Origin of the sequence: Erythrobacter aureus (genome assembly GCF_003355455.1) — a bacterium.
In the GTDB taxonomy this organism is placed as follows: Bacteria; Pseudomonadota; Alphaproteobacteria; order Sphingomonadales; family Sphingomonadaceae; genus Qipengyuania; species Qipengyuania aurea.
On record NZ_CP031358.1, the window covers coordinates 319,800 to 374,594 of the forward strand.

General features: G+C 58.9%; 59 protein-coding genes (2 of these 59 running past the window's edge). 26 read left to right on the plus strand and 33 right to left on the minus strand.

The genetic code is table 11. The features are described 5' to 3' along the window. Both DVR09_RS17330 and DVR09_RS16585 read right to left on the minus strand, forming a co-directional pair. Window positions 1-136 carry the 5' portion of a hypothetical protein gene (locus tag DVR09_RS17330; protein WP_162815071.1) on the minus strand. Its footprint begins 59 nt before the window's first position, so the window shows 136 of its 195 coding nt (coding positions 1-136); it begins with the start codon at window positions 134-136; its stop codon lies off the left edge, out of view. A 107-nt stretch (window positions 137-243) separates the two neighbouring features. Next, entirely contained in the window at window positions 244-2,136 is a 1,893-nt protein-coding gene (locus DVR09_RS16585) for a hypothetical protein (RefSeq protein ID WP_115418382.1), read from the minus strand. Between the two features lie 94 nt (window positions 2,137-2,230). Between DVR09_RS16585 and DVR09_RS17335 the strand changes: the two genes are divergently transcribed. Beyond that, entirely contained in the window at window positions 2,231-2,368 is a 138-nt protein-coding gene (locus tag DVR09_RS17335; protein WP_162815072.1) for a hypothetical protein, read from the plus strand. A gap of 85 nt (window positions 2,369-2,453) precedes the next feature. Here DVR09_RS17335 and DVR09_RS16590 read toward each other — a convergent pair whose 3' ends face one another. The 5 genes from DVR09_RS16590 to DVR09_RS16610 all read right to left on the minus strand — a co-directional run bounded on the left by DVR09_RS16590 (window position 2,454) and on the right by DVR09_RS16610 (window position 5,292). After that, entirely contained in the window at window positions 2,454-2,693 is a 240-nt protein-coding gene (locus DVR09_RS16590) for a hypothetical protein (RefSeq protein ID WP_115418383.1), read from the minus strand. Further along, window positions 2,690-3,043: a hypothetical protein gene (locus DVR09_RS16595; protein ID WP_115418384.1), complete on the minus strand. Its 354-nt coding sequence runs from the start codon at window positions 3,041-3,043 to the stop codon at window positions 2,690-2,692. The genes DVR09_RS16590 and DVR09_RS16595 overlap by 4 nt, the downstream gene beginning before the upstream one ends. A 50-nt stretch (window positions 3,044-3,093) precedes the next feature. Continuing rightward, window positions 3,094-3,594 carry a hypothetical protein gene (locus DVR09_RS16600; RefSeq protein WP_115418385.1) on the minus strand — a complete coding sequence of 167 codons (501 nt, stop codon included), beginning with the start codon at window positions 3,592-3,594 and terminating at the stop codon, window positions 3,094-3,096. A 63-nt stretch (window positions 3,595-3,657) separates the two neighbouring features. Then, the gene (locus DVR09_RS16605) at window positions 3,658-4,401 is read right to left on the minus strand and encodes an RNase H family protein (RefSeq protein WP_162815073.1); all 744 of its coding nucleotides are present in this window, start codon (window positions 4,399-4,401) and stop codon (window positions 3,658-3,660) included. A gap of 120 nt (window positions 4,402-4,521) precedes the next feature. Then, complete coding sequence (locus DVR09_RS16610) at window positions 4,522-5,292, minus strand: MucR family transcriptional regulator (protein WP_115418387.1); 771 nt, start codon at window positions 5,290-5,292, stop codon at window positions 4,522-4,524. Between the two features lie 383 nt (window positions 5,293-5,675). Here DVR09_RS16610 and DVR09_RS16615 point away from each other — a divergent pair, with 383 nt between their 5' ends. Next, a complete protein-coding gene (locus tag DVR09_RS16615) occupies window positions 5,676-6,113 on the plus strand; it encodes a M23 family metallopeptidase (RefSeq protein WP_234041635.1) in 438 nt (145 codons plus the stop codon). A 6-nt stretch (window positions 6,114-6,119) separates the two neighbouring features. On the opposite strand, the gene DVR09_RS17725 is transcribed toward DVR09_RS16615, so the two are convergent. Beyond that, complete coding sequence (locus DVR09_RS17725; RefSeq protein ID WP_115418389.1) at window positions 6,120-6,551, minus strand: thermonuclease family protein; 432 nt, start codon at window positions 6,549-6,551, stop codon at window positions 6,120-6,122. A gap of 188 nt (window positions 6,552-6,739) precedes the next feature. Here DVR09_RS17725 and DVR09_RS16625 point away from each other — a divergent pair, with 188 nt between their 5' ends. After that, entirely contained in the window at window positions 6,740-7,738 is a 999-nt protein-coding gene (locus DVR09_RS16625) for a hypothetical protein (RefSeq protein WP_162815074.1), read from the plus strand. After that, on the plus strand, window positions 7,735-8,532 hold the full coding sequence (locus tag DVR09_RS16630; protein WP_115418391.1) for a hypothetical protein: 798 nt from the start codon (window positions 7,735-7,737) through the stop codon (window positions 8,530-8,532). Before DVR09_RS16625 ends, DVR09_RS16630 begins: the two co-directional genes overlap by 4 nt. On the opposite strand, the gene DVR09_RS16635 is transcribed toward DVR09_RS16630, so the two are convergent. Beyond that, a complete protein-coding gene (locus tag DVR09_RS16635) occupies window positions 8,529-9,554 on the minus strand; it encodes an adenine nucleotide alpha hydrolase family protein (RefSeq protein WP_115418392.1) in 1,026 nt (341 codons plus the stop codon). The genes DVR09_RS16630 and DVR09_RS16635 overlap by 4 nt on opposite strands. Before the next feature lie 166 nt (window positions 9,555-9,720). On the opposite strand from DVR09_RS16635, the gene DVR09_RS16640 reads away from it, so the two are divergent. From DVR09_RS16640 to DVR09_RS16655, 4 genes are all read left to right on the plus strand, one after another. Beyond that, window positions 9,721-10,143 carry a hypothetical protein gene (locus DVR09_RS16640; protein WP_115418393.1) on the plus strand — a complete coding sequence of 141 codons (423 nt, stop codon included), beginning with the start codon at window positions 9,721-9,723 and terminating at the stop codon, window positions 10,141-10,143. 79 nt (window positions 10,144-10,222) lie between these two features. Further along, window positions 10,223-10,621, plus strand: a complete 399-nt coding sequence (locus DVR09_RS16645; RefSeq protein WP_162815075.1) for a hypothetical protein — start codon at window positions 10,223-10,225, stop codon at window positions 10,619-10,621. Window positions 10,622-10,624: 3 nt separating this feature from the next. Then, a complete protein-coding gene (locus DVR09_RS16650) occupies window positions 10,625-14,539 on the plus strand; it encodes a putative sodium/potassium/calcium exchanger (RefSeq protein WP_115418395.1) in 3,915 nt (1,304 codons plus the stop codon). A gap of 9 nt (window positions 14,540-14,548) precedes the next feature. Next, window positions 14,549-15,682, plus strand: coding sequence for a hypothetical protein (locus tag DVR09_RS16655; RefSeq protein WP_115418396.1), 1,134 nt, complete (start codon window positions 14,549-14,551; stop codon window positions 15,680-15,682). Between the two features lie 307 nt (window positions 15,683-15,989). On the opposite strand, the gene dnaN is transcribed toward DVR09_RS16655, so the two are convergent. The 5 genes from dnaN to DVR09_RS16680 form a co-directional block, all read right to left on the minus strand. Continuing rightward, window positions 15,990-17,090, minus strand: a complete 1,101-nt coding sequence (gene dnaN / locus DVR09_RS16665) for a DNA polymerase III subunit beta (RefSeq protein WP_115418398.1) — start codon at window positions 17,088-17,090, stop codon at window positions 15,990-15,992. Between the two features lie 85 nt (window positions 17,091-17,175). Further along, the gene (locus tag DVR09_RS16670) at window positions 17,176-17,499 is read right to left on the minus strand and encodes a hypothetical protein (protein WP_115418399.1); all 324 of its coding nucleotides are present in this window, start codon (window positions 17,497-17,499) and stop codon (window positions 17,176-17,178) included. A 40-nt stretch (window positions 17,500-17,539) separates the two neighbouring features. Further along, window positions 17,540-18,886: a helix-turn-helix domain-containing protein gene (locus tag DVR09_RS16675; RefSeq protein WP_115418400.1), complete on the minus strand. Its 1,347-nt coding sequence runs from the start codon at window positions 18,884-18,886 to the stop codon at window positions 17,540-17,542. Window positions 18,887-19,005: 119 nt separating this feature from the next. Next, complete coding sequence (locus DVR09_RS17340; RefSeq protein ID WP_162815077.1) at window positions 19,006-19,272, minus strand: hypothetical protein; 267 nt, start codon at window positions 19,270-19,272, stop codon at window positions 19,006-19,008. Window positions 19,273-19,511: 239 nt separating this feature from the next. Further along, window positions 19,512-20,054, minus strand: coding sequence for a hypothetical protein (locus tag DVR09_RS16680; RefSeq protein ID WP_115418401.1), 543 nt, complete (start codon window positions 20,052-20,054; stop codon window positions 19,512-19,514). A gap of 199 nt (window positions 20,055-20,253) precedes the next feature. On the opposite strand from DVR09_RS16680, the gene DVR09_RS16685 reads away from it, so the two are divergent. Continuing rightward, window positions 20,254-20,490 carry a DUF2312 domain-containing protein gene (locus DVR09_RS16685; protein WP_115418402.1) on the plus strand — a complete coding sequence of 79 codons (237 nt, stop codon included), beginning with the start codon at window positions 20,254-20,256 and terminating at the stop codon, window positions 20,488-20,490. Between the two features lie 74 nt (window positions 20,491-20,564). Here DVR09_RS16685 and DVR09_RS16690 read toward each other — a convergent pair whose 3' ends face one another. The 11 genes from DVR09_RS16690 to DVR09_RS16740 all read right to left on the minus strand — a co-directional run bounded on the left by DVR09_RS16690 (window position 20,565) and on the right by DVR09_RS16740 (window position 29,672). Next, window positions 20,565-21,065, minus strand: a complete 501-nt coding sequence (locus DVR09_RS16690) for a hypothetical protein (RefSeq protein WP_162815078.1) — start codon at window positions 21,063-21,065, stop codon at window positions 20,565-20,567. 101 nt (window positions 21,066-21,166) lie between these two features. Next, window positions 21,167-22,051: a hypothetical protein gene (locus DVR09_RS16695; RefSeq protein ID WP_115418404.1), complete on the minus strand. Its 885-nt coding sequence runs from the start codon at window positions 22,049-22,051 to the stop codon at window positions 21,167-21,169. 16 nt (window positions 22,052-22,067) lie between these two features. After that, window positions 22,068-22,391 carry a thioredoxin family protein gene (locus DVR09_RS16700; protein WP_115418405.1) on the minus strand — a complete coding sequence of 108 codons (324 nt, stop codon included), beginning with the start codon at window positions 22,389-22,391 and terminating at the stop codon, window positions 22,068-22,070. Between the two features lie 13 nt (window positions 22,392-22,404). Then, entirely contained in the window at window positions 22,405-23,100 is a 696-nt protein-coding gene (locus tag DVR09_RS16705) for a hypothetical protein (RefSeq protein ID WP_115418406.1), read from the minus strand. A gap of 111 nt (window positions 23,101-23,211) precedes the next feature. Then, window positions 23,212-24,078 (minus strand): Mom family adenine methylcarbamoylation protein, encoded by an 867-nt coding sequence (locus tag DVR09_RS16710; protein WP_115418407.1) that lies wholly within the window; start codon window positions 24,076-24,078, stop codon window positions 23,212-23,214. A gap of 17 nt (window positions 24,079-24,095) precedes the next feature. Continuing rightward, complete coding sequence (locus tag DVR09_RS16715; RefSeq protein ID WP_115418408.1) at window positions 24,096-24,668, minus strand: hypothetical protein; 573 nt, start codon at window positions 24,666-24,668, stop codon at window positions 24,096-24,098. Window positions 24,669-24,741: 73 nt separating this feature from the next. Then, a complete protein-coding gene (locus DVR09_RS16720) occupies window positions 24,742-24,975 on the minus strand; it encodes a hypothetical protein (protein WP_234041636.1) in 234 nt (77 codons plus the stop codon). Between the two features lie 6 nt (window positions 24,976-24,981). Continuing rightward, window positions 24,982-26,673, minus strand: a complete 1,692-nt coding sequence (locus DVR09_RS16725) for a UvrD-helicase domain-containing protein (protein ID WP_162815079.1) — start codon at window positions 26,671-26,673, stop codon at window positions 24,982-24,984. Continuing rightward, window positions 26,627-28,849, minus strand: a complete 2,223-nt coding sequence (locus DVR09_RS16730; protein WP_162815080.1) for a S8 family peptidase — start codon at window positions 28,847-28,849, stop codon at window positions 26,627-26,629. The genes DVR09_RS16725 and DVR09_RS16730 overlap by 47 nt, the downstream gene beginning before the upstream one ends. A 137-nt stretch (window positions 28,850-28,986) precedes the next feature. Further along, entirely contained in the window at window positions 28,987-29,313 is a 327-nt protein-coding gene (locus DVR09_RS16735) for a hypothetical protein (RefSeq protein WP_115418411.1), read from the minus strand. A 29-nt stretch (window positions 29,314-29,342) separates the two neighbouring features. Further along, entirely contained in the window at window positions 29,343-29,672 is a 330-nt protein-coding gene (locus DVR09_RS16740) for a hypothetical protein (protein WP_115418412.1), read from the minus strand. Between the two features lie 164 nt (window positions 29,673-29,836). Here DVR09_RS16740 and DVR09_RS16745 point away from each other — a divergent pair, with 164 nt between their 5' ends. Next, on the plus strand, window positions 29,837-30,850 hold the full coding sequence (locus DVR09_RS16745; protein WP_115418413.1) for a hypothetical protein: 1,014 nt from the start codon (window positions 29,837-29,839) through the stop codon (window positions 30,848-30,850). A gap of 78 nt (window positions 30,851-30,928) precedes the next feature. On the opposite strand, the gene DVR09_RS16750 is transcribed toward DVR09_RS16745, so the two are convergent. From DVR09_RS16750 to DVR09_RS16765, 4 genes are all read right to left on the minus strand, one after another. Continuing rightward, on the minus strand, window positions 30,929-31,441 hold the full coding sequence (locus tag DVR09_RS16750) for a hypothetical protein (protein WP_115418414.1): 513 nt from the start codon (window positions 31,439-31,441) through the stop codon (window positions 30,929-30,931). An 11-nt stretch (window positions 31,442-31,452) separates the two neighbouring features. Continuing rightward, on the minus strand, window positions 31,453-31,683 hold the full coding sequence (locus tag DVR09_RS16755) for a hypothetical protein (RefSeq protein WP_115418415.1): 231 nt from the start codon (window positions 31,681-31,683) through the stop codon (window positions 31,453-31,455). 163 nt (window positions 31,684-31,846) lie between these two features. After that, entirely contained in the window at window positions 31,847-32,650 is an 804-nt protein-coding gene (locus tag DVR09_RS16760; protein ID WP_115418416.1) for a hypothetical protein, read from the minus strand. 1 nt (window position 32,651) lies between these two features. Beyond that, window positions 32,652-34,082: an ATP-binding protein gene (locus tag DVR09_RS16765; protein ID WP_162815081.1), complete on the minus strand. Its 1,431-nt coding sequence runs from the start codon at window positions 34,080-34,082 to the stop codon at window positions 32,652-32,654. Between the two features lie 218 nt (window positions 34,083-34,300). On the opposite strand from DVR09_RS16765, the gene DVR09_RS16770 reads away from it, so the two are divergent. The 16 genes from DVR09_RS16770 to DVR09_RS16845 all read left to right on the plus strand — a co-directional run bounded on the left by DVR09_RS16770 (window position 34,301) and on the right by DVR09_RS16845 (window position 49,072). Further along, complete coding sequence (locus DVR09_RS16770) at window positions 34,301-34,804, plus strand: hypothetical protein (protein ID WP_162815082.1); 504 nt, start codon at window positions 34,301-34,303, stop codon at window positions 34,802-34,804. Window positions 34,805-34,830: 26 nt separating this feature from the next. Next, window positions 34,831-36,678 carry a secretin GspD/PilQ domain-containing protein gene (locus DVR09_RS16775; protein ID WP_115418419.1) on the plus strand — a complete coding sequence of 616 codons (1,848 nt, stop codon included), beginning with the start codon at window positions 34,831-34,833 and terminating at the stop codon, window positions 36,676-36,678. After that, window positions 36,668-37,693 (plus strand): hypothetical protein, encoded by a 1,026-nt coding sequence (locus tag DVR09_RS16780; protein ID WP_115418420.1) that lies wholly within the window; start codon window positions 36,668-36,670, stop codon window positions 37,691-37,693. Before DVR09_RS16775 ends, DVR09_RS16780 begins: the two co-directional genes overlap by 11 nt. A gap of 51 nt (window positions 37,694-37,744) precedes the next feature. Beyond that, complete coding sequence (locus tag DVR09_RS16785) at window positions 37,745-38,116, plus strand: hypothetical protein (protein WP_115418421.1); 372 nt, start codon at window positions 37,745-37,747, stop codon at window positions 38,114-38,116. A 265-nt stretch (window positions 38,117-38,381) separates the two neighbouring features. Then, the gene (locus tag DVR09_RS16790; protein WP_115418422.1) at window positions 38,382-38,882 is read left to right on the plus strand and encodes a hypothetical protein; all 501 of its coding nucleotides are present in this window, start codon (window positions 38,382-38,384) and stop codon (window positions 38,880-38,882) included. 89 nt (window positions 38,883-38,971) lie between these two features. Next, window positions 38,972-39,469, plus strand: a complete 498-nt coding sequence (locus DVR09_RS16795; RefSeq protein WP_115418423.1) for a hypothetical protein — start codon at window positions 38,972-38,974, stop codon at window positions 39,467-39,469. Between the two features lie 24 nt (window positions 39,470-39,493). Beyond that, window positions 39,494-40,009, plus strand: a complete 516-nt coding sequence (locus tag DVR09_RS16800; RefSeq protein ID WP_115418424.1) for a hypothetical protein — start codon at window positions 39,494-39,496, stop codon at window positions 40,007-40,009. Between the two features lie 92 nt (window positions 40,010-40,101). Continuing rightward, window positions 40,102-40,614, plus strand: a complete 513-nt coding sequence (locus DVR09_RS16805; protein ID WP_115418425.1) for a hypothetical protein — start codon at window positions 40,102-40,104, stop codon at window positions 40,612-40,614. 14 nt (window positions 40,615-40,628) lie between these two features. Continuing rightward, complete coding sequence (locus tag DVR09_RS16810) at window positions 40,629-41,180, plus strand: hypothetical protein (RefSeq protein WP_115418426.1); 552 nt, start codon at window positions 40,629-40,631, stop codon at window positions 41,178-41,180. 93 nt (window positions 41,181-41,273) lie between these two features. Further along, window positions 41,274-41,516, plus strand: coding sequence for a hypothetical protein (locus tag DVR09_RS16815; protein ID WP_162815084.1), 243 nt, complete (start codon window positions 41,274-41,276; stop codon window positions 41,514-41,516). A 6-nt stretch (window positions 41,517-41,522) separates the two neighbouring features. Beyond that, window positions 41,523-41,981 (plus strand): hypothetical protein, encoded by a 459-nt coding sequence (locus tag DVR09_RS16820; protein ID WP_115418428.1) that lies wholly within the window; start codon window positions 41,523-41,525, stop codon window positions 41,979-41,981. A gap of 26 nt (window positions 41,982-42,007) precedes the next feature. Beyond that, window positions 42,008-43,900 (plus strand): GspE/PulE family protein, encoded by a 1,893-nt coding sequence (locus DVR09_RS16825; protein WP_162815085.1) that lies wholly within the window; start codon window positions 42,008-42,010, stop codon window positions 43,898-43,900. 9 nt (window positions 43,901-43,909) lie between these two features. Then, window positions 43,910-44,350, plus strand: a complete 441-nt coding sequence (locus tag DVR09_RS16830) for a hypothetical protein (protein ID WP_115418430.1) — start codon at window positions 43,910-43,912, stop codon at window positions 44,348-44,350. Window positions 44,351-44,416: 66 nt separating this feature from the next. Continuing rightward, window positions 44,417-45,604 carry a type II secretion system F family protein gene (locus DVR09_RS16835; RefSeq protein WP_115418431.1) on the plus strand — a complete coding sequence of 396 codons (1,188 nt, stop codon included), beginning with the start codon at window positions 44,417-44,419 and terminating at the stop codon, window positions 45,602-45,604. 21 nt (window positions 45,605-45,625) lie between these two features. Further along, on the plus strand, window positions 45,626-47,311 hold the full coding sequence (locus DVR09_RS16840; RefSeq protein WP_115418432.1) for a hypothetical protein: 1,686 nt from the start codon (window positions 45,626-45,628) through the stop codon (window positions 47,309-47,311). Window positions 47,312-47,383: 72 nt separating this feature from the next. Further along, on the plus strand, window positions 47,384-49,072 hold the full coding sequence (locus tag DVR09_RS16845) for a hypothetical protein (protein WP_115418433.1): 1,689 nt from the start codon (window positions 47,384-47,386) through the stop codon (window positions 49,070-49,072). 81 nt (window positions 49,073-49,153) lie between these two features. Here the strand turns inward: DVR09_RS16845 and DVR09_RS16850 are convergent, their stop codons facing one another. The 4 genes from DVR09_RS16850 to dnaQ form a co-directional block, all read right to left on the minus strand. Then, window positions 49,154-49,894, minus strand: a complete 741-nt coding sequence (locus tag DVR09_RS16850; protein WP_162815087.1) for a DsbA family protein — start codon at window positions 49,892-49,894, stop codon at window positions 49,154-49,156. Window positions 49,895-50,040: 146 nt separating this feature from the next. Beyond that, complete coding sequence (locus DVR09_RS16855) at window positions 50,041-53,523, minus strand: DNA polymerase III subunit alpha (protein ID WP_115418435.1); 3,483 nt, start codon at window positions 53,521-53,523, stop codon at window positions 50,041-50,043. Window positions 53,524-53,714: 191 nt separating this feature from the next. Further along, window positions 53,715-54,728, minus strand: a complete 1,014-nt coding sequence (locus tag DVR09_RS16860) for a nucleotide kinase domain-containing protein (RefSeq protein ID WP_115418436.1) — start codon at window positions 54,726-54,728, stop codon at window positions 53,715-53,717. Beyond that, window positions 54,725-54,795 carry the 3' end of a DNA polymerase III subunit epsilon gene (dnaQ, locus tag DVR09_RS16865; RefSeq protein WP_115418437.1) on the minus strand. Its footprint extends 616 nt past the window's final position, so only the last 71 of its 687 coding nucleotides appear in the window; its start codon lies off the right edge, out of view; it ends in the stop codon at window positions 54,725-54,727. The genes DVR09_RS16860 and dnaQ overlap by 4 nt, the downstream gene beginning before the upstream one ends.

Consider the following 54,795-nt stretch of genomic DNA (forward strand, 5'->3'; position numbering starts at 1 on the left):
GCAGGAAACCTGCACCCATCAGGCGGTTCTGGATCGCGGTTTCCGCATCAGCGGCCGCGGCCATTGCCCGTTCTCCGTTGACCGGATTCCCCTCAGGGGTGTTCAGGGTCATCGTAAGGGCAACAGTCACTTTCATGGGTCAAACTCCTTTTGACCAAACCGCTCGACAACGCAGTCGAGCCACTTCTTCTTGGCGAATGTGTGGAAGGGCGCCGCCCCGGTGTGGAGGCAGCGCCCTATCGCTTAGCGGTTCTGCTCGTCTTCCCAGCACTTGGCATCGAGCTTGGCGGCATATTCAGTCTTGAAGCCGTGGCCTTCGCCCTCGGTCTTCATGCCGTTCATTTCGAACCACGACCACTCGCCACACTCTTCGTGGATCTCGTAGTGGTCAGGCAGCTCGATGCTGTCCGGGTCACCTTCGAGAGCCATCTCGTCGATTTCTTCCGGCTCTTCAGCCTTGGCCGGGCGGATGATCGTGAACAGCTCGTCGATGTCGTGCTGGTCGAGATCGACTTCGAACGGGCCGGTATGTTCCTGCACCCAGGTGGGAGCGAAGTCGCTGTAACGCAGGGAATCCCGCTCCGCGTCATCCTCGAGGTGGTTCATCGCGGCGGTATAGCCGAGAAGGAGGAGGTCGAAGGTGACATCGATCTTCGTATCGCCCGAAGGGTCGACCTGAACGGCATAGTCATTGACCCATGCCTGCGGACGGAATTCAGCGAAGACCTGCTTGCGCTTGCCTTCAGTTTCCATGCGCCCGTTGATGAGGTAATCGACGGCTGCGTAGTAGTCGTCGTTCGAGTGTGCATCCGCTGCGATGTGGAAGGGAAGCAGGACGAGGAGCGTGATGCTGTTGTCCTGGGGTTTGCAGCTGGTGAGAAGCGTTCCGCCCATTGAGGTCACCGGATCGAGCAGGCTCTCCTCGAACTTCTTGATTGCGAGTTCGGCTTCGGCCTTGCCGATGTCCTCTTCGTCGCCCCAGTTCCACGTCTCCTTGATCTCGATGGCGTGGTAGGTCTCGCCCTCGTGCTTGACGGCGAAGCCAACACGGTTGGAACGGCCGCCCCAGTATTTCGAATGCAGGGTGGCGCGATCGAGAACGCTCAGCTCCTGATGGTTGAGGTCGTCGTGGGTGACACCGGGCAGCGTATTACCAAACTCGTCGGTCAGCCATTCCAGCAGCATGAAGGGAGTGGTTTCGAAGCCGGAGCATTCGCCAGCAGCCGTGTGCGGCTTCACGTCGACCGGCTGGCTGGTAATGCCAAGCTGAGCGAGGATTTCCGGCGTGATTTCGATGCTGGTCTCACCGGTGTCGTAGAACTCGGTGCTGTGAGCGTCGAAGTAGGTGGATACGATCTCTGCGTCGGTGAGAGTGTCGACGTCCTCTTCGACCATCTCCTCAACCTCCGACCAGAACTCACGGCAGAATTCAGCGAGCTGAGCCTGAAGTTCGGCAGGGGATGTCGCGGCGTATGCATTGGTGCCGTGACGATGGTCGACACAGGCGGTGAAAAGGCGAAGCTTCTTCGTGTCGCCGTCGTCGATGATGGTGGGAGCGGTGGACTGGACAGCCTGGCGGCCGAACTTGATGGCAGCCTCGTATTCGGCAAGGCCCGGGTCGTCATCATAGGTGCCGTCGTCGAGACCGCTCGAGAGATCCTCGGCATACTTGTCTGCGGCTTCTACCAGCTGGCTGAGGGTGTCGCGGCTCACAGAAACCATATCCGAGCCGTCAATTGCGGCCGGCGAACCAGCCGCGGCTCCGAGGTCGGGGATGGACTGCCCAGCAAGGTCGCCGAGCCAGGCGAGGTGGCCATAGGGCGTCACGCCGATGAGTTCGGCGCGCTCTTCCTCGACGACGTTTTCGATGAAAGCTTCATCGATGCCGTAAGGGGCACTGGCGGACTGGTCGGTGACGATGATGAGGCGCTGGCCATCGGGCAGGGCGATGCTTCCGAGCGGCTGGGCCTGAAGGGGAGTGAGGTCGCCGCGCTTTGCGGCTGCGCTGAACTCGCCGGAATTGTGATATCCGAGAGTGCTGGAGAGCAACTCGATGAGAGCTGCGCGCTTGAGATCGACACCGCGGGCTTTCAGAGCTTTTCCGAAGCGATCGACATAGATGGACGAGATTTTCATGTAACCATTCTCCGATGGCGACCAGGCGTAACAATGCGGGGGTCTCGTTGACCGCGATGCCGGCCGCCGTCGTATGAACGGTTGGGTAGTAGGCATGCGTAGGTTGTTCGGCACTTCGCCTGTGGCCGAAGCCACACCGGAAATCCGGCTGAGACCAGCGGGCGTGTCGAAGCCCAGGAGCGTCGGCTCCTTCGGTGCAGCTGCTTACAGCGGCGTCGAAGAGGTCGATTGATAGAAGCGGGTCAGCAATTTTCCTTCCCTCGGTGCTTCAATCCTAGGGACACTTCACATCAGCAAAGGTGGGCGGAAGGCCCGCGTTAGACGCGGAGCCATTCTCGCTTGTTGTCGGGATTTGTCTGGATCCGTCCAGCCTTGCGCTCACGCTGCAGGAGCTTGTCCGCTGAGCGGCTGGCGACGTAGCGCTTGCCCTCGAACTCATCTGGGACACCAGCGCGGTAGAGGGCTCGCTCCACATCGAAGAGGCGGAAGGTGCCGGTCATGGCAGCCAGGCCGGCGTTGATCTGTTCGTCAGAGAGTTCGAAGCCAGCCGTCTTCATTCGTCATCTCCGATGCCTTCAAGGCTCGGGTAGCGGACGACGGACCATGTGCCCACAGCCGCAGCACCGCCCACCACGAGGAAGACGAAGAGCGATGCGAGGGATGTGCCGATGCCGCGAAATTCAAAGAAGAGGCGGCCCGATAGGAGTGTGGCCATCCAAAGGGCGGCGGTGAAGCAGGCCATCCGGATCCCGGTGGCGTCGGGTTTGCGCACCATGACGTGATAGGAGAGTGCGAGCATCAGCACCACGTCCACAAAGGCTGTGAAGAGGTCGAAGACGCCGCGATAGGTGAAATAGAGGATCGCGGCTCCGATCAGCTGGGCGACGACAAACATGACGTAGGACATGATGGCTTTCCGTGTTGAGTATCAGGACAGAGAGACGCGCTTCCGCGCTACTACATGCACAAGAGCGAGATGGAAGGCGGCGTGGTCTTGGTATCGACTTTGGTCTTCTTCCAGCCGTCGAATTCGGGAGGGAGGGCGTCGTCCGAACCTTCGAGGAAGAGGGTGACCTTGAAAGCGGTTTGAAGGACCGCGTCGACGAGGTCAATCGACCCGCCGATAGCTGCCTGGTTGGACGCGCTTGCCCTGAGGTCGCGATTGGAGCCGATGGCGAAGGTCTGTGCAGACACGGCTGGCACTTCTTCGATCACATGGAGATCCTTGTGAGCGATGCCGTCGGCGATCGAGGCGCGGTCGGTGATGAGATGAGCGACCGCGCGCGTGTTCACCGAGACTTTGTCCGGGGTAGCGACAACCTTGCCGTCCTTCAGGCCGGCATAGACGATGATCTCGGTTTCCGAGGGGCTGAGTGGCCCTGGGGACCGGAGATGGCGTTGGGGGGCCACGGCAACAGCAACCGGCTGGGTGTCTTTTTTAGCTTTGGCGCGGGCCATCTGACTTTCCTTCGATGAATTGGCTTCGGCTCAAGACATCAAGAGCCTCAATCCGGCTGGCAGCTACTCGGTGATGCCGGTGTTGTGCGTAGCCTGGCGGAAGACATCGACGAGAGCGCCGTATCCGTGCGTCTGGAGCATTCGCTCAGACATCATTCGCAATTTCTGGATATCTGCCTCGCGGTCGACGCTGGCCTTGGCGATGTGGCGCCAGACGATCGGAGAAGGCTGAGGGATGAAGCCTGTGTCTCTGATGGAGCGCGAGACGATTCCGGCGGCGCGGTCGGCCATATCGTTAGCTTCGACCAGCTCGTCGACGGTCTCGTCGCTGGCCTTCTTGGTGTGACCCTTCTGATGGGTCACGGTCACGTAATTGCCGATCTCGTCGCGGAGGTCGGCAATTTCCTGCCAGAGGACCTGGTGGGCAATCGAGCCGCGGGTGGCTTTGCGCCACTTCGCCTTGATCCACTTGGACAGGTGCTCCGTATAGGATTTGACGACATATTGGCTGTCGCAAATGATCTCGAAGCGGTCGCGTTCTGTGATGATCGCATTTTCAGGATCGGCCTCAAGCGCGAGGCGGTAGGCCTGAACAGCCATGAGTGCGTTGAGAAACCCGAGAACCTCCACCTCGCCGGTGGTGGTGGCTCGCTTGCCGCCGATCAGTTCCTGGGTAAAGCCGGGCGCTATAGGGTGGTCGTCCTCGAAGATGACGACAGCCGCCCATCCTCCATGCCCTACGGCACGACGCTTCCCTTCCTCTGTGGGTGTTCCGAGGGATGAGCCGTCGGTCGCGATAATGGGCATAGGCAATTTCCTTGCATTCAATTCTGGCATCCAGCTCTGACAGAGCATGCCCACTTCAATAGAAAAGGGCCGCCCCGATTTCTCGGGACGGCCCTTCCATTGTAGGAAAAAATCCGAAGATTAGTCCGCAGCGCGTTCCTTGCCCTGGATCAGCGGCTGTTTGCGGCGGGTGCCGACCTTGGCGGGCGACTTCGCGGTAGCGCCCTTGCCAGCCGTTTTTGCTGCCGCGGTGGTCTTCGGCGTGCTGGTGCGCGTGGCCTTGCCCTTCTTGCCGCGGGCACGGATGCTGCTGCCGAGGCCCGACTTCTTCGCAAGCGCGCGCTTGTTCTTGATGTATTCGGGCGGTGCCATCGGGTAGTCATCGGGAAGGTTCCACTTCTCGATGTACTGCTCGGGCGTCATGCCGTCGAAGTTCTTCCGCAGGTAGGACTTCAGGAGCTTCACCTCAGCGCCGTTTTCAAGGCAGATGATGTGGTTCGGGAATACCGAAGGGTGGATGTCGTTCGAAGCATCCAGCTTTGCGGCAGTCTTCGGGGCCAGACGGTCGGCAAGCCAAGGATCGAGACCCTTGAATTCGGGAGCCGAAAGGTCGTTGTGGCGCGGAAGCGCAACGAGGTTCGAGGTTTCTTCCTCGGGAGCCTCTTCTGCGGGCGCTTCGGGTGGTGCTTTCTCAGCTTCCTCGGCAGGCTTTGCCTTCTTGGATTCAGCCGGCTTGGCGGGAGCCGGGGCCTTTTTGGGCGCCGGAGCGGTGGAGCCTTCGCCTTCCTTGAGGTCGGCAAGGGTTCCATGAAGGTCCTTGACGAAGCCAGGAATATCCTTGGCGTCCATATCATTGCGCGCAACATGCGCAGCAACAATTTCGACGGTCATCTCCAGAACATTTTTCGACATTGGGGTACTTCCTCAGTTTATCAGGACGGAGCCTTTATCCGTGGGGGTAAAATTTGTTTTACAGACTTTCAGGCGGGATAAAAGGGGTTAAAACACGTAAATACTTGACGAGAGCGTGGATATGTGAGTCAAAGTTTTGCGTGTCCCATTGTGGTGCAAACAGGAAAGAACCTGTCGGGTTCCTGAAAGTTGCACCTTGACTATGGGAATTGTCCTTCAGGAAGAATCAAGGATCAGAGTAGCTAAGCACGGTTACGGGGAATTAAGACTTGCGGGGCAGAAGGATAACCCTCATTGTCGCAGGGCGCAGGATGATTTGGGATCAGTCCTCCTTAAAGCGCCTGCAGGCAAGCCAGTCTGTCTTTACGAACATCGGGGCAACGATGAAAAATTTCAGTCGATCGAAGATCGCGTTGGCGGTCGCCACTCTTATCCTGCCGGTAGCAACGCACGCGCAGATGACATCGGGCTTCGGCATGCGTGCCGATCCATTCCATGGGCGTGCGAAGAAGCATTCGGGCGTAGATCTGGCAAAGCCGACTGGCACTCCGATTTATGCGACAGCAAACGGGCATGTCGGCCGGGCAGGGATGGTCGGGAGCTATGGCAATCTTGTCGAGATCAACCATGGCAACGGGTATCAGACCCGCTACGCCCACATGCACCGCATTTTCGTGCGGTCGGGCCAATATGTTCAGCGCGGGACCAAGATCGGCGAAGTCGGTTCGACAGGCCGCTCTACTGGCCCGCATCTTCATTACGAAGTGCGGTATGAAGGGAAAGCCCTGGATCCGAAGCCCTATATCAGAGGGCAGCGATAAGTTGGATCACCGGCAGCGGTGATTTTTCCAGTAGCGGTCCCAGCGAAGGACGGTCCCCGACCTGACCATCGCGCAGGAAATATCGCCGCCCTTGGGCGAATAGCACCATGCTGCGGTTCGCGAGCCGCGTCCTGACCCAGTGCTATGGCAGCGCATTGTCGGACCTTTGACTAGGATGTGGCCGTGTGGGCTTTGACCGATAGGCACGCCGACTAGGCGGACGAGGTGGTCTCGAGCTGCTTCGGCACTCGCATCCGGGCAGGGCTGGTTGGAGCGGCAAGTTCCGTCGATTTCGCGAGCAGCTATTCCAGACAATCGAATGCGGGGCCCCTCAGCGCACCACACCGGCCCGTCACCGTCATAGACGTGTGTGGGCGTACAGGAGAAGGTCTCTCCTGCGGGGACGATTACGGCAGCGGCTAACAGCAAGAGAGACATTTCTTCTCCAGTTCGGAAATTTCGGAGCGACCATAGGAAGTGTTCTTCCTTGGATCAATCGCCGTCTAGGCTGGAAAAATCCCTGCAGAGCGGGATTTCGCAAGGCGAGTTCCTGAAAAATCCTAAATCCGTTGTTGACCCGAAGTTCCCAGAGGGTAAATTCGGGCCATAAAGGGGTCATATTGTAAATGAGTTTCTCGCTTCGTTCGCTGCCCGGGCAGTGTGCTGCTCTCGCGCTTGTTCTGGGCGCCACTAGCCCTGTGGCTGGCGGGCAGGGCGGTCAAGCGCATGTCGAGTGCATCGTGAATGATTTCTGGGCGGATCGTCAGAAGTCGTATCATGTGCCGTACCAAGGCTCGCCTCAGATACAGGCGAATGGGTATGGACCGGTGGTTCAGCCTATTCCGAGAACAGAAGCGCTTCGAGTGGTTTACAAGAGCACCGGTGCCGAGAGATTGCGCGGCTCTGCGAAGCGGCGCGTCCTTCGCTACGGCGTCCTTTGGCTGGTAGATCCAGCGATGCTTGGAGCGTCGGAAAGCGAAACCATATCAGCGCTTCTGCGGGCCGGCGCGGTCATTTCGCGATCGAATGGCGATGGCCGCGTTTATTTTCGCGCACGCAAGGCTGACGCAGAGCGCCTGGCAAAGCGGGCAGCGGGACTTTTGGGCCAGCGGGGAATTGTTACCCGACTGGAGACGACATATTCCCCGCGCAGATCATCGCGGCAGCCGAATACGATTGTGAGCTCGATAGGCGCGATGTCGTCGAGCGTGGCGATGATGCGGGTTGAGGGCCGTCTTTCGCGCTCCCCGCTTCAGTTCATCGAATTCATCCCGGCAGGAATGACGGTTCTTCCTTACGGCACGAGCTTTCTCGTGCATGTCCGTCCGAATGAATATCCTGCTTTGAGAAACTACATCGAGCAGGAGGGCAATAGCGTCCTGCTCGTTGGTGCTCGCAGCGAAGTCGTTGCGGGCGATCAGGCGAGCGGTGCGGTCCGCAGTTGCGGAGGAAGAGCGCTTTCGCGGCGTTTTCCGACGCCCGTCGTGACCTATGCCGGAAGAAACCTGGCAACACTCGATGTCGAGGGGCAGCAGCTTCGGGTTGCTGAAGGAGACACCGTGCTTGTTGTCCAGCGTCCGCAATGGGGTCGTGGTCTTGAAATAGCAGTGATGAGGTTCGGATGATTCTGGATAAAGTCGATTTCACCAAGGTCCGCCAGATCGTCGGTACGCACGAGATCCCGCATCTTAGCGGAACGGTAGGCATTCGCCTTCTTCGCACGAACGACGAAACGCCTGAGAACCTGAGGGCAGCCGGCGCCAAGTTCATGGGCGACGATGGCTGGTTCATCACGCGTGATGCTCCTGCCGATCTGATCTATTTGGAAAGCCATCTGCCGCGGTTTGCGCAGCAGTTTCTGGTGCCGAATGTGGTCGACCTGATCCCAAGCACCTCGTGGTTCGCGAGCCTTGCGAACCTTTTGACTCCAGCAGCATGGGGTGTGCTTCGCGACGAGTGCATCGCAGCAGCTGGCGGCTGCGAGGATTGTGGCACCGAGAAGAACCTCGAATGCCACGAGATCTGGGCTTACGACGAGGACAAGGGCGTGCAGACGCTTGAAAGTCTTCGCAGCGTCTGCGGATACTGCCATGAGGGATATCATCTCGGCTTGGCGAATGTTCGGAACCGGTATTGCACTGCATTCAACCGGCTGTGCACGATCAATCGCATCGAAGACCATGAGCGTTCGGATTACGACGCGCTGATTTTCGAGAAGTATCTCCGCCGTTCGGATACGGAATGGGTTCTGAACCTTGGCCTTCTGGAAGGCAAGGAGCTGCGAGTTCGCGGGAAATACACCGAAATCGCACCGGGCCTGATCGCAGGTGAAAGCGGCCACGGTGAAATCCAGGTCGGCATCACCGGCGTGACGGTGAGAGCGACAATGGCAGACGGAGAGAAGGTTCTGATCGGCTAAGCGGCGAGGGCCTTCGGGCCCTCCGCATTCTCGAGCGCCTCTTTCCGCAGCAAGTGTCCGATTTCGTCGTCGGGATAGTGGAGAGGCGGGTCGTTCTGCGGAACTAGGGTGAATCCATCTGGGTCGTTATCGTCTTTGACGATCAGACCCTCATCAAGAGCCCACTGGTTCCAGTTTCCTGAGCGATTGTCTCGCTTGCGCGTGCTGCGCCAGAGGCCGTCGGACTTCTTCAGCTTTGGCATCGCATTCGTTTCAAGAACGAGCGCGCGACGAAACAGATTCGGATGCTTGTGGTGCAGCCATTTCAGCTCTTCTGGTTTGTTGGCGCTGCAGAAAAAACAGGCGCTCTTGAGCGGAATCGGGAGGCCAACCGAACGAATGAGGCGGGCACAATCGAGCCTGTCCATTCCTAGCTCGCGCAAGAGGAAAAGCGTGTCATATTCGGGGGTTTGAGCGATGCCGCCGCGCCGTCGGTCTTTGGCGCCGGCGTCGAATCCGATGAGCTTGACAACACGTTCGCCGCGTTCCCAGCAATCGATGGCAGGCTGCCAGCCAGGCTGAGCCGGACGTTTGCCCTTGGCGGGCACACCCTTGAGCCACTGGTGGATGCCATCTTGCTTCCATTTTATGGAGCAGCTCTTTCGCCCAAGAGCGATCCCCGGGAGGATGCCGTTCGTGAGGCATTCCTGCTCGAGGGTGTCATAAGGCGCCTTCACAGGGCAGTAACGCGCGATCGTGACCTGGATGCCATATTGGCGCAGCCAGTTGTTGAAGGTTTCGATGTAGTCGTAGGTTTCGGGGCGTTCGCTGCCAGTGTCAGCGAAGATGATCAGGTCCGGAACGCGACCAAGTTGGATGAGGGCGATCGTCATCGCGACCGAGTCCACTCCCATGCCCAGGCTTACCATTACCGGCCGATCCAGCGTCTTGTCTTTGATGGCGTCGAGGAGTCCCGACTTCGCCGCCGCAGCCGCCCGGCCGTCTTGTGACGATTGGAAGATGTCCAGTTGACTCTTTTTCATTACTTCATTCCCTTCAGCGCAAGCTGGCTCCCCCTTCCTCAAAGACGCTGCCGGGAGGCTGCGGAGTTGGAAAACTCACAATTACCTCTGGGAAATTCGGAGGATTTTCCGCTTTCCACGGGACATGCGGAGGGATAGTAAAGAGGTCATATTCCGAAGGGGCTAAATGACTTACTCTACCGAGCTTGCCGCGCGTTTGCGCGATGACCTTATTGCCGCGTCACCTGAAGTGGTGAAAGCGCTGCCAATTGCGGAAGCGCTTTCTATTGCGGCGAGGTTGGACCTTGTAAAAGAGGCGAAGAACAAGGTCGACGGCCTGATTGATGTCTGGCCGTCTGAAGTAAGAGCCATGCCGGATTTGGGGTCGGAAGCGCCCGCCGCTCCGAAGAAGGCTAAGAGGCTGAAAGAAATGCAGCGCCGACTTTCTATGGCGTTGGAGGTCTCTGCGAAGGGGGCAGATCTCCTAGGGGGCGATGAAGAGCAGGCAATCAACCTTGTTGTGGCCTGGTTGATGTCTCGAGGAGGCACAGAACTGCGCCTGCCCGATGGCCGCATTCTGGATGTTTCAGGGAAAATCACTCTGCACTAAACATTCGCTTCCCCCAATCCGCAGGGTCCGTTATGGTTGGGACTTCCAAAGTTCCAGAAATCCATGAGGATGGGGGCATATGTCTGATAAGAAATACCCTTGGGGCAACCAAGCCCCTGCCGCGCGCCTGAAAGGCTTGGAGACGAAACTCGCCAAGTCGGAAGAAACGCGAGAGAAGCTCGTCGATGACCACAAGAAGAAGCTGGCGACGCACGATGAAGGTCTTCGGGAAATCCGCAGCGATATTCGCCAGGTCTCGAACTATATCGAGAAGGCTGAAGCGGAAGCGCGTGCGGCGAGATTGTCTAGCCTCCTGACCGGCCTTCTGGAAGGCGAAGACGCTGATGCTCTGGATCAGGCGATGAAGGATGGCACGCTTCAGGAAAAGCTGAAGTCGGCAACCAAGGCGGCCGTTTCGGAGGCTGAAGGAAAGCCGAAAGCTGCGCCCAAGGAAGAGAAGCCGAAAGCGAAGGCGTAAGGCATGAGCGCATTTTTCGATAAATTCGACGCGAAGGCCCGCATTGGGATGTGGGCCGCCCTTTCTGCCATCGCGTTGGTGGCTGGATGGCTAATCCTGAGTCGGATGGCGAGCGGACCGTTGTCTGCCTTGATGGTGGCCGCGATTTTGGCCGCCGGGGGAGTGTCCTTGCAGGCCGAGGCTTGGCCTAGCCGCCCTCCGGCGTGGGCCAACGAATTTATCGAGAAATGGAAGAAAATGCGCTCGCGATCGACGAAGTCGGTTGCAGGCAAGTTCGCATGGAACTTAGGGCGAAGCGCCATTGCGGGGATCTGCATGTGGCTTGCCTTGAGTGAATTCGCTGACGTTTCTGGCGTTCTTTCCAAGGCGATGATTTTTGGGTTCGCATTTTCTGCGGGCTTTTTTGGAGTTGGCCCGTCTGCGTGGGCAGGGATTGTGGTCTTCTTCCTCGGCCATCGTCTTGCGCTGATGGGCCTGAATGTCGATTTTGCAAATCCGGCGTCGAGGGCAGCATTGGACCGCGCCTGGGCGGGGGGCGGTTCGATGTCCTGGTGGTGGCCTATCGGGATGGCTGCAGCGGCTCCGATCTGGATTTTGCTCGCCTTCGTCATGAAGGTGCTGAGCAAGAAGCTGTTGGACGAGATGGGCGAAATTCGTGCCGCAAAAGAGGCAAAGAAGAAGATCGACGCTCGTCGAGCTCGCCTCAAGCAGCGCGAGGAAGAAGAAGAGACAGACGAGCTGATTGAGGCCCGCCTGGCGAGGGAAGCCGCAGAGCGTCGGGTTTCGTCGATCGCTCGCGGTAAAGATGGATCTCTCCCGCAATCTGACGGCGCTGGGGGCGCCGACGATGAAGATGCGGATGAGATGAGTGCAGTTGAAAAGCTTATGGAAGAGAAGAACGTGGGGCAACTGAAACGCTATATCACTCAGGCAGCTGCCCTGATGCAGTCGGAGAAGGATGGCCTGGATACGAACACGGAGGCTCGCCGGAGCTTCGACCGTGTCGTCCAAGCGCTCGACGACAGCGAGCTTGCTAGGCTGCGCAAGGGGGACCTGCCTGGATGGGAAACCCTGGAGGCCTACTACAACAAGCTGTGCGGCATCGAACAGACTGCGATGTCTGGCGGCGACGGTGATGTTGTGACGATTCAGCGCGAGGACGCGGAGGCGGAAGGGTCGCGCTGGTCGGATGACAGTGTTGTCCCGGACGTCATGGACGAAATGGCGGCGGCTGATGCGGCGCACTCTCCGAGCGCGGCGGTCGAAGAACCTGATCTTTCTGGCGGGTCCGAGGAGGCCGAAGAAGAGGATGAGCCAGTCGGCGACATCCTTTCCGAGGGCAATGTGCCTGCGCCGGTTCATCGCCGGGCAAGCGACATGAACGAGATCGAGAACATGCTGGCGTCTCCGAAGCAGAAGGATTCCAGCTTCCGTGAAGGGCCGGATGGCACGCCGGAAGGTGAGCAGGAGCTCCCGACCGCTGGCGAAATCAATGACGCCCTCGAAGGGAATGGTACGGTGGAAGAGAACGACGTGACTGATGATCCCTATTCGTCCATCGACCGGCTCGGGGACAATCCAGACGTTATCTCGGAGGATGACGATCTGGATGGTTTCAACGAGATCGAAGGCGATGCGGCCCAGCCTAAGGTTGAGGCTGATGCCGAGCTGGGCGAGCCTGTCGGTTCCTTCGATGAACCCGCTGAAGTTCCTGACGAGGAAGATGGGTCGGGTGATGCTGAAGCTGACGAGCCGACCGATGATTTCGATGGGCTAGACGACTATCTTCTCGAGCAGGACTCCGCTGATGCTGACGCTGACGCCTCTTTCGGTCCCGACGGTCTCATCGAAGACGAGGAAGACGAAGCTGGTGTTGAGACTGCTGGCACGGCTGAAACCGCGTCTTCTCCCGAAGTCGAGGAAGACGCCGATGTAAACGCAACTGCGGAGCCGGCTGTTGCTGGCGATGTGGCCGGCGATGAAACTGCGCGCGTCGCAGCCGAAGATGCAGCGCCTGAGGTCGAAGTCGTTGAAGCGGAAGCTCCTGCGTGGGAAATCAAGCCTGCTCTTGCCGCCGCTCGCATCATGATGGGCAAGGTCGATCGTGACCTCGTAATGAAGACCATAGGCATGTTCAAAACGGCCGAAGAGATGGGTGAATCCGTGGGCCTTCCGGCCGAGGAAATCGAATCTGTTTTCGAAGCGTATCAGGCCAAGGTCGATGGCGCCGTGGAGGAGAAGAAACTCGAAGCCGCTCTGGATGCCGAAGTCCTCGATGGCGTCCGCTCTGGGGTAGCTGCGCTCGAAGGGATGGAGTGGGAAGCTGATGCTGACCTCTCCAAGCGAGCCGCCGTTTTCATCGAGGCGAAGGAAGAAGAGGCCCGTGCGGCCGAAGCGAAGCGCCTGGAGGAAGAAGAGCGCAAACGGGCAGAGGAAGAGGCGGAGCGTGCCCGTTTGGAAGAAGAGCGCCGTGCTGAAGAAGAGAAGAAGCGCCGGGAGGAAGAGGCTGCAGCACAGGCCGAGAAGGAACGTGAGGAAGCCGAAGCCGAGAAGGCCCGTCTTGCCGAACTTGAAAAGGATCGGATGAAATTCGGCATCCACCTGTTGAGCGGACAGTATGGCGATGAGCTTCTGTCTGTGGGCGGCGATCTTTTCCCGGATGTCGAAACGCTTGCGACCACTTTGGGGGTCGAAACCTATGTGGTCGAGAAGCAGTTCAAGACCTTCGAAGAGAAGCGGATCGCGAAGGAAAAGTTCGACGCGCTTTATGACGCGTGGAAGTCGCAGGATCTTGGCCTCGTGCTGACGTTGCTCGATGATACGAGCGACATGGAGGCTTATGACGACACCGAAAACGCCATCGAAGATATAAAGTCGTGGGCGGAGAGCGAGAAGCGGCGTCAGGAAGTGGCCGGGCTGACCGAGAAGGTCGACAAGGGGAACGGCCCGCGTGGCGACGACAATCAGAAGAAGTTTATCATCAAGCGTTGCAAGACGACGGATGAGCAAATCGACATTATCGAGAACCAGCTGCCGAATGCGCTGTCGATAGCCGATAGCCTGGCGAAGGCTCGGGGTGCCATGGGCGCCGCCGCGCCGAAGTCATTCCTCGATGAGGAAGACAAGGCGATGATGCAGGCCGCACGGCTTGCCGCGATCGTGGTCGCAGCTGAGCGTGAATGCAAAGAGTATGCGATGGCATTCTTCCCGGGGGACAATGGCGCCTCTGGTCCGAAGGTTTGGGAACGGATCGTGAAGCTTGCGGAACGGTCCGACGGGAAAGCCCCGAAGCCGACTGAAGATAGCAGCGAGGGCGAGGCGGAAGCTGAAGCTAAGCCGAAGTTCGCGCAGATTGCTCCGGCAGCGCACGATGGTCCGAAGCTGCGGTCTTTCGAGGAGCTCCAGAAAGCTGACGTGAAAGCTGAGCTGGCGAAGATAGAAGTGCCCGTTACCCACGAGCTGGACTGGTACAATCGCGAGTATCGCCGCAAGTGGGCAAGTGAATTCCCTGATGGGTTCAACGGCTTCCAGACGAACGACGAGAAGGGCTTCTTTGACGTTCCGGTTGAAGGCGGCGTCATCCGCATGCGGACGATGAAGTCCAAAATGCCGGTGTGGGCAGAGCATCGGCCTGGCCACAAAGCAGGCGACCGCGTCCATCTGATGGAGGTCGAGGATGGCAAGGCCAAGTTCTCGACCTTGGATGAAGCTGTGTTCAAGAACACTGTTGGAGGATACTTCGGCGGCGAGGAAAAAATCCTCGGCGTCATTCTGGTTGCTCCTGGGATTTCCGAGGAAGGTATCAGGACTTTTGACAGGATGGTTAAGGAGGTCCGTGGCGGCCCCGTAATTATCCTGAACGCGAGCTTGAAAGAGGACGATATTTCTGCTTTTCTCAAGCGGATTAAGAATGCTTAGGGGCAATCGATGAAAACTCTCCGTGCGGCAGCTCTGGCTGCCTCCTTCCTATGCGCAATTCCGACTGCGGCTTCGGCTGCTAATCCAGCTCCGGAAACGCTGAATCAATGCGGCTTCCTGGAAGAAGCGCCGATCTTCGGGATGGGCACTCCGGCCGGCACTGCGGCGACTCCGATCCTTCAGCCTATCGAGCAGGGCATCGTTGCTCGCGGCGATAAGTCGGACAGGCTTCGCAATGTGCCGGTTCCAGCCACGAATATCGATGGCTGGACAAGCGACTATGCAATGATGCGTCTCTCGCATCTGGCAGGCAAGCCCATCTGGGCGCTCACCGAAGACGGACAGCCGGGCGATATCATTTCGCTGCAGGTTCCTCCGAGCAGCCTCGCCCAGGCTTTCGACATGATCGCGGAGCAGAAGGGCAAGCGGTGGCGGTACGATGGCGAGAAGGTTTATCTTCTTGGCGGCCGCGAATGGTCGATGCCACTGCCCGCTAGCCGCGATGTTGCGCTCGCTGTTCGCGATGCTCTCGAGAAGCATAATGTGGATGTGACCTATGAAGGTCACCGCATTCGCTTTCAGGCTGATAATGATGGTGTTGCGCGGATCTCGGCTATCGTGGGCCAGGTGTATGCGCAGGATCGTCTGAACCCGTACGATGTGAAGTTCTATCGCGTTTACCCGACGAAGGGTCAGATCGACTGGGCGACTTTGATCGAGCGCACGGATGCAATCGAGACGGTGTCGTTCGAAGGGAAGGGCGCAACGGTGGTTCTGGATCCGACAGCTGGTGCAGTCGTCGATGCCTTCCTTGCGCGCGAAGGCCGCGTGGACGTGCTTGGCTCGGCGACGATGGTCGCAGGGAAATCTGGCTCGGGCTCGTCGCATGCCGCAGGCTGCGGGAACAACGTCATGGGCGCCCGCGGTATCGAACTGGCCGGTGGCGCTTTCGAGCGGGGCCGCGTTGGTCTCTCGTACTCGATCCTCGGTTCTGCAAATCAGCAAGCTGGGAAGCTCGCGGTCGTGCCCGGCTCTGTGGTTGTCATCGCAGACGCTGAGCCTGAACAGGGCGCCTACATGGTCGCCGTGGTTCGCCCTCGCATTCTGGAACTTCAGGGGCCGGCCCAGATGGCCGCCCGATAGAAGGCGCTCCCTAAGCGTAGAAAAGGCCCGAGGGAAACCTCGGGCCTTTTTTGTGGCTGAGCCAGATAGAGGTGCTGGTCTACTCTGGGATTGTGGTCGTGCGTTGATGCACACCTGCGATGGGCTGCAAGCAAATTGCTCCGCCCTCATGACAGGCCAGAGCGTCACCCAGGTGTTCAACCAGGATTGTTTCGATCCGGGCACAGAGCGCCTGAGCCTCGCCAGCGGTTGCCGGCGGGGTCTTCAGGTCTAGCTGTAGCGGGAATGTCTGAATGGCCATGGGCGTTCTTTACACTTTTACTGCCGTCTACACCCGCATCGGCATCAGGATAAACCAGTCATCGGTGTCATTCTGGGGCCGGATGAGAACGGGCGAGGTGGGATCACCAATGGCAACTTCGACGTCCGAGTTCGAGCACTGCTTGAGGATGTCGCGGAGGTATCCAGCGTTGAAACCGATTTCGACGCCGTCGCCGGTGTAGTCGATCGCGAGCTCTTCGTTCGCAACGCCCATATCGACGCTGTTCACGGTGAGCTGGAGGATGTTCTTGTCGAGGCTGACCTTGACCGCGCGGGTCTTTTCAGTCGCGACAGTGGAAACACGGTCGATCGCGCGCTCGAGGTCCTGGGCTGCAATCTTGAAGACCTTGTCGTTCCCGCTCGGGATGACGCGCGCGTAATCCGGATACGTGCCGTCGACGAGCTTGGAGACGAAGACGAGATTTCCCATCTCGATGCGCATCTTCGAAGACGAAAGTGCGATCTTCACATCGGTTTCGAAGTCGTCGATTACCTTGAGGATCTCGCCGACCGCCTTGCGCGGGATGATGGCACCATCGATGTCGCCGGCGCCTTCGGGGCGCTTGATCTTGATGCGGGCGAGTCGATGTCCGTCCGTAGCAGCTGCGAAGAGCGTATCGTCGACGGTGTGGATGTAGATGCCGTTGAGGTAGTAGCGGGTTTCTTCGGTCGAGACAGCGAAGCGCGACCGGCCAAGAATGCCGCCAAGGTCTTCCGCCGAGAGGGTGAACTCGTTGGGGAGATCGCCAGGCACGATGACGGGGAATTCGTCAGGCGCGAGAACGGGAAGGGTGAAGCGCGAGCGGCCGGCGGCGATCGTCATGCGGCCGTTGTCGAGCGTCATGCTGATCTGCGAACCGTCGGGAAGCTTGCGGACAATGTCGAACAGCATGTGGGCCGAGATGGTGGTCTTGCCGGGACTGATGACCTCAGCGGGGATCACTTCGGTGGCCTGGAGGTCGAGGTCGGTGACGGTGAAGGTCAGCGAGCCATCCTCGGCGGAAATCATGACGTTGCTCAGGATCGGCAGCGTGTTGCGCCGTTCGACGACACTCTGCAGATGGCCGAGAGTCTGGAGTAGCGCAGCGCGCTCAAGCGAAATTTTCATAGTGGTAAACCCTCTGTTGGGGGAAAATTGTAGGGAAGTTGGAAAGGCGAAGCCAAGGAAAACTTCTGTCGCTCAGGAAGAATCCTCAGCGGTTGATGATCTGCTTGGCCTCTTCGATCGCATCGACAGGGTTCGCAGCCTCGACCACGAGCGTGAACTTGGCCTCGAAGGTCCAATTGCGCTCATCATCACCTTCCTCCTCCTCGACGCAGGTGACCTCGACCTCGATGTCATCCTGCTCCTCGGTGAGGTCGGTGCCAGGGTCGACAGGGGATGCATCTTCCTGTTCGAACATCCACTGGCCCATGAACTCACGGGCATCACTATTTGCGTGGCGTTCAGCCTCGCTGCTGTCGCTTGCGGTCACGTCGATGCCTTCGGCTACGAGCTCGACCCTGAAGAGATCCATGGGATCTTACCTTTCGTTTGTGGCTGGGGTGTTCCACCCCTCATGCCACCTCATATTCCACCTTTATTCCGGCGTTGCCTGTCGACGCCTTCAGCGCGCTTTCGACAGCGCTGCCGAAATTGGTCCCGATCCACTGGGCGACAAACTGGTTGGGCGCCTTGAGGATGACATTGGAGCCAGACTGTTCCACCTGGACATTGGCGAACCATCGGTCGTGAATGTCCGGTCCAAGCTGTCTGCGAAGCGCCTTGTTCCATTCGGCCTCGGCGACAAAGCTGCTCGTGGTGGTAGAAGCCGGACGAGCCTTCGTGCTCGAGCTGGCAACCACTTGTGGAGACGTCACCGAGGATAGGTGGGCAGAGAGCTTGGTTGCACCGTCGTTGTTCCGCGGAGCGGGTGCTGACGCACCTTTAGAGGGAGTAGGCTTAGAGCGAGCAGTATTCGCTGCGCGCTTGGCTGCTTGGGCGATGATATCGGATGCATTGCCGCTCAGAGCCATGCGCAGGAGCCATCCGAAGTAGCGGTCAGTCGAGGCCTTGCGCTTGGGGTCCTTGTCGGCAATGGCGAGCAGGGCCAGCGCACCTTCGAAACCGAATTGGCGTTTGGCTTGGGTCCAACCGAGATGAGACGCCCTTCCGGAACCGGACAACTGGGAGAGGATATGCACCTCCTGTGCGTTGATATCCCCCGTCCGGTCCCAATCAGCGTCACCGTTCGAGCTAACCTCGCGCTTCAGGTCAGGACTTACCGCGTCGAGTGTGCGTGCTACTGCAAGAAGGTGATTGTTTGGTCTGTTATGGGTGTCATTCTCGACACCCTGGGATGACGTATCTGTCACTCGAACCGGACGCTCAATCCGGTCGGCTTCGAGGCTGAGCTCCATCTGCTTCTGTTCGCGCTCGATCTTCCGCTGGGTCTGGATAGCGACAAGGTCAGCCTCGATTTCGATGTGGCGCATTGCGAGGGGAGTGAGGTCGAACGCGGTGCGCCGGTTGATGCCATTGTAGCAGCGCCGGAGAAGGCCCTTAGCTTCGAGCTCGTCGGCCAGGCGCTGGATGGACCGTTTGGAGTAGCCCAGCTCATCAGCGAGCCGCTGGTTTCCCGGAAAGGCAACGAAGCGAACCTTTGGGTTCTCTGCCTGATCCATGCCGAGATAGCCGATCAGGTGCACAAGCAACAAACGAGCCTGCGGACTGGCGCTAGCGCGCGTCGCGGCTTTTATCAGCCGGTAATTCGGGATCGTCTCGAGTGTGGAGCGTCCGATAGTGGAGACCTGGGTGATTTCTTCCCAGTCGTCATGGCGTTTTGCGACCCCGAGCTGCGTGGCTGGGACTTTCTGGATGAGTTCCATTGTTTTTGAGCAATATCCGTCGGCGCGTGCCGTCATGCATTGACGACCCGCTAGGTGGCGGCTATGTTGCTTGTCAGAACAGGTGGTCAGCCGTTCGAAAAGCAACGATTGAGAGGACGGCGTGGGCTGCAACCCGCGCCGTTCTTGCGTTTGGGCTAGGTCATTCTGGATCCTCTGGCTTCGCGGTGCGCGATCGCCTCCTTCAGAAGCGTATCGATGATGAGACCACGACGCTCTTTGCCTCGCATCCCGTCAAGGCGGGAAACGAGGTCAGAATCCAGATCGAGTGAGACCATCCGCCGACCGCTATTGGTCAAACGGCGCTCATACTCGCGGTTGGAGTAGAGATTGGACGCAGGAGTGCGCTGCCCGCGCAAGCGGTGAGCGGCATTCTGCGAATGCTGTGTATCGGACTTGCCCAAAATATATCCCCTGGAGGCGAGTCGTGGTGGAAGTCATGTGGCATAGCGGCCCAACTTCCATATGGAAACAGGAAAATTCGCAGCAATTTAGGAAAAAGCAGGATGGCTCCCGCGAATCGCAGGGAATCTGCGGGACTCACTTAGCAGGAAAAATTTCCGTGTCTCGCGAAATTTCCTGATCGGGAGGCAAAAAAGAAGCCCCGACTGCGGTGCAGCCGGGGCTTGGACGTTGTTGGAGATTACCAGGCGGCAACTGCGGCCGACGGTTGGATCTCCATTTTGGCGAGGTATTCGCGAACCTTTTCAGGTCCGATGCCCCAGAGCTTTGCGATCTCGACGAGGCGTCCCTGGCTCTCGTCAGAGACGGGAGCGGCCGACGCCTTGAGCTGGACGACGAGCATCTCGAAGCGATCGAGGATGATCGTGGGCTCGTTCTTGTAAACGCGGCGAACCTCGCGGGCCCAGTGCTTCCAGCCATCACCGGTTGTGAAGGCGGCATTCCGGAGCAGGTTGCGAAGCTCAGCCGTTTCCGGCTCGTCGGGCGTGAGAAGACCGTGCACCTTGTAGGTGTCGTCGTTCATGTCGCCGTTGAGCGTCAGAAGCTTCACGGAGAGAAGGCGGTAGGCGATCTTGCCTCGACGGATGAGGACATCACGGCTTGTGTTCGATTGACCAGCGAAGGTCAGGTAGAGCCACGTAAGGGTGCCAAGCCCGCCCGCCAGGAGAACCGACGGGAAGAGCAGAAAGGCGATCAGGGCGACGAGGATGGGCAGGAAAAACATAATTTCTTCAACGCTAGGGGTTACACCCAAAGATAGCGTTCATTCACTCCCTCTTACTCCCCGGACGCCGCGGTCCATAGCCTTGGAATAGCAAGGCTGAAAAGATGAATTCGTGATAGACCCACGGCTCAGGATTCCTTAGGATTTTCCCACGGCAGCAGATTATCGCTGTCTCCAACCAGATAAGGAAATCCACTCTATGGCTGAAGCCACCGACGACCGCCTGCGCCTGCTTATCGAGCGCATCGAACGCCTCGAGGAAGAAAAGAAGGGCATCGCCGACGATATCCGCGACGTGTACGCAGAAGCGAAGGCAGTTGGCTACGATACGAAGATCATGCGCCAGATCGTTCGTCTGCGCAAAATGCAGCCCGACGAGCGCACCGAGCAGGAAACGATCCTGGATACCTACAAGGCAGCGCTGGGCATGGGCTAACGCCCAGAAGCTTCCTGAAACGCAAAAGGGCCGGCAATGCCGGCCCTTTTTACATCGTAGTCTGGGAGGTTTGGCTATTCGGCTGCCATCGGGAGAAGATCGAGGTTGTGGTCGTCGAGCTGCTCCATCGCGCTGGTCTCGAGAATGCGCTTGAAGCTTTCGGTCATCATCTCGGAGAAAAGGACGTTCTCGACCGGCAGCCAGTCGCCGCATGTATCTTCGACTTCGTAGAAGAGGATGTCGGGATATTCGTCGTTCTCGACGGCGCGGAAATGGACGCGAACCGACTCATTGTATTCGGGAATTTCGAAGTCGACTTCGTGATACTCGGACCGTTCGTCCTCATCGACCTCGAAGGTGTGGTAGAGGATGTCGTCCTTGGCCGACTTGGAGAGAACACGCGAGATCGGGAGATCTTCGAGCGTGAAGCGCTCGTCGCCTCGTCTGATTTGAAAGCCGAGGATCTCAACGGAGTTGGCCTGGCTGTCGATCTGAGGCTGGAAATTGAGGACCGCGTAGGTCGCAGTCTCACCTCGTACGAGGACGATGCTTTTGGCTGTGCTGTGCGTAATCAAGAAAAATACCCCCAAACATCCACAGACTAGATGTGCTGCAAGATGTTTGGGGGCAAATTATCCTCGCGTCAATGAAAGACTGAGGATGCAGTAGGGAAGAATTAGGAACTGTGCTCCGCAGAGGCTTCAATTCCCTCGCAACCCTTGGCCATGGCTTCGGCGATAACGCCGACTGGCTGTGCGCCCGGATCGGCGGCGAAGATCGCGGCAGTCACGGTGCCTGCCGCGTACTGGTGGTTCTCGACCGGGCATGCCTTCGAGTGCGAATAGCCGCGGACGAGGCCGGTGAGGTAGATCGCGATATGCTCATCGGACATCGTCTTGATGAGGTCGACGGTATAGCCGCGCAGCGGCGCCTGGGCACACGAAGCCTTGTCTTCGCTGAGCGAGGCGAGGGCTTCGGTGAGTTCTTCCGTCGGCTTGTCCGCGAAGCTGTTCGTGATCAGCTCATTGTTCAGGTCGGAATTCGACTTCCCAGGAAAGCAGGGGGCACCGGGACCGGCGGCTGAAAATCCGTCAGCGTTGCCCATGATGAGAAGATAGCGCTCGGTTTCGTCGATATCGGCCCAAGTCTCGCTGGGAGTGTCGACGGGTGCGTCGCCCCCAGCCACGGCCGCCGCGACAGCGTCCTTGACGGCCTGGTTGGCGTCGGCGGGCTTGGGCTTGACCGAGACCTTGATGGCGATCGAGCCGCTCGAGCTTGCACCGGCTGCGGTGTTCTTCTCGGTGTGGCCGGCGACCGAGGGAGCAGGAACGACACGAAGTTCGTTGCTGACGTCGGCTTTGCTTTTCGCAACCTGCTTGTTCTCGGCTTCGGCCTGGAGCTTGTCGGCGATGATCTGCGCGTTGGTGACGGTTGCGCCGACACGCATGAGACCGGCCGCAGTCGATTTCGAGCCTGAGACCGCATCCTTTTCAGGCATCGCGGTCGACATGGATGGGATGGCGGCAAGCGCCAAGGCGGCGAGGAGAGTGATCTTCTTCATAGGAATGGTCCTTGGATTAAAGGCCGTTTTCGCCGAGCCACTCGTTGAGCTCGTCGTAATTGCCCGAGCCCCGGCGGGCGACTTCCTCGCCATCCTTGTAGAGGACGACCAGGGGAAGGGTGGTGACGTTCATCTCGACGCCGACCATCGGGTCTTCGTCACTGTCGAACTTGGCGAAACGGATTTCGCCCTTGCGGTCTTCGGCAAGGCGCTCGAGCTCAGGCTCCATGCGCGTGCAGAAGCCGCACCATTCGGCACCGAGCACGGCAACGAGAGGCGAGCTGGCATCTGCCATCTGGCCCTTGAAGACGTTGGAATCGGTGCAGTGTTGCAAACTCATTTCTTTTTCCTTTTTAGCGTTCGGCGCCAACCTTTTGCCCGAACCCCAGAAGGGCACGGTCGCGAGGACCTCGCGTGAGGTCGGAGGGCGGTGCGAGTGGTTTCGAGAGAAGTCCGCGCTGTGCGCGGCCAACTGGCTGGGCAGGCACGTCCATGGTTTTGGTCGACATCTGCCGTTCGTCGAGACGAAGGATCGTTGCGACGGCGAACTTGGTGTGCTCGTTTTCGATGCGGTCGTACTTGCCAGCCGCGATCGAGGAGAGGTCGTCCATCGATGCGCTATTGAACGCCCGTCCCGGGTTCACGCCGTTGCGCTGGAGAAGACCCATAGGCTGGAGCGCTTCGCGATTGGCTTCGGGCGAGGCGAGATGGCCCAGAGGGTCCTTGCCGCCTTCCGCAACGATACGACGTGCGGCAGCTTCCTGCATCAGCACATCGAGCATGATGTTCCGAGTGACATCCGATTCAGGCATCGTCTGCGCGGAGTTGCCAGCAATCTGCCGGTCGATAGCGGAAGCCAGGCGTATCTGGGTCGCGCGGTCGTCGCTGGGCGCCAGCTCGTTCGAATGCAGGAGGCTCATGGCCTTCGCGGCAGGAACGTGGATCTTGTCGTCGCGGCGTCGGAGAGCGACTGCCCCCGGAGTGCGGGAACCGTCCTGCCCGGACGCTTCAGCGGCAGCCATGCTGTTTATGGCGCGAACAGTTTCCATGTTGAGACCTTTCTTGCGGCAGATGTGTGGGCATTATTGTCCCACCACCGCAGGATATCGTCAATGCTCGTGCGTGGATTATTCTGGAAGTGTTAGGAAATTCTTCCCGAGTTACGCGGCTTTTTTGAGAAGGGGGAGGAGAGTGACATCATCTCCCACAGGATTCGGGTCAAGGACAGGGTAATCGAGTTCCGGAAGTTCCCTGCCGGCCAGCCGCGCGGCTTTGGTAAGCGGGAAAGCATAGATGTGATTGCCATTATGCCTTCTGCGAGAGAAGAACTGGGTTTCCTGCAAGTGCTTCAGCCATTCACGGGTGTCGTGACCAGGCTTCGGCGCTCCTCGCTTGACGAGGTCGTCGATAGCGTAGGCGCTTCCTGTCTCGTGATTGCGGATCTTCGATAGCGCGCGCTCGGACACGATCTGCCCGTCTGGGGTGAAGGTCTCCATGCGGGGCTTAGTGCGGCCTCGACATAGGGCTGACGATGCGGCGTAGATTTGGCCGACATGCCCGGGAAGTCGGATCGAGCCGTCTGCGCAGTATCGGCGCATGGGGTCCGCGTAGGAGACGACAGCAAGGATTTCCGGCTTCTCTTGGCGCAGGGCCTTGAAGGCGCGACTGATGAACCAAGTCTCGCCGTTGCCAGCCACCTCATCGAGGAGGACCAGCCGCCCGAGGTCGGCGCCCTGGCGGAAGTCTTCGAGGCCAGTGTGCTTCGGTATCGAAGCGCAGTTCATGGGAACTGAGAATGTGCACACTCCTACAAGGCGAGATGATCCGGCAGCGCCATTGCGGTAGAGGCCTACGCTCAAGCGCGAGGCGGGGAATGAGCCGCTGTAGTGGTGTTCCTCGACAAAAGGCTTGGCGGTGCGGTGGCAATCTATGACATCGACTGCGAATTCGCTTGGATCGATGACCGTGCCAGCCGGCACGAACTTGTCGCGCCTATCGCGCCACCGTTGCGAGCGATCTGTGATCATTGCTTGATCTGTCCTGATTAAACGGGGGTTGGCGTCGGGCGCGCGGAAAGCACGGCTTTCAAGCGGGTGAGGGCGGCTTCGGCTTCGTGTGGTCCGAAGCCCTGAACCTGAGCGATTACGACCTGGTCGCCTTCCTGTTTGCGGGTGACCATATGTCCGTTCGAGGTGTTGAAGTAGATGAAGGCGTCTTCAACCAGCCGGAAGTGCTCGAAGTTCTCTTTCGATGTCTCGAGAACGAGCATCTGACCGTCGGAGGGCTCGACGACGAGATTCCATGTGTGCTCGGACGAATAGGGGAGATCCGCCCAGGCAATATGGCGGTCGTGATGGAGCGGCTGGGCGCCGCGCACGGAGATGATCTGGACGTCGGGGGTGACGGCAAGGAATGAAGCGCCTTCGTTGGCGCGGCGCATCTTGCTCAAGCCATGATGGGTGGCCCATTCCTTGTCTTCTGGATCGATGTTGCGGACGAGCAACTCAACCGGAGCCGGCCGGCTGGGATCGAACTCATCATCTTCGAGGTCCTCGAAGAGGTGGGCGTTCTCTACTGCGCAGGTTAGTTCGCGAGGTGGAGCAAGTTGAATGCCCATGCCTTTTCCTTCTCAATGCTAGCTTGAATGCAGCATCGTCGAAGACAGTCAGAACTGGGGGAGATGGGGAGGTTTAAGCGCTGAGGTTTTTCTGGCGCAGGTCGACGTAGTCGATGAGTGCGCCGCCGGCGATGAACACGACCAGGGTGGAGGCACCGAGCATCATGTAGCCCACTCCTCCGGGATATTGGACAAAGTAGTGATGCCCGCGTTCGAGTGCGCCCACTGCGATTGCGTAGATCACCAGTCCAGCGTCGAACTTCGTGCTGATACGCATCAGATTTTTCAGGCGCTTCAGCACTTTCATTCTCCCTTAGAGGTCAACCACCACGCCTGCAGGAACTGCAATGTCCTCAAACAGCGGATCGGAAATCGATAGAGTTTCGATCGCACGCGTCAGGGTCACGTAAATTAGGTTCACCTCTTGTTGATACTCCCTCGCGGTGATTTTCTTTTTCGCGAGCATAGCCATCAGCTGGGTGGGCGAGACGAAGTCATCCATGACCACGACATGAGGCCATTCGCGGCCCTTGGCCTTGTGCGCCGTAGAGACGACAAGTCTGGCTTGGTCTTCATTCGGCGTATGAAGCTTGCGCATGCCAGCGAGGATCTCTGGAATGCTGTCCGTGTACTGCTCGATGATTTTGACCAGCCGCGTCAGTTCGGGCTCATCGTCGTATTCGGCAGCGTCCTTGCAATCTTCCCATGTGCGGAAACGCGAGACGAGCGGGTCGATCACGCGCGGCCGCCGGCGTTTGAAGAGCGCATAGCCTGCCTCGACCTGGTTGGTCATCTCCTCGATGCCGCCAACGACGTGGAATGGCACGGTGATGGAGCAGAGGCCCTCGAACAGGCGGAAGTTGGTCCGCGCGAGCACCGTGGTTCGACGTTCGAGCTTGCCGGTATATTCCTGGACGACGCTCTTCTTCTCTTCGTTGCCACGCAGAGGCCGCGTCGGCTTTTCGAGACTGCGCTTGAGCACCTCGTTTGCCACCTTCGCGACATCGGGGCCGAAGCGGAAGGACTTGGAGAGGGGAAGAACCTCGCCCGGCATGCGTGCCATCGCCTGCTCGGCGCCGCGGAAGGCATAGATGCTCTGCCAAGGGTCTCCGATGATCATGGCGGGCAACTCGGAGCGACGAACGATATCGATGAGGACAGGATTGAGGTCCTGTGCTTCGTCGACAAGGAGGTAGTCGAACTCCTTCGAGATCCTGCGATGGAGCGAGAAATACTTGAGGTACATGTCGTGGGTGATCGGAAGATCGCCGCGCTCGATATCCATGAAGGCGTCGATGACGGCGCTGAACATGGAGAGGACTGAACCTCGGGTCTGAATGGGGACGCCCATCACATGGCGCTCTTTGACCTGATGGTCTGCCGAGATGAGGAAGTTGTTCATCGTCTTGATGACAGCGCGATTGATCGCGTCGGGCTTCATGTTGCCGATGGGGCGCAGAAGGTGCTGACATGCGTCGATGTCGTTCGGGCGCAGCCGAGGAACGATCCGGTCGCGGAACCGGCTCATGTTCAAAACCTGATAGGCGTGGCTGTGTGCGGTCTGGGTCTGGACGTGCGGAGGGAATTTCCCCTTCGCTTCCGCAGCGATCGACGCATTGAATGCGAGATAGAGCGCACGGTGGTTCGGCCAGGCATGCGTGTATTCGACCGCAGTCGTGGTCTTGGTGCAGCCGGCAAAAGCCTGCCATTGCCGCGTTTCTGTCGGCGGCTGGCGGATAATAGCGAGCTGTTCATCGGTGAGCGGGTAACCGCCTACACCGATTTTTCCTGAATTTTCTTGGAGAGCGTGACCCATCCAAGGATTGTGAGGGAAAAGACCCTGAGGGTCAAAGGGTTTTGCTGTTAACATGCGAACAGGCGGCTGGCTCAGCCATTTGGCAAAAAAGAGGCCCCGCTGTTTCCAGCGGGGCTTCCTGCATTTGGCTTTGGCCTGTGCCTTAGAAGGAAGTGTTGAAACGCAGAGAAGCAGCTGCTGCGTGTTCACCAGCGTCGTTGCCTGCGTTGAGGGCGTAGCCTGCGTTCAAAGCAATCTGGCCGCGGAAAAGGCTGCGCTCATAGCCGAGCTCGAAGTCGAGTTCGCGGGCGCCAGCCGAGAGGTCGAGCTGGTTGTCCCGATGAACCAGAGCGTGTGTGTCGAGATCGTAGGCGTAAGCTGCAGTGTAGGTCACGTCAGCCCGGTCGACTTTGATCGGCGATGTGAGGCCCAGGAGAAGCGTGCCGCCAAGGGCGGGGCGCTCGGCCAAGATCTGAAAGCCTGTCGAGAGGACGGGACTGTTGAGGCTGAGCATGGAGCCTGAGGTGCTGATGTCGGTTGCCCCTGCCATTGCCTCTGCCTGGAGAGCAAAGCCCTCGACATTGCCAGACCAGCCGACCGAGACAAAGTCGGAGCGAGCGCCGTCGATGGCAAAGGCGCCGAAGCCGCGCATGCCGAGGGCGGAGCCGGTCTCGGTGCTTTGGGTGTAGCTGGCGTTTACGCCGCTAGGGAGCTCGAGCGACACCCGAAGGCTTTCGTTCTGTGCGTCCTCGTCATTGCGCGAGGCAACACCGACAGTAAGGCGATGCCCGGCATGTGCGATAGTGCCCACAGTTCCGTTCGTCGGGACGTTGGCGGAACGAAGCAGCGAGTTGCTCATCGAGCGGCTAGGCGCAATCGATGAGTTGGTCGATCCGAAAACGGCGGTGCGCATGCCGAGGCGGGCGCCGAAGCTTTGAGGAGCCTGCTGGTCATATTCGGTGAGGTTGGAAGCCGCGAAGCTGGCAGAGCCCAGAGTGGCTTCGTAAGGGGTGAGCGTGGGCCGCTGATCGGCCTGAACGAGGTTTCCAAGCGAGAGCGAGCTGGTATCGCCTGTACTGACGAGAGCACTGGCGTCGATCTGGTATTCGCGTCCCCAGCTGTCGAGTGCGAAGGTGGGCGCATCTTCGGTATTGAAAGCGCGGCCAGCCGACGAGCTGCCGAAAGGCGCGGACGGCGCAAGGCCGGTGTCTTTTACTGCCTTCATGTTCATCGAGCTGGCGCCCATTTGCGCGTTGTCGGCCTTGAAGGCCTCCTCGATATTGAGCAGGCCGACGCCGTAGAGCTGGTCGACACCGGGCTCACCCATGTCGGTTGCGGTGGTGAGGAGAATGTCGGCGATGGCTGCGCCGCCGAGCTGCGGCCAATACTGCTTCAGCAAGGCGGCCGCGCCGGCAATCGTGGGCGCGGCGAAGCTGTTTCCGCTCACACGGGTTGTGCCGCCATCCACGTCGATGACCACGATGCTTTGAGCTGCGACGGCGAGAGTGCGATGGGCGAGAGGCCCAGGCGAGCCGTTTCCGTCAATCGGTTCACGATGATTGTCGACGCGGATGCCGTAGAGAAACCAGTCGGCGTTCTCGAGATCGGTGCCGACGAGAGCCTCGGTCAGCGAACCTGCGAATTCATCGCCGGAATAGTTCGAGACAGACTGTACGAAGAGGAGGTCGTTTTCGACCACGGCATCCATGGCCTCGTTGAATTGCTCGGCGCTTCTTCCGCTGGTTGTGCCGTTGGCGCTCAGGTTGATCACGAATGCACCGTGGTCGACTGCATAGTGAATGGCAGAAGGAACCATGTTTCCGTTCAGGCCCGCCTCGAGCGGATCTTGTCCGTCTTCAAGGTTGGAGAGGTCGGCACCGGCGACCTTGATGGCGAGGATGGTGGAATCGTACGCAACTCCGTGCACGGAGTTGTTGTTCGCTGCGCCGGCCGCAACCGATGCGACCCATGTGCCGTGGCCCTGGATGTCATCGAGCTCGTACTCGACCTGTTCGACATCGCAGGTAGCGCAGCGTGCGTAGGTGACAGGAATGGAGACGCTGTCTTCCGAGATGCGGCCTTCGAACTCTGGATTGTCGATGTCGATCCCGGTGTCGATGATCGCGATCGTCACGCCTTCGCCGGTATATCCTTGCTCATAGGCGTAATGCGCCTTGGCATAGTTCACAGGAAGCGAATTGGTATATTCGGCTGAGGGTTCGCTGGAGGTCGGGGTAGGCGTTGGTGTCGGCGTAGGCGACGGGCTGGGGACCGGATTGGGAGTTGAGGTAACCGGCCCAGAGCTTCCTCCGCCTCCACAGGCAGAGAGAGCAAGCGCGAGACCAAGGCCCATGCTGGACAAAGCGGCGAAACGTGTGCGTGTCATGTGAACCTTTTCATCTGACTGAAATCTCGAAACTTGGCCCCAAACATTCATGTCGGGAGGCAAGAAAAAGGCCCGGCGAGCGCGAAGAATTCGCTGTTCACCGAGCCGGTAATTTGAACTTGAAGTGGTCTGGAGCGTCAGCACCCAGCCGCCTTGCCAGCCTTTAGGCGGGCAGTGATCTCGCGGATCGTGGATGCGTCGATCTCTTTCGGCTGGGACGAGGCGTTGTTACGCTCGATCTCGCAGGCGAATTCCTTCTGGAATGCATCGCGATGCTCGGGAGGGATGTCGCCCATGGCTTTCTCGACGCTGTCCTGAAACGCCTTGAGCTTTTGCTCTTCCGGCGTGGCAGCGGGAGCAGTGGTTTCCGTCGAGCCGCCGGCGGTTTCATCAGCTTCGCTTTCGGAACTGCAAGCGACGAGCGATAGCGAAGCGGCTGCAGCAAGGAGTAGATGGCGGTGCATGTTTCAATCTCCAGTGAGTGTGGAATTGACTAGCGGCAGCTGTTTCCGGCCGTCGGGTTGTCCTTGAGATACTGGGTGAGCGCGCGGATGTACTGGGCATCCACGGGATATGGGTTTGGCCGCTGGTTGTTCTTGCGGACTTCGCAGGCGAAAAGGATCTGGAACCTGGCCTGCATATCGGAGGGAACTTCCTCCATCGCTGCCTGAATGCTGTTGTGGAACGCTTCAGGATCAGCTTCGCGCTGGGACATTGGTGTTTCGAGCGCGGCAGGCTCTTCGCTGGCTTCAGGTTCGGCGCTCTGAGTGCATGCGCCGAGAACGAAGACCGCAGAGGCCGCACAAAGCAGCTTACGCAGCATAAGTTTTCTCCGGTTGGTAACCCGGATATTCGTGGGGAATAGCAGGGGTGGTCAAGATGTTTTGCCTTAAATGGATAATGAAAGATGGAACTACTCAGGGAATTATAGCTTGGCTGAGGCCTACTATGGCTGTAGGTTGAGGATAAATTTACGGGAGCACCAAATTGTCTGAGAAAAATTGGCGCCGCGGCCGCATCGTTGGCCCGGAAGACACCCTCGATCTGAAATCCTGCGCACTGGTTGCGGAGGTTCACAGCCGCGCGGTGCGTGCAGATGATGGCGGCCATGTTGCAAGCTACATCCTCGTCGACGGCCTTGAAGAAGCCTTCGCGGAAGATGCGATGAACTTCTTCAGCAGCCAGGTGACGCTGCTCGTCGACTCGTCGCGGCTGGTCGAACACTGCAAGGCGGAATTTCCCGCGCTGGTCACGATCCGGATGACGGATCAGTACGAGGGCTATGTCGCCCAGTGCTTCCAGTTCGACTTCCTCCAGACGATTCCGGGGGACGATGTCATCTCTCAGGACGGCTGGGACGCTTTCTGCGTGAGGCAAGCGATGCTTCGTGGGGAAGATGTCGAAGACGCCGACGATCTTCCCGAGTTCGACGAACGGTCACTGCGACGGAAGGTCTATGCGAACCGCGCACAGGTGAAGGAAGACCGGTCGCCGTGGCTCGTGGACGAATACAATCAGCTTCGCGAACTGACCGATGGCAAGCCTGAAGGTAGCGAAGCACTCATCGAGTTGGCCGATGACATGGAAGCAGCGCTGAACGGGCAGGTGCTTGTTGGAGACAGCTTCTCGGTGGTCATTCCGACGCGCATCGAGCGCGCGGTGCAGGACGGCGCGATGCGCCACTATATCCCACAGACCGGGCGGGAGATCGTCGTGGCGCACGGCCTTGACGCTGTTCAGGCGGGGAAGGTTCTCCGGCTGGTAGAGCAGGACAAGTCACGGTTTGTCGATGCAAGCCAGCTCATGGCAGGAAGCAATTCGAAAGAAACGCTGCACCCTGCTTTTATCGTCCCGGACAGTGGGCTGAACTGGATTTCGACGGACTTCAACGGCCGGCGGAGCGCCGAAGGCTACAAGCACCTCCAGGCTGAGCTGAATACGTCGATGGAAGCGAAGGATGGTGAGGTCGTTCCGATGGTGGCGAATTCGGCCCAGCGATAAGCAACGAGCCGAACGGCACAAAAAAAGGCCCGCTGCGTGTTGCGCAGCGGGCCTTTTGTTTGGTTTGGGCGGTCGTCGTCAGCTGACGATGGCGTCCCAGATGCCGCCAAGGGCTGCGCCTGCAAGCCCGATGGCTTCTCCGGCGACCTCAGCCGCGACCTCGGTCGAGGATTCGCCGTTCTGCTTGGCTTCGTACATCTGGAAGCCGGTGTAGATCAGCGTCGGCATGATGATGGCCATCACGATGAGCTTCACGATCGTCATCCCGATGCCGACGATGCCATTGGCGATGCCGGAGAAGACGCTGCCGATGAGGCGGATCGGGAAGGCGAAGAAGTTTCCAAGGGTGCGGCCGAAGGAAATTCCGAGCTCTTCACGCCAAGGGCGGTAGTACTGGCCGTTGTTGTTCACGGTCACCGCAGGGGCTTGGCCCTGATTGTGATAGCCCTGGCCGGCCCAGTCCTGCTCGAATTCGGTCGGATTCGTTTCGCGAAGGTCGCGCGAGCCGCTGATGGCGATGCTGCGCGCCTGGTCATGCGAGGGGGCGATGTCGGGATTCGACGAGCCCTTGAGAATGCGTGCGAGTTCCATGGCGGGGTTCCTTACTTCTTGATCTCGAAACGAAGAGCTTCCTCGTTTCGCGCGATGTCGATCCGGTTCGTTACTTCCGGAAACTGCACCTGCATGCTTTCGCAGGCGTTGATGGCTTTGACGGCCTTCTTCAGAAGGCGGTTGTGGTTCGGCTTCCCTGCGGCGGCGTTGGCCTTGGCGATGTTCGCCTGTGCACGCCAGATGAGGTACAGGTACTGAAGGGGGACGAGGATCCAAGACATCTAATTTCAACTTCTAAAAAAATTTGCCCCTCACACATAAACATTTATCGGTTTTCCGCCAGCACGCGCCACAAGGCAGCAAGCGCTTATGCGCGCCGCAGGTGGGGTCCTTTGCTGCGTCTTACTTTCAGACGGAAATGGAAGCTGTCCTCTGGACCAGCGACTAGAACTGCATCCCGTCGATATCGTCCATGACGAAAGCATCGATGTCGTTTTCATCGTGCTCGGGATCTGCCTGCTTCTTCACACCGAAAGCTGACCGGTGCTCCGTCGCGTCATCTTCGGCCTCATCCTGATCGCCGCCAGTATCGCCGCCGAAGGGGTTTGCCGATCGAGGAGCGGCAGGAGGCGTCGACGCCGTAGGATTGTCGATGAGGTCTTTGGTATGAGGCTCTTCTTCAGGGGTGGGCGGAGGTTCGGGCCCACCCTGCTTCTCAGCAATCAACTCCCACATGTCGTGGTACGCTATGCGTGATGCCTGGTTCATAGAAACACAGGAACGCTCTTCAGCTACATCCCTGGCACCTTCGAAGCGAATGGAGGCCAGCCGGTAGAGCCCATCCTTCTCCTGAGGATGAATGACGAAGACGGGCCCGCCCTTATGGAAGACAAGGGTGAGCGCGGTGGAGCCCAGCGCTGCCATCGTGTTGAGCATCGCCGCCGGAAGGTGACCGGCGCACTGATTGCGGAATGCTTTTACGAGAACGATCTCGCGAGGCAGTCGCAGCTCAGCCCCGAAATCCTCAACGGAAACGGGGTTCTTTATGATGGCTGCCATGTTGTCGTATCTGCCGGCTTGGAAATTGCCGGAGGATTTCAGAAGTCCGAGAGATTCATGCACTGTATTGAGCTCTTCGCTCAGGCCCATCGCCGATCGGTTGGCAATAACGAATGCCTCGACGTGCGAAGCGTCGAGTTTGACGATGAGGTCTGGAGTTCCGTCGGAAGAAAGCTCGTATTTGCGCATTTTAGCTCAAGACTACATCATTGAAGGCATTGGCGAGACCATTCCCAGCACCGCTTCTTACCTGCACCATTGCGGAATAACGGGGCTTGATGAATTTCAGCTTCCCGGTCTTCAGGCCGAGCTTACGCTCAGCTTTCGAGTGATGCATGTCATGGAGGCCGAGGATCATGGTCATAGCTGAGTTGGCGATGAGATCTTCGGGGAAGTGGTCGAAGTTCTGGCTGACCAAGATGAGGCCCACACCGAATTTACGGACCTCGCGCGCCATGCGGTTGATGATGTGCTCGCCGTCGGTGGACATGAATTTGTGAGCCTCATCGATCACGATGAAGGTGTCTGGCGCATCCTTCTGGCCGCGAGATTTCGCCTCGACGAAAAGGCGCTCAAGCAGGACCTCGGCGAACATCGACTGCTCGTCTTCGGAAAGTGCTTTGATGTCGTAGACGCGAAGCGGATCGCTCTGGCTGAAATCAGGGGGCTGGTCCTTGAAGATGCCAGCGGCATCCAGGCCCTTGATGCGCTCATGCACTGCCTTGAGAACCTCGACACTGTCGTACTTGATGTATTCCTCGAGCTCTCGACCGGATTTGATGGACTGCAGGAAAGCGTCGTAGGTGTCGGAGGCCTTGGTGATCGCGGAATCGAGTTTGCTGCTGTCGGTGTTGGTGCCTTTCACCGACTCCTTGTTGATTTTCTTTGCGAGCTTTTCGATTTCGCCGAGGATATGATTGACCTCAACGCCGTCTGCATTCTTGGCGAGCTGCTGGACCTCTGTGAGAGCCCTCTTGGCGAGATCGGAATCCGCACCCTCTTGCCGTGCAAGACGGTTCACCATGTGCAGAGCACGGTAGGCGTCAGCCCCGCCGCCGGTGACGAGAACATTCAGGCGCCATGCGCACATAGCTGCCAAATCGGATATGCCGGGATGGCGCTTCGTCTTTGCAGTGCGGCCACGAGCCTTTGGGTTGCTACGAGGATCCCAGGTGCGCGGGTCTTTGGGGTCATAGCCATTGGCCGTGTAAAGGTCGGAGAGCAGGGCGCGCAGAGTTGCCTCTTGGCGGACGCCGAGCTTGGTCGTGGTCCGGTTGATCATGGCAATGATGGAGTTGATGCGCCGCCGAACGCCGCCGAACTCTGGATCAGTGACCACCTCGAGAGGGTTGAGCCCATACTCGGTGGTTTCCGAGAATATGACGCGATTATTCGCTTGGGGCGCAATGTCCCCATGAACATCGAGAATGTGGATGTTCACGTTCCGGTTGGCCTCGATCAGGCTCCGAATGAGATAGCGCAGGCGGTAGGTCTTACCGACACCCGAGGACCCGACGATCATAGCGTGCCCTGAAATAGCGCGCGACGGATCCCAGACAATCATTGGATTGTCCTGCGGGTTCTTGCTGGGGAATTTTGCCCGACCGATATCTACCATCATGTTCATCCGGCCAGAATAGGAAGAACTGGCATCTGCGTCGACAGGTTTTTGCGTGTTCGCGTGATAACATCCAGAATCATCCAGAAGATTCCTTAACGGATGAGGGAAATCCGCAAATTATCGCTTGCTTGTCCTGAAAAATCCCCCCATCAGGAGGTGTCAAAGTTCCACACTCGGGGGTTTACGAGATGTATATTGGTTCGCCCAAGGCCGTCGTTATGGCCGGCGCAGCTCTTGTCATGGCAGCGGCACAGCCGCTCGCCGCGCAGTCCAATCCGTTCCTGCCAGCGGCAGGCGCGTCGAAGGCTGAGGTCGAGAGGATCGTTGAGGCCAAGGTGAAAGCCATGGCTGCCGAGGGCGCTATCGGCTCTGCAGCTCCAGCTGGCGCTGCGCCGCCTGTTGCAGGCGCTCCGGGCGTTGCTGGGGTGCCGTGCCCTCCGGGGGTTCCGGGCGCAGGGGCGACTCCGGGCCCTGGGGCTCCGGTGAACGAGATGTCTGGAGCTTGCGTCCCGGGCGGCATGATGCCTCCGGGCGCATTTGGCGCAGAAGGGGTTCAGATGCCTCTGGGCGCCGTGGAAGGAAAGTTGGCGGAAGGCGCGCGGTTTATCGGCTGCATCAACGGCGTCCCGAAGTTCGCTCTCAAGAACGGGACGCGACTGACCTTCACTAAGGCGGAAGTTTCGAAGGGCGTGGAGGCTGGTGTCATTCCGGCCTGCCGCTGACTCGATCTGAAAAACAGGGGGTATAGATGACCTTTTTTCGTGGGCGCACCAAGCAGGCGCTTCTTCTCACGGCCGCGGCTCTTACCGTGGCAGGATGTTCGGCTCGCGGCGGAGTTCCGCATGTCGACCGCATGACGCCGATGGAGGCTTCGACAATCGAGCGTTCGGTTGGTCGCGGTCTGGACAACTCTCGTCCGGCGGTGCGTCGCGTTAAGCTATCTGGCGATTTCTTTGCTCTCAAGCCGATGGGCGGCGACATGCCGAAGGCCATCAGCGATGCGCGCGTGCGGATCGATTTCGGCGGGCAGACGCCCACGTTCGACGATCTCACGATGCTTCTCGAAGATCGCGGCCTTTCGGTCGTACTTGGCTGGGACGACGGAAGCCTGGGGGCAGGTTCGGGTGCATCGGCATCGTCTGTCGAAGTCAGCAATACGAGCAACGAGGGCGGCGCGAATGGCGGCGCAGAAACGAATAGCTCGCAGAGTGTTCGAGTCGGCAGCTCCGCGTACAATATCCGCTCGCGTTCGCTTCCCTTTCGCCGTTTCGAAGGAACGCTTGGCGGTTTGTTCCGCCAGCTGGAGCGTTCGATGGGCGTTACGATCTGGTGGAACGAGGGTATCTACGTTTCGCCGGTCGGCCGCTATTCGGTGATGCTCCCGCAGAACCGCGAGCTGATGCAGCAGGTGGTTACCGAGCTGGAAGCGAAGGGCGCGACGAATGTCGTCGCTTCGATCCAGGCCGGCACAGTGTCGTTCGTGGCTCCGGGCGCGCTGGCCGAGCAGGTTATCCGCCCGTATTTGCTTCGCCTCGGTCGCAATGCGGCTGAAGTGACGATGCAGGTCGCACTCGTTTCGGTAACGATGAACGAGGATACCTCGCGTGGCTTCGACTGGTCGCAGTTCAACCTGACGTTCGGTGATCCGTACAGCACGACCGGCAGTAGCGGGTCGGACGGCGGCCTGACTGAAGGTGGTGGCGCAGGGGAATTTCTGGCTGGCGATGGGAATGGCAATGGGTCGGTTGGCGGTGGACTGCCTACCGATGGACTGTTCTCGTTCGGCAATGATGCGCTTCGTTATTTCAATCCCGGCGTCAAACTGTTCGGCGATCGTCGTCCTCTCGACATCGTGGGCGCCATCAAATTCCTCTCGACGTATGGTGAGACTGCGGTCGACCAGAACGTCGAACTTCGCACTCTGGCCGGCACGGCTGTCAATTGGCGGTCGGGCGAGACCATCCCGTATGTCTCGGGGGTTTCGGCAACGACCGGCTTCAATGGCGGCGGCAGCGGCGGGGGCGGTTTCGGCGGTGGCGCCGTTGGTGCTGCGCAGACCGAAACACTGGAGACGGGCCTGACGCTCGATCTGGCGCCCAATTATGAGGCGAATGGGGGCCTCGTGACTGTGGCTTTCGAGCTCGAGCTTACCGAACTCGTCGAAATGGTCGAACTCAACGCAGGTAACCAGCTCGGCACGTTCACGCAGCCGCGGACGCGCGAGCAGAAGCTCGACGACATCGTCCGTATTCCGGTCGGTGAGACTGTCGTGCTCGGCGGCCTTCGCCGGCAGGTGGCGTCGACCAATCGCAATGGGCCTCTTTCGCTCTACAGCATCGGCTCGAAGAACAAGCGCAGTGAAACGCAGACGGTGTTCATTATCATGCGCCCGTCGGTGACGGTTTATGAGGTCGAAGGCCTCACGCACAGCCTTCCCAGTCGGATCGGCGATATCACGGTGAACGCCGATGGCTCCGCGTGGGAGCCGCAGGCTGGCGATTACCGCGGGACGAATATGTTCGGCGCGAGCACGGACACTCCCGGCCCCGAACGCCGCCGCTCGATGGCCCAGCCGGAGAAGTCGAATGATGACTGATGCAAGCGCCGGTTCGGTGTCGTTCGCGTCGGATGATGATGAAGGCATCGAAGATGTAGATGCGGGGGCAGAGTCGGCGGAACTGGTCGACGAAGTCCCCTCCGACGATGTGAAGCCGAAGCGTAAATTTGGCAGCAAGGCGAAGGACAAGAAGCCGAAGAAAGCCAAGAAGCCGAAGGTCAAGGAAGTCTCTGCGGAGGAGATGCCTCTCCCTACGCAGGTGAATATCGACTTCCTGCGCGGCATCACGAAGGTGAGCGAAGCCGAGCTGCTTGGGCGCGCTTTCATCGAGAAGAACTTCGACGCGCCGAACGCCTCGTTCGTTTACGTCCAGAAGTGGCGCGACGGCTGTGTGATCGAAATGCAGGAAGGCGGGGGGTATGCCTACCTTCCAGAACTTCTGGCGAAGTTGGACGAAAATCCGGATGCAGTTGTCGCACTCCCGATGTCTGGCCGAATGCTTCAGGTCAAAATCGACAGCGAGACGGGCACGCTCGAGGCTGTCCTTCTCGCGACGTCGCAGGAACCTCCTGCGAATGCGTTTATCGCACTGCCGACGGCGAAGATGTCGGCTTTCGACAGGCGTGGCTCGAAGGTGTTTGCCGCTGGCGTGGGATTGCTTGGTGCAAGCACGATCGCGTTGGCGTTCTCAGTCGCCGGCCTATTCATCGATACGGAAGCGTGGGCGTTGCCTTACGTCCAGCAGACTGCCGTAGAGGACCTTCCGAGCGCGCAAGCGGATAGCTTGGTCCAAGCGCTCAGCGGTGCGGACTGCATCGCGAAGATGGAATACGCGCAGGGCAGTTGGAAGATCGTTCGTGGCTGGGACAATGGGGTCGGGATGTGCTCGTCGAGCTCACAGCCTGCGCCGAGTGGCGAGGCCGCGGTAGGTGGGGTCGATCCGTTAGAGGGTGGGCCGCCGCTGCCGGGCTCGATGCCGCTCCCAGGAGCAATTCCTGTTCCGGGTCCAGGGGTTGCCCCGATGCCCGCGCCGCCCACTCCGGGCGGCATGTAATCTAGCGATCGATCAGCTTGGTCTTCCAAGCTGGATGCGAAAGGAAATCTTATGTTGGATCCAGTCCAGCGCCGCCGTTACGGGGTGACAGCTCTTGCATTGAGCGCCGTATTCATTGGCCTCTCGGTCGCAGGCGGAGCAGCTACGGCGATGCGGCGAGATGCTGTCGTCGAGGAAATCAGCGCTTCGGAGGCGAAGTGCCAGCAGAGCATCACTGCTCTTGGTGCTTCCAGCGTCCAGATCAACGGCGATAGCCTTACGGCTGAATGGGTCGGCGTTGATGGAGGTTATAGCGCCATGGGCACCGCGTCTGCGGCAGCCATGTCTTGCCCTGGCTGGAAAATGAAGGCCTTTTGCATGGGGCAGGAGTGCACCAATGCTGGGGTCACTCTGCAGATGAGCAGGGCAATCGAGGAAGATTAAGGTCGGAAAGTCTGGAATCAATCAGGAAAAATACGCATTTTTGCAAAAATATCCTGATCAGGTGTTGCGTTCTTCCTAAAACAGGGAATATTTGGAACATCCTCGGAGTGACACTCTCACTTCTCTTTGGATGCGGTGACGGGCTTCGGGACGCCCATATCCGGTCTAGTCAGTCTTATCGGTCGAAGGTCGAGGGGGCAGGCGCGCGAGTTCGTCCCGTTCATCTATGAGCCCTGCATAGCGGGGGGCAAAACAAGAGGTAGTTATGTCGCAAGTTCTTATCGGTATTATCGGTGTTATCCTGTTCATCGGCCTGGCGCTCGCCGGCGCGATGTTCCTCGGTCCGCGTTTCCAGGAATCGGCCAACAACAGCCGCGCTTCGGCTTCGCTGCAGGCAGTCGCTCAGATATCTCAGGCGGCAAATATGTATCAGCTGCAGGAAGGTTTCGCGGCGGCGAACACCGGGGCGCTGACCAGCGGTGGCTATCTGAAGGCGGTGCCGGTCAATCCCGTCAGCAACGCGAACGAACCGATTCTGGTCAATTACCTCGGCGGCACGCCTGCGGTGATGGATCATGTGGAGATGGTTATCGGCGGCAATGGCGATGCCGGCACGGGGCAGATCTGCACGGCGATCAACAAGCAGGCAACCGGTGGCGCAGGCACTCCGCCGACTGCACAGCCGACGGGCGCGACCACGGACGGCGTGTCGGGCTGCTATAACGACACGACCAACAATCAGTACAAGGTCTGGGCGCGCATCTAAGCGTTCGGCCTGAAGCTGAAAAAATCGGGGAGGGTAGGATGTCCTGCTCTCCCCTTTTTTATGGAAAGTAGAAACTAAAGGGGGGCATAATGTCTCAAGTTCTTATTGGCATCATCGGTGTCATTCTCTTTATTGGCCTGGCGCTCGCCGGCGCGATGTTCCTTGGGCCGCGATTTCAGGAATCGGCTGCAAACAGTCGTGCGTCGGCCGCTATCCAGGCGGTCACTCAGGTTGCACAGGCGACGAATCTTTACATGCTGGATGAGGGGCGTCCGCCCCCGCCGACGAACGCGCAGGTTTTGGTCGATGCAGGGTATCTCAAAGCGGTCCCGGTGAACCCGATTACCTCGTCTAGTCCGCCTCAGCTCTGGGAAATGGCGGGCGGGCCCAATCATGTCGATATGATTGTCATGCATGGAGGCTCCCTTGCGGATGATGGCGCCAAGGCTGTTTGTGATGCCATCAACAAGCAAAGCACTGGGTATGAGGGGCCAACGCCTACGGCGGACCCTACAATGACCAGCGACGGCGTCAGTGGCTGCTGGAGGGCTTCGTTCGGCGCCTACTATGTGTGGGCGAAAATTTAGATAGCAGGAATTGGAGTTTTTTAAGTGTCTCAGGTTCTTATTGGCATCATCGGTGTCATTCTTTTTATCGGCCTGGCTCTCGCTGGCGCCATGTTCCTCGGCCCGCAGTTCCAGAAGACCTCGAGCACCAGCCGGGCGTCGGCGCATTTACAAGCCGCGGCCCAAATCGCTCATGCGGCCGATCTTTATCGGGCGCAGGAAGGCGTCTTCGCAACCAACCCGAGCAATCTGATTGCCCGCGGGTATTTGAAGAACGTGCCGGTTAATCCGACTGCGCCGGTGTATCATCCGACGATGATGGACCGGTTCAATGCAGTAGGCGTGGAAACCACGCCTACTGATGGTCAGCCAGAGTTTGTCTACTTTCGGGTGGGCAACAACAAGAACGATCGGGGCAATCAGGAGGTCTGCAAAGAGATCAACGTACAGAGCGGAGCGCCGGCGACTATCCCGATGACCGCGCCAGGGCTTACTACGCCCAACGGGGTGAGCGGCTGTTTCGATAACGGCTCATCCCTTCAGGCATGGACGAGGCTCTGAAAAAAATCTGGAAAGTCGGCGGCTTCGGGAAACCCTTATTGACCTGAGCCGCCGCTTCTTTGAGAATTCCTGACTAGCGCAAAGAGGTAGGTATGTCGCAAATTCTGCTCGGCATCATTGGCGTAACGATCTTCATCATCTCCGCGATCGCGGGGGTGAGTTACCTCGGCCCTACCTTCATGCAATCGACGACTGATAGCGAGGCCGGAGTAGGCCTCCAAGGGCTGTCCCAGATCTCGATGGCGATCCATTTGAGGGAGATGGAAACTCAGTCCGCAACAGAGGTGGGTTTCAACCTGGACGGTTTAGCGCCGGATTACCTTCCGGAAATTCCGGAAAACCCATTCTCCGCGATTGATCCCATTCTCGTGACCGGCGTGGGCACTTTGGCTCAGCGACCTGGTGAATTCGTTCTAATGCCTGTCGAGACGGCAAACGCGCAACAGATATGCAACTCGATCAGCCGACAGGGCGGCGGCTCTGATGTTGCTCCGAACATCTTCATTTCCGAGATCGTGGAGCCTCTTGGCTGCTTTCGCAGCAAGAAGGAATATGCCGGCGGTGCCGTGAACATCGGAGACTTCGTAGCCTATGTAAGGATCTGATTGAGGAGCCTGAGTTGTCGAGTGTTCTGGTTGGTATAATTGCGGTAATCCTCTTCATCGGCTTGGCGATCGTTTCCTCGCTGTATTTGGGCGGACAGTTCAACACCGCGAGTGCGAAGAGCCAAGCGCTCGAGATGACCAATAAGGCATCGCAGTTGAACCAGGCTACGGCGCTTTACTGGACGGAGCAGGGGCGTCCCGTGGTTGCGAGATCATCGGTGAGAAGCCTGCTCGAGAAGGGATACCTCAAGAAGGTCCCCGTTAATCCGTACATCGACCGTGGAGGGGCGCCTTTCAGGATGCTTTTCTCCGGGGATGTCTACAGCGCGAATTATTACGCTGACGTGATCATCGTGGATATGGGGCAAGACGAGGATGCAAAAGAGGTCTGTTCGGCGATCAACAGACAGGCTTCTCATTCTGGGACCATTCCGGAGATTGACGTGTCCGAGGGCGCACGCGTTTCCGCGATGACGGAAGCCCCTACGGGGTGCTTCCAGATGCATGACGTGGGCATCTATGGTGAAGCTGGGCCGCATAGCTACATCATGTATTCCCGCCTCTGATCCAGAAACTTCCTCAAAGCGCCTATTTGCCTTGCCGAATTGCCCCTGCTGGTTTATCCAGAAACTTCCTGATCCAATTAGGGGGCAATCAAAGTGGCTACTCGAAATGCTCCTGCACCGAAGAGCGTGCAGGATAAAGTAACGATGGTGAGCAAGGGCGCGCGGATCACCGACGCGATCCTCGCAGTGGTTTTTCTCGGCCTGGCAGTTTTCTGGGGCGGGTGGTTCTGGTGGGCGTCTTCGGCGTTCTGCGCCGCAACCGCGATCATCGGTCCGATCGACCATATGTACGCGTGGGTTCGCGACCGCTTCCTTCAGGTGAAGCAGGGAAAGTAATCCGCGATGTCGAACGTCCTTCTCGGGATCATGGGAACCATCCTCTTCATCGGCCTCGCCTTGGCGGGGGTCGTATTCATTGGGCCGGAGTTCATGGATACGAAGATCGATGCCGAGGCTAGCGGGTATCTCAACCAGCGAAGCCAGATCGCTTATGCGATTGAAAGCTATGCTTCCGAGAATGGGAAGCTCCCGCTCGAGGCAGGGAAAGAGCCTATCGACCTCTTGGTCGAGAAGAAATTCCTAACCCGAGCTCCCGCCGGCGGTAGTTCGCAGTGGTCGCTCAATTCGGCGGACAACTCTCTCATCACTCCGGTGGCAGGCCCGAAGGCTCATGCCACGAAGATTTGCGTCGCAGCTCGGGCGAAGGCGAAAATGGCTCAGCCGGAGAACATCTACAAATGCGATGGGTCGGACGCGCCTGGCGGCCGACTTTCAGCAAAGGATCCGTGCTGCCTCATGTAGGTTGGCGGGAATTGCAGGGAAATATCATGGGCAAGCAGGTAATCGCTTTGGAAGAGCGTGGAGATCTGAGGGAGCGACTGCGCCGTCGTGCTATCGGGGATAAGCCCCGCGCAGCAAATCCTTCTTCGGCGAGTGGGAATATCGCTCATTACCTCGTCGAAAACGAGTTGCTCGACAGGCCGCAGGCGCGTGCCGCGCAGCTCGATGCGCGGGCGCGAGGCGTTCCGGTGGCAACGATTTTATCTGAGCAGGGTTCGGTCCCTCGGGAAAAGATCATTGAGGCGATCGAGAACATCGACACTGGCCTTCTGGCTGGCTCTTTGGAGTTCGATGTTCGACTTCCACGCCGCGACCTTCGCGAGCTGAAGATTATTTGCCACGCCCAGTCGGACAAGAAACTGTTCGTTTCCAGCATCACAAACATGTCCCTCGTGCGCCAGCGTCTGGCGCCGTATTTGAATGGGCGTGAGCTCGTCGAAGTTGAATTTTCATGGGCGAAATGGAACGAGTTCGAGCCGGGCATCGACAGGATCATTGAGCCTGGGGTGGCTCGGCCGAAATTGGACGACGATACGAACCCTCGTTCGGTTATCGCGGACTCGGCCGCTGATGCTGAAGTTCTTGAGCTCTTGATCGACTTCGCCGCACTCAATAATGTCTCCGATATCCATATTGAGCCTCAGAAGACGACCTACAGGGTTTACTTCCGTCATCTGGGCAAGCGGCAGCTCGGCCATTCCGGCTCTATCGAGCAGTACAACCGCCTTACTGCCATGATCAAAGACCGTGCGCAGGTCGATCCGATGGAAACGCGCATTCCGCTGGATGGCTCGTTTCCGATCCAGATCCGCGGCCGTGGCTTCGACGTCCGTGTCGCGACCGTCCCAACGGACGGTCGCGAGAAGCTCACCTTGCGATTGCTCGACCCGCAGCGCGCGCAAATGCCGCTGACGCAGCTCGGGATCAGCGAGGTCGACGAATGGCGTTCGATTTGCGGGTACCGCAACGGATTGGTTCTGATCGTCGGCGCAACTGGTTCTGGTAAGACGACAACACTGAACGCCACAGTCCGTGAAATGCCGCGGGTCGAGAAGTCGATCTACACGGCAGAAGATCCTGTCGAGTACCGCATTCCAGGGGTTACGCATGTCCAGATGAACGACATGGTCGGACTGGACTTCGCGAAGGCGACCAGGGCATTTATGCGTAATGACCCTGATGTGATCATTCTGGGCGAAATCCGAGACAATGAAACGGCTTCCAAAGCCATTCAGGCGGCAGAGACCGGGCACTTGGTTATCGCGACGATCCACGCCGAGTCCGTCCCGATGGCGCTCCAGCGCCTCAAAGGCCTCGATGTGAAGCTCGAAGATTTCGAGATGCTCCTCCGCGGTGTGATGGTTCAGTTCCTGCTGCGGACGCTATGTAGCGAGTGCCATGGCGAGGGCTGTGAGGAATGCTTCCAGCAGGGTTATGGCGGACGCACGGTAGTTTCGGAAATCGCACGCGTTCGCACGCCGGCGGATGTTCGGAAGATGATGTCTCCAGACGAGAAGGATCACTACTGGCGTCCGCTCTGGAAGGATCTGGAATCGAAGCTCGAGGCTGGCGTTACCGATGGTGCTGAGATCTACCGAACCTTTGCGTCCGAACTCGATGTGATGGCGGATCATTCGAAGCTGTTGGCGAAGGTGCTTGCAGCTGAGAAGGCGAAGCGCGACGTGGTCACGTCGAACGTCGAGTTGGCCTTGGTGGCGAACCTGCCGAAGGAAGACAAGAAAAAGGCTCGTCGCCTGGCTGAGGCCCGGCTGCTTCAGCATGCGGTGGATGAAGAGGAGGCAGAAGCAGATGCGGCCTCGTCTGATGGAGAGCCGCTGGGCTCGAAGCGAAAATCGCCAGCCGAGAAGCCGGAAGGCTAGAGGCTACCAGTGAGCAATGTTCTTATCGCTATCGCGACTTTAACCGTCGGGTTCATCCTGGCGACCTATGGCGCGTACACCAGTTATTATTCGCTGAAGCGAGCGGAATACTTTGACCGTGTGTCGACCGGATTTGAGCTTGCTGTCGTATATGTGACCGAGATGGAGCAGGACCTTGGCCGTGTGCCAGTGGCTGCAGATCTCGATCCAGCTCGGTTCGCGGATCTTGAGGGCCATGGGATTGTCTACCGATACGGAAGTGCTGTCGGATGGAATGGGAAACCGTACGTTTGGGTGTGCGCCAGAGCGCCGGTGAAGCAACCGTATATTGAGGAAGCTTTCCAGAAGGTCGCCGACCAAAGGACGGGCACGCTCTTTGGCCCGAACTGCCAGAATTGGACGGGTTCGGGCGCTAGCGTGGCGATAACTTATCGCTTGAATGAAGTTTGAAGCGGAATTGGAAGCATCTTCAGGGGAGGCGCTTCCTAGGTCTTGCGAATTTGTTGGGGTGCTTTGATGCCTGAGTATTCAGTTCCTATCCGCAAAAGCGGGCAAGTTATTACCTCGGTCGTAGTCGCTGAGACCGTGAACGATGCGCGGTTGGCGGCGCAGCGCATGGGTACGGTCTTGGGGATGCCCAAGCTGGTGAAGGGCCGTCGCACTGGTGGGATGACTTCCGCTGAGCGTTATGTGTTCCTGCACCAGCTGGCGACGATGCTGATCGCCAAGGTTCAGCTGAGTCGGGCTCTCCAGATTTTGCGCGAAAGCCATGGCGGTCGAATTGCTCGAGCTGCCGCCGGCTTGGAAGCTGGAGTGGCGTCGGGTCGTTCGATCGCTGACCTGATGTATGAAGACAAGCGAAATTTCCCCGGTGCTGTCGGGCTCTTGGTCAAGGCTGGTTCGAGCGGCACGGGTGGGACAGCCGAGGCGCTGAAGAAGGCCGCCGAATTCGAGCGTCAGATACTTGGGGCAGCGACAAAGGGGGCAAAAGGCCTCTATAGCGCGGGTTTTTGGGTGGTCGTTGCTACGATCAGTATTTTCGCGTGTCCGCTCTGGCTGACGCCGTATCTGCAGGAGTCGCAGCTCTTCCAGCTGACAGACCAGCCTATCCAGTGGGAATGGTTGGACATGCTCTCGTATGGCCTGGGCGCGATCACACTGATCATGATGCTTGTCGGCATGTTTCTGTTCTTCTTGGTCGGGGTCGGCCAGCGGCTATTCCCGCAGGCGTCGGACGCTATTGTGATGCGCCTTCCGTTCATGAAGGACATCGTCTTCACGCGGGACAATTTTGTGTCGCTTTATCGGTTCAGCCTCATGGTGAAAGCCGGGGTCTCCCTCGAGGAGGCGATTAGCACGACCTACAACGACACTCGCAAGGGCGCACTGAAGGACGACCTTGGTCGGGCTTTGCATAATGTGAAGGTCGGCGAGCCCTGGGCGAAGGGCTTCAGGACCGTGCATCCGACCGACAAGGCGGCGCTCTCAATGGCGACGGACAAGGAAGCCCTAGGCGGAATTCTGGAGCAAGTAGCCGACCAAAACCGCGCCATCTACATTCGGAGGCTGGAGATCGTTCAGCCGGTGATGGCGATGATCGGAGGCATCTCGATGGTGTTGGTTTACGCCATCACCGGTCTCTATTCGATCGTTCCGTTCTCGGAGCTGTTTGGCAAGTTGATGGGTGACGCAAGCGGCTTCTAGCCGCGGTGGGAGATACGGATAATGGTTGCCTGGTTTCTGATCGCAATTGCAACGCTCATAGTCTTTGCCTTCATTGCTGTGAGCAGCGTGCAGACGCTGGCTATGGCGTCTGATGCTGGAGGTAGGATCGAGACGGTAAAGCGGCTCGAGACTGTCGCAAGTGCGCTTATATCGCGCGCAGCATCTCCAGGAAATGATGGTCTCATCTATCTTCCGGTGGGGGAGAACAATCCGACTGGTGCAGGTTATGGCCTCCCGTCATATCTTGGTTTCCAGACCCAGACAGCGTTCGGCCAGCGCTTTGTCTACTGCCCCTTTGGTGATGCGGGAGGCACGGGAACGACCCTGAGCATTCCGAATGCGGATGGCACGTCCTATAGCGTTGCCACGGCAGCATTCGAGGGGCGGGATTATGTGGTCGGCGGACGGCCAGCCTATCCTGGGCTGACTGGCCAACCGAACCTGATTGGCTTCGTGATGGCGCCGCGCTCCAAGCTTTCTGCGATTCCGAATTGCAGCGACGTGGTCTATAATTCGACATCGCGTAGGTTCGAAGCGCCGGATGCGATTGTTCGGCCGCTCACGCGCGAGAACGGCATTGATGAAAGCCGGACGATCGATGCGCGACGGATCACATTTTATGTTTCTCCGGACGGCACTGGTTTGGGCGGCAGTGAAGCCGATCCGACTAGCTTTGCGACTGCCATCAATTTCCTCAAGAGTCGCCAGCCTTCGTCGATGGAAATCAAGATGGCCTCGGGCAATTACGGCATTGCGGCCAACGAGTTGAATATGTCGACGTTCGACAATGACAGGGGGACGAAGCTCACGATAACTGGCGTCCAAAATTCGACTTTCATCGATTTGGCCGGAACGGGTTATGTGAATATCCCGGGTGATGTGACGATGAATAACATCATTTTCGATACAGATGCCTGGGTTGTTGTTCGTGAAGATGCGTCGCTCTCTATCAAGAACTTCCAAGCTGGAGTGCTTCAGTCAGCCGGAAAGGCGGTCCTTAGAGGCGGTACAAATTCCTTCACAAGGGACACGGGTACGTATGCGGTCATGGTTCAGCCGGGTGGGGAAATGTTCGTCTCAGGCACGGTCAATTTCGCGAACCCGTCGAGGTATGGTTTCTATGTCCGAGAAGGGGGAGAATTGTCTCTTGTGAACGCGACGGTCAATTTCGCGGGCACCACCAGCTCGAGCTACGTCCACGGTATCCAGGCGCTTGATGGCGACGTAAGTGTTACGGCTTCGACCCTCAATTTCCCGAATGGCACGTCGCACGGCATCTACATGGCTGGTGGTGATTTGACGCTGCGGAATTCCACGATGTCTTTCGGAGGCTCTTCAGTCTCCGCCGTTTTCCTCGATCGTGGGGCTGCCTTCACTATGTACGCAAGTGTGTTGGGGGCAGGGACAACGCTTCCGAACTACGGTGTTCGCGATATTGGAGCTCGTGCGGTTTCCGGTTCGGTGAGTGAGATTTACGCGAGCAACTGTTGGTTCGGCGGACTTTTCAGCTGGTCGCCCAGCGGGACATCTGGGAACACGAGCGACGTAACGGCAGCTGAGCCGGTCCCTACACTTTCAGCTTCTCCGACCAACACGGAAGTGCAAGCGTACGTTGCGGCCAACGACAACAACACCCAGAGAGCGCTCTATAATCGCTCAAATGAGGCCAGCTGGAGCTGCATGTAAGTCCGCCGAAATCTATGATTTCGTCCTATAATGGGTCTGATGGATCCGCTTAGGGTCTGAGGAGAAGTTGTAATGGTCGCCTGGTTCCTCATTGCTATCGCGACACTGATCGTGTTCGCATTTATTGCGGTGAGCAGTGTTCAAACCCTCGCGATGGCTTCGGATGCTGGCGGTCGTATCGAGACGGTGAAGCGGCTTGAAACGGTGGCGAGCGCTATGATCGCGCGCGCTGCATCGCCGGGCAATGATGGTGTGATTTATCTGCCGGTTGGCGAAGATAACCCAAGCGGGAATGGTTATGGGCTTCCTTCCAATTTGGGCTTCCAGACGCAAACCGCATTTGGCCAGCGCTTTGTCTATTGCCCTTTCGGAGATGCAGGCGGGTCAGGAACGAGCCTTTCGATTCCGAACGCGGATGGGACATCGTACAGCGTCGCGACTGCGACATTCGAGGGTCGGTCCTATGTGGTAGGTGGTCGCCCGGCGTACCCAGGGCTGACTGGCCAACCGAACCTGATCGGTTTCGTGATGGCGCCGCGGTCGAAGCTCTCTGCGATCCCGAGCTGCAGCGACGTGGTCTACAATTCGACGTCGCGCATGTTCGAGGCATCGGACGCAATTGTTCGGCCGCTGACGCGCGAGAACGGCATTGACGAAAGCCGGACTATCGATGCTCGTCAGATTACCTATTACGTTTCGCCAACGGGTACTGGGACTGGTGCTTCAGAGGCAGATCCTGCGAGCCTAGCCACGGCGCTGAATTTCTACAGGTCTCGGCTTCCGTCGTTCATGACGATCAACATGGCGAGCGGAAACTACGGCATGGGGGCAAGTGACCTTAATCTGTCAGGAAACGACACCCTGACTGGTTCGACATTGCAGATACGTGGAGTCGCGAACAGCACCTTTATCGATATGGCATCGTCGGGGACCATCAGCCTGCCGGGCGACCTGAACATCATTGATGTGATTTTCGATGCCGACGTGATGATCGCAGTAAAGCCGAATCTGCGCTTTTCAATGCATGGTTCGAGCGCGGGCCGAGTGGTGGCCGCTGGTGAAGTCCGCCTTACCGGGAATAACTCTCTGACGTTCGGCGATGACGGATACACCTTCATCCTGAACCCAGGTGGTCAGGCTATGATCGAAGGGACGCTGTCACTGATAACGCCGTATGGGAAGGGCTTCTATGTTCATCAGGCTGGGAAGGTGAACGGGAACCAGGCGAGGGTGATTTTCAGCACGGGCAATGGAAACCGATACACGCGAGGAATTTATCTCTCTGATGGAGAGGTCGGGCTGAATGGGTCGAACCTCGAGTATCCGGATGGGGCCGTTTTTGGGGTCTATGCGCGGAGCGGTAAGATCGGCTTCACGCAGGTCAACATGGCCTTCGCGGGGGCGCAGACAACGCAGGCTATTTTTGCCTATCAAGGCACTTCGGTGATTGTACAGTCGAGCATCGTCGGAAGCGGCACGCCGCCGCTTGTGGGAGTTCAGGCCGTCGGAGCGACGGTCGTTAGCGGCCGTAGCACGTCGATATATGCTACAAGCGATTGTTGGGCGGGCCGCATGTTCGACCAGTCGGCGCCTGGACTTACCGGAGACAATAGCGCGGTGCTCGATCCAATCGCAGTGCCGAGCCTATCTGCTTCGCCTACGGGAGCAGAGATCGAAGCGAATTCCGATGCGAAGGCTTTGAACGCCGAGCGCGCGGCTGCGGGTCTGACGAACACGACCGACTGGATGTGCAACGCCTAGGCTCTGAGCATTCGAATGGAGACAAAAAAAGGGCGCCTTTCGGCGCCCTTTTAGTTTGCTCCGTGGGAGGACGGAGGTGAGTTAGCTTCCGAGGATCTGCTTGAGCGGGCCGAGCGGGATCGCGCCCGGAATGGCCTGGCCGTTAGCATAGACCATCGGGGTGCCAGCAACGCCGGCCTTCTCGGCGAGGGCGGCGTTGTGGTCTGCCTGTGCCTTTGCGGAGCCATCGGCGAGAGCCTTGTCGAATTTGCGCTTATCGAGACCGGCTGCAGCGATGAGCTGGGGGATGAGAGCGTCAGCTTCAGCAGCCGTCTTGGCACCGTTCTCGATCAGGAAGTTGTGGGCCGGAGCGAACTTGCCCTGGAGATTGGCGGCCGCGGCCAGTTCTGCCATGCGCACCGAGCCTTCACCGAGGATGGGCGTGTGGACGAGGAAGATCTTGGTTTTGCCTTCGGCGACGAGCGGCTTTGCGGTCTCAGCCGAGAAGCGTTTGCAGAAGCCGCAGTTGTAGTCGAAGAATTCGATGATCGCGGTGCCGTCTTCGGGGCCGACAAAGGCGACCTGCTTGTCGCCGGCGAAAATCGTGCTGGCGACGGGCGCGACGCGAGCGGCGAGAGCCTGGGTTTCCATTTCGCGCTGCTTCTGCTGGGCGAGCTGCATGGCTTCCATGACGATCTCGGGGTTTTCGCGAAGAATGGCTGCGACCTCTTCCGCGGTGACACCTGCGTCATGTGCATTTGCGGGCGATGCGGCGACCAGGACGGTGGCGCTGGCACAAGCCACGGCGGCCGTTGCGCAGAACAGGCGGTTGATAATCTTCATGGTGTACTCCTTCGGACCAAGCATCCTGCTTGGATTTGGTGATGTGGAACTTTGTGTTTTTCGGACGAGCGCCGGGCTCGTTTTCTGGAAACCCCAGATGCGTTTAGCATTTTCCCAGAGAACATCCAGAAAAATGCGCAAGGCGACTAGAACATCCTCGCTTCCAGAACGTCTGGATGTTTTTCGACCTCGGCCTTCATATCGGGCGTGATGTTGAAGCAGGCAGGGAGGACCTTTCGGGCCTTCTTGTCTCCTAGGTCGACGAGGATGTCGATCCGGTCTTCTCCGCGGCCGGACTTGGTGAGCATAGCGCGGAGCTCATCCCAGTTGTGGCTGGCTTTGATATCCATCCGCATTCGCTGGGGTGTCTGGGTCTTGTCATAGAGACGGTAGGAGACCAGGCGCCACTTGGGCTCCTTCACCTTCTTCGCGATTTCCGCGATGATGAGGTCGCCAGCCGAAACCGACTCCTCGAGCTCGACTTCCAGCTCTGCGCTGGTGTCTGAGATCTTCGCGAAGGACTTGGCCCCGCGCGCCGACTTGGAGATACTCTCCACGCGGACGAGGACGGTGATAGCGCCGCAACCGACATAGTCTTCGACCCTGCTGACCTGAATGGCAGAGAGGCGACGCATTTCGGAATGCGCGCCCGCAAGAGGGTGGTCATCGAAAGAGATGCCGATCGCATCGATCTCGGCCGCACGCTTTTCGTCGCGAGGCAGGTCGGGGATGCTCGGGCAGGTCGGAGCGGTAAGGTCGAACAGGAGAGACTGGCCTGCCTGGCCGCACTCGAACTTGAGGCAGGCGATTAGGTGCTCTGCAGCAGCCTGGCGGTTGCGGTTGAGGGGATCGAGGATGCCAGCCGCAGCGAGCGCGCGAGCCTGTTGCGATGCGTTGCCGCGCGATGCGAGGGCGGCAGCGAGGTCTTCGATGGTCTTGATGCCCTTTCCTCGCACGGCGGCAACGAGCGGGGCGGCGTAGCTGCCGAGGCCCTTCACGGAGCCGAGGCCCCAGCGGACGGCGGCGGTGCCATCTTCGGCAATCTCAGGCTCGAAAGCGACGCCCGACTTTTCGAGCGACGGCGGAAGCATCTCGATACCGCGGTCGCGCGCTTCGCGGATGATCTTGCGCATCTTGTCGAAGTCTTCGGAGTTGTAGGTGAGCGCGGCCGCGTAGAAGGCGGCAGGGTGGTGGAACTTCAACCAAGCCGACTGCCAGCAGAGAAGCGCGTAGGCAGCCGCGTGCGACTTGTTGAAGCCGTAGCCGGCGAACTTGTCGATGGTGTCGAAGTGCTGGTTAGCGCGCTTGCGATCGATACCCAGCGACTTGTGCTGCTTGATATCGACCACCTTCACGGGGTCGATTGAGATGATGACCTTCACGCCAGCATCCTTGGCTTCAGCAGCGGTGAGCGGCTCTCCGCCATCCTCGCGCTTCAGCTTCTTGTTCGAGGGGATGCGCAGCTCGGCACCGGTATCGGTCGTCACGGTAACGTGCGGCACGACGCAGCCTTCGATGAAGGTCTCTCGCTGTGCGTCCATCTCGGCCTGGATCTTCTTGCCCATAGCGCGGCGGAGCATGTCTGCACCGCCAAGGGTGTAGCCAGCGAGGATCTGAGCCATCTGCATGATCTGCTCCTGGTAAACAGGAATACCCTGCGTTTCGGTCAGGAGGTCTTTCAGAGCAGGATGGGGCAACTGCAGCGGTTCGAGGCCGGCCTTGCGGTTAGCGAAGGTCGGGATGTTGTCCATCGGCCCCGGGCGATAGAGCGAGATGATGGCGACGAGGTCTTCGAAGCTGGTGGGCCGCACCTGCTTGAGCGATTTGACCATGCCTTCCGATTCCAGCTGGAAGATGCCGTGACACGCGCCTGAGTTCAGCATGTCGATCACGCCTTCGTCTTCGAAGGGGATCTGGAGGATGTCGAGATCGGCATGCTCTTCGCCGGATGCGCGTACATGGTCGACGGCGGCCTTGATGATGGTCGTGGTCTTGAGCCCGAGGAAGTCGAACTTCACGAGACCCGAGGCTTCCACGCCTTTCATCTCGAACTGGGTAACCAGGTCGGAGCCGCCGCCCGGATCGCGCATCACGGGGACAACGTCACCGACATCGGGGTCGGCGATGATGATACCAGCCGCGTGGCGGCCGTGCTGACGAACGAAGCCCTGCAGGGCTTCACCCATGACGAGCGCACGCTCAAGGGTCGCATCCTTGCGGAAGTGGGCGCGAACTTCAGGGGCGAGGTAGCTCGGCGATTCCGGATCGGTTTCGCTGAGCGAGTAGGGCGCAGCGATAGGCAGCAGCTGGGCGGCGGCGTGAGCCTGCCCGTTGGGGATGCCCAGGCTGCGCGCGGCGTCTCCGAAGGCCGAGCGCGACTTCCAGGAGCCGTGCGTGCCGATGGCGACAACCTTGTCGTCACCATATTTGCGGCGGACATACTCGATCGTCTCGTCACGGCGCGTTTGGCAGAAGTCGACGTCGAAGTCGGGGAGGCTGACGCGTTCGGGGTTGATGAAGCGTTCGAACAGGAGGCCCCATCGAATGGGATCGAGGTCGGTAATGCCCATGGCCCATGCCACGGCGGATCCTGCACCCGAGCCACGGCCCGGCCCGACGGGGATGCCTTGCTCCTTCGACCATTGGATGAAGTCGGCAACGATGAGGAAGTAGCCAGCGAAGCCCTGCTTGCAGATAATGTCCATCTCGGTAGCGAGGCGGGCGCGGTATTCGGGCTTCTTCGCTTCAGGGACATCTGCAATGCGCTCTTCGAAGCCTTTGGTGGCCATATCGCGGAGCATGCCCTCTTCGTTGCCTTTCGCGTCTGGGAAGGCGGGGAGCATCGGCTTGGTGGCCTTCGGCGCGGCGTCCGGGCTGCAACGAAGGGCGAGACGGGCTGTGTTTTCGAGCAGGTGCTTGGCATCAGCAAACAGCGCGGTGAATTCCGCGGTGCTCTTGAAGTGCTGGCCTTTGGCCGGGCGTGGCAAGTCAGGGTCATCGACCAGTCGCTTGTGCTGGATGGCGCTGAGCAGCTCGAGCAGGTCATAATCCTTCGGCTCGCTGTATGCGGCGAAGGAGGTGGCGACCATCGGGAGATTGTAGGCGCGCGAGATGCGGTCGAGAACGGCTTCGGTCGGCCGGCGGCCGGTGGAACGCTCGATTTCGAGATAGAACCGGTCGCCATAGGCGGCCATCATGGCCTTCAGCCAGTCATTGGCATCGTGCTTGTTTGTGGCGAGCAGATTGTTGAGGGCCGATTCCGGTGCGCCAGCCAAGAGGATGAGACCTTCTGCGCGATCGATGATAGCTTCGTCATCGAGGAGGCGTTCGGGGGTGAGCGCCTGCTCACGGCTCAGCGAGAGCAAGTTCGACCAGCCGGTAGCGTTCTCGGCAATGACCGTGACACGGCCTGCCTTTGTCATGAAGTCGCAGCCGACGATGGGCTGAATGCCTTCCTTGCGAGCTGCGTCGGAGAACTCCAGAGCGCCAGCAAGGCTGCCTCGGTCGATTAGACCGATGGCCGGCTGGTCAGCTTTGACGGCAAGCGCAGGCATCTTCTTCGCGATCAGGGCGGAATCCATGATCGAGTAAGAGGACCGTGCGCGCAGATTGATTGCCGGAAAAGCCATTTCTTACCTTCTGTTCTTGATCTCACCAGAGAGATCAGACCTTCAACTTGGGGAGGGCGCGATTGCGCTAACCCTTCTCCCAGGACTGACGGCATTATTGTGGGATTATGCGGAAAGGCCTGCAAGCAACTTCCAGCCGCGATGCAGGAATTCCAGAGAGTGTTGCTCAAATCTTCCTGTTCTTCAGGAAATCAGAAAAGCGATCCCTGGTCAGGGGGAGGCGGAGGCGGGACGTGACTGTAATCAGGCACGGAAAGCCCCCATTTCGGCGGAAAGAACGGCTGGGGCATTGGCTTGGCCAACTGCTTGTACGTCTGCTTGATCTTCGTGCGGCCGGCGACGCCCGGGATGTCTGGATGCGCGACACGGCAATACTTAGAGATTTCGCAGAAGAGGTTCTGGCAGTCGATGGGCTGGAGACGGCGGCCAAAGAGGCCGTTGAACTTCAGCCCCAGCCGGTCGAATTCAAGCTCTTGCCGACGAACCATCTCGAAGATGATGTCGGTGGGCGTCATTGCTCCGGTGGAGGAGAAGCATTTCGAGATGCCATCGAGGGCGCCGGGCCCGGGAACGACGAAGTCGTCCTCCTCATGTGGGACAGCGCTAGAGTAGGCGATGTCGATCGCATACTGGAACGCGAGGAAGTTGCCGATGCCAGGATATGGGGCAATCAGCTCATAGACCTCGCCGAGTGTCTCGGTTTGGGCGATCTTCTGCGGCAACCCGTCGCGCATCATCTTGTCGAGCAAGGCTATGTGGTTTGAGTGCTTGCGGACCTTCCCGAACGGGGGAGCTGGCATGATGTAGGCAGCCGAGTAGATCTTGGTGCCGCGCGCCATTGCGCGATCGAAGACTTCGTCGAGGGCGCGCAAGTCGATGCTCTGCCAGGTGACGGGCCCAAGTTCGCGCTCGATCATCTCCCATGTCTCGATCTTGTTGAAGATCTTGAAGAGGAGAGTGCGGAAGATGACCTCGGTGGGATTGTCCGGACGGCTCGGGTCGTACTGAACTTCCCTGATCAGATATTGGCTGACGCGATCGGATGCACGATAGGCATTCGTGAACCGATAGGTTTGCAGGATGGGATCATCTGTCCATGGGCCGACGGGATCGGTCAGCCGGCACTCGTATAGAGCCTGCCGGGCCGCAGCAAAACGCCAGTAGGTGTCGTATGCCTCGGTAGGGGTGAATGGCGCTTGGTTCATGCGGCTGGCTTTGCGAAGAACTTCGCCCACGATTCCGCCGGCGGGTTTGCGATAGCAGCTGCCTGGT

Bases quoted from the DNA above. Each gene is read 5' to 3' on its own strand.
- DVR09_RS16585 (WP_115418382.1), bottom strand. From the start codon at position 2,136: ATGAAAATCTCGTCCATCTATGTCGATCGCTTCGGAAAAGCTCTGAAA.
- DVR09_RS17335 (WP_162815072.1), top strand. From the start codon at position 2,231: ATGCGTAGGTTGTTCGGCACTTCGCCTGTGGCCGAAGCCACACCGGAA.
- DVR09_RS16590 (WP_115418383.1), bottom strand. From the start codon at position 2,693: ATGAAGACGGCTGGCTTCGAACTCTCTGACGAACAGATCAACGCCGGC.
- DVR09_RS16595 (WP_115418384.1), bottom strand. From the start codon at position 3,043: ATGTCCTACGTCATGTTTGTCGTCGCCCAGCTGATCGGAGCCGCGATC.
- DVR09_RS16600 (WP_115418385.1), bottom strand. From the start codon at position 3,594: ATGGCCCGCGCCAAAGCTAAAAAAGACACCCAGCCGGTTGCTGTTGCC.
- DVR09_RS16605 (WP_162815073.1), bottom strand. From the start codon at position 4,401: ATGCCCATTATCGCGACCGACGGCTCATCCCTCGGAACACCCACAGAG.
- DVR09_RS16610 (WP_115418387.1), bottom strand. From the start codon at position 5,292: ATGTCGAAAAATGTTCTGGAGATGACCGTCGAAATTGTTGCTGCGCAT.
- DVR09_RS16615 (WP_234041635.1), top strand. From the start codon at position 5,676: ATGAAAAATTTCAGTCGATCGAAGATCGCGTTGGCGGTCGCCACTCTT.
- DVR09_RS17725 (WP_115418389.1), bottom strand. From the start codon at position 6,551: ATGTCTCTCTTGCTGTTAGCCGCTGCCGTAATCGTCCCCGCAGGAGAG.
- DVR09_RS16625 (WP_162815074.1), top strand. From the start codon at position 6,740: ATGAGTTTCTCGCTTCGTTCGCTGCCCGGGCAGTGTGCTGCTCTCGCG.
- DVR09_RS16630 (WP_115418391.1), top strand. From the start codon at position 7,735: ATGATTCTGGATAAAGTCGATTTCACCAAGGTCCGCCAGATCGTCGGT.
- DVR09_RS16635 (WP_115418392.1), bottom strand. From the start codon at position 9,554: ATGAAAAAGAGTCAACTGGACATCTTCCAATCGTCACAAGACGGCCGG.
- DVR09_RS16640 (WP_115418393.1), top strand. From the start codon at position 9,721: ATGACTTACTCTACCGAGCTTGCCGCGCGTTTGCGCGATGACCTTATT.
- DVR09_RS16645 (WP_162815075.1), top strand. From the start codon at position 10,223: ATGTCTGATAAGAAATACCCTTGGGGCAACCAAGCCCCTGCCGCGCGC.
- DVR09_RS16650 (WP_115418395.1), top strand. From the start codon at position 10,625: ATGAGCGCATTTTTCGATAAATTCGACGCGAAGGCCCGCATTGGGATG.
- DVR09_RS16655 (WP_115418396.1), top strand. From the start codon at position 14,549: ATGAAAACTCTCCGTGCGGCAGCTCTGGCTGCCTCCTTCCTATGCGCA.
- dnaN (WP_115418398.1), bottom strand. From the start codon at position 17,090: ATGAAAATTTCGCTTGAGCGCGCTGCGCTACTCCAGACTCTCGGCCAT.
- DVR09_RS16670 (WP_115418399.1), bottom strand. From the start codon at position 17,499: ATGGATCTCTTCAGGGTCGAGCTCGTAGCCGAAGGCATCGACGTGACC.
- DVR09_RS16675 (WP_115418400.1), bottom strand. From the start codon at position 18,886: ATGACGGCACGCGCCGACGGATATTGCTCAAAAACAATGGAACTCATC.
- DVR09_RS16680 (WP_115418401.1), bottom strand. From the start codon at position 20,054: ATGTTTTTCCTGCCCATCCTCGTCGCCCTGATCGCCTTTCTGCTCTTC.
- DVR09_RS16685 (WP_115418402.1), top strand. From the start codon at position 20,254: ATGGCTGAAGCCACCGACGACCGCCTGCGCCTGCTTATCGAGCGCATC.
- DVR09_RS16695 (WP_115418404.1), bottom strand. From the start codon at position 22,051: ATGAAGAAGATCACTCTCCTCGCCGCCTTGGCGCTTGCCGCCATCCCA.
- DVR09_RS16700 (WP_115418405.1), bottom strand. From the start codon at position 22,391: ATGAGTTTGCAACACTGCACCGATTCCAACGTCTTCAAGGGCCAGATG.
- DVR09_RS16705 (WP_115418406.1), bottom strand. From the start codon at position 23,100: ATGGAAACTGTTCGCGCCATAAACAGCATGGCTGCCGCTGAAGCGTCC.
- DVR09_RS16710 (WP_115418407.1), bottom strand. From the start codon at position 24,078: ATGATCACAGATCGCTCGCAACGGTGGCGCGATAGGCGCGACAAGTTC.
- DVR09_RS16715 (WP_115418408.1), bottom strand. From the start codon at position 24,668: ATGGGCATTCAACTTGCTCCACCTCGCGAACTAACCTGCGCAGTAGAG.
- DVR09_RS16720 (WP_234041636.1), bottom strand. From the start codon at position 24,975: ATGAAAGTGCTGAAGCGCCTGAAAAATCTGATGCGTATCAGCACGAAG.
- DVR09_RS16730 (WP_162815080.1), bottom strand. From the start codon at position 28,849: ATGACACGCACACGTTTCGCCGCTTTGTCCAGCATGGGCCTTGGTCTC.
- DVR09_RS16735 (WP_115418411.1), bottom strand. From the start codon at position 29,313: ATGCACCGCCATCTACTCCTTGCTGCAGCCGCTTCGCTATCGCTCGTC.
- DVR09_RS16740 (WP_115418412.1), bottom strand. From the start codon at position 29,672: ATGCTGCGTAAGCTGCTTTGTGCGGCCTCTGCGGTCTTCGTTCTCGGC.
- DVR09_RS16750 (WP_115418414.1), bottom strand. From the start codon at position 31,441: ATGGAACTCGCACGCATTCTCAAGGGCTCGTCGAATCCCGACATCGCC.
- DVR09_RS16755 (WP_115418415.1), bottom strand. From the start codon at position 31,683: ATGTCTTGGATCCTCGTCCCCCTTCAGTACCTGTACCTCATCTGGCGT.
- DVR09_RS16760 (WP_115418416.1), bottom strand. From the start codon at position 32,650: ATGCGCAAATACGAGCTTTCTTCCGACGGAACTCCAGACCTCATCGTC.
- DVR09_RS16765 (WP_162815081.1), bottom strand. From the start codon at position 34,082: ATGATGGTAGATATCGGTCGGGCAAAATTCCCCAGCAAGAACCCGCAG.
- DVR09_RS16770 (WP_162815082.1), top strand. From the start codon at position 34,301: ATGGCCGGCGCAGCTCTTGTCATGGCAGCGGCACAGCCGCTCGCCGCG.
- DVR09_RS16775 (WP_115418419.1), top strand. From the start codon at position 34,831: ATGACCTTTTTTCGTGGGCGCACCAAGCAGGCGCTTCTTCTCACGGCC.
- DVR09_RS16780 (WP_115418420.1), top strand. From the start codon at position 36,668: ATGATGACTGATGCAAGCGCCGGTTCGGTGTCGTTCGCGTCGGATGAT.
- DVR09_RS16785 (WP_115418421.1), top strand. From the start codon at position 37,745: ATGTTGGATCCAGTCCAGCGCCGCCGTTACGGGGTGACAGCTCTTGCA.
- DVR09_RS16790 (WP_115418422.1), top strand. From the start codon at position 38,382: ATGTCGCAAGTTCTTATCGGTATTATCGGTGTTATCCTGTTCATCGGC.
- DVR09_RS16795 (WP_115418423.1), top strand. From the start codon at position 38,972: ATGTCTCAAGTTCTTATTGGCATCATCGGTGTCATTCTCTTTATTGGC.
- DVR09_RS16805 (WP_115418425.1), top strand. From the start codon at position 40,102: ATGTCGCAAATTCTGCTCGGCATCATTGGCGTAACGATCTTCATCATC.
- DVR09_RS16820 (WP_115418428.1), top strand. From the start codon at position 41,523: ATGTCGAACGTCCTTCTCGGGATCATGGGAACCATCCTCTTCATCGGC.
- DVR09_RS16825 (WP_162815085.1), top strand. From the start codon at position 42,008: ATGGGCAAGCAGGTAATCGCTTTGGAAGAGCGTGGAGATCTGAGGGAG.
- DVR09_RS16835 (WP_115418431.1), top strand. From the start codon at position 44,417: ATGCCTGAGTATTCAGTTCCTATCCGCAAAAGCGGGCAAGTTATTACC.
- DVR09_RS16840 (WP_115418432.1), top strand. From the start codon at position 45,626: ATGGTTGCCTGGTTTCTGATCGCAATTGCAACGCTCATAGTCTTTGCC.
- DVR09_RS16845 (WP_115418433.1), top strand. From the start codon at position 47,384: ATGGTCGCCTGGTTCCTCATTGCTATCGCGACACTGATCGTGTTCGCA.
- DVR09_RS16850 (WP_162815087.1), bottom strand. From the start codon at position 49,894: ATGAAGATTATCAACCGCCTGTTCTGCGCAACGGCCGCCGTGGCTTGT.
- DVR09_RS16855 (WP_115418435.1), bottom strand. From the start codon at position 53,523: ATGGCTTTTCCGGCAATCAATCTGCGCGCACGGTCCTCTTACTCGATC.
- DVR09_RS16860 (WP_115418436.1), bottom strand. From the start codon at position 54,728: ATGAACCAAGCGCCATTCACCCCTACCGAGGCATACGACACCTACTGG.